The organism is Actinomadura rayongensis, from assembly GCF_009831215.1.
GTDB classification, from domain to species: Bacteria; Actinomycetota; Actinomycetes; order Streptosporangiales; family Streptosporangiaceae; genus Spirillospora; species Spirillospora rayongensis.
Genome location: NZ_WUTW01000001.1, coordinates 1,935,141 through 1,990,735, shown reverse-complemented (window position 1 = coordinate 1,990,735; position 55,595 = coordinate 1,935,141). Strand labels below are relative to the sequence as shown.

Below are 55,595 nucleotides of genomic sequence, written 5' to 3'. Positions count from 1 at the left end.
AATCCCAGTATCGCCCACGAGTCGGGCTCTTGTGGTCGGTGCGCTTCGCGCACCTTCCGCAAGGGCCCGCAGTGTTTATCGGGGGGACGACCCCCCGAACCCCCCGATGCGGGGGCTCCGCCCCCGCGCCCCCTCCTTTAGCGGGTCAGGGCTTCGCCGGTCTTCCAGAGTTCCGGGTGAGCGGTGCCGCTGGGTGGGCGGTCAGAGGGCGCCGTCGGCGTTGGAGAGGTTGAAGCTCCGCTCGATCAGTGGGACGTCGGACGTGTTCGTGCCGGTCAGCGCCAGCGGTAGCGCCGGGCGGTTGAAGAATGTCGGGTCGACGATCGTGTCGCGGACGAGTGTGCCGCCGGGTGTCAGCTCGACGCGGTGGACGATCGTGCCGCGCCATCCCTCCACGATTCCGATCCCTGAGGCCGGGCCGTGGCTTGGGGCCAGCGGCGGCCAATATGACGTTAGGCCCGGGTTCATTCCGAAGGTCAGGTCGTTGACGATCGCCACGGATGCCGCGATTTCCCGGACGCGGATCCGGAAGCGCGCCAGGACGTCGCCGTGCAGCGCTGTGGCCACGGCGAGAGCTGGGCGCAGGTCGGTGAAAGGGTGGTCGCGGCGGGCGTCCACGTCTCGGCCGCTCGCGCGCGCCACGTAGCCGAGGACGTTCAGGTCGCGTGCGGCTGCGGGGGCCAGCTGGCCTGTTCCGGTGAACCGGCCGGCGACGGCGGTTTGGGCGAGGGCGCTGTCGGCGATTTTTTCGACGTCGGCCTCGATCGCGGCCAGCAGGCGCGGGTCGGGCACGGCGCGCAGGACGGCCCCGCCCAGCAGCACTCCCCCGCGCAGCAGCGGGTGTCCGGTCACGCAGGCGTTGAGGCGCAGCAGGGTCGCGTGGACTTGGGCGAACCGCGCGCCTAGGTTCGGCCGTCCGGCCGTTTCGCACAGCGCGCCGAGGTCGGCGACGTGGTTGCCGAGGCGTTCCAGTTCGAGCAGCACGGCCCTCGACCGCTGCACGCCGGGCGACACCTCGACTCCTGCCGCGTCCTCGACGGCTAGGCAGAACGCGAGCGCGTGCCCTACGGCGGTGTCGCGGACGACGCGTTCGGCGAGCGGGAGCGCGTCGGCGGGGAGCCGCCGGTGGAACAGTTCCGCGCGGCCCCTGCGGCTTGCCGGGAGGGCGGTCCCGCCGGGGCGGACGTGCAGTTCGGCGCGGCGCTCGGGCTCGTCGGCGGTGGCCGGCCGGGTGAACAGGTGGACGGCGTGCCCCGCGGCGTTCTCGTGCACGGTGGTGAGCGCGAGCCGGTGCCCGTCGGCCAGCAGCGCGGCGGCGCGGCCGGGCAGGTCGGCGGCCTCGACCTCGGCGACGGACGGCCGGGGCGGGACGGCGGATGCGCTCACGGGGCTCCCAGGACGACCGCAGGGACATCCTGCGCAATTAACAACTTTAGCAACTCAAAGGGATGCCAAAGTCCGCCCGTGCGCGGTCATTCGTGGTGCGAGGACGCGCGGAGGTCGTCCAGCAGCTGCGCCTGCTCCGACAGCACCCCGGTGAGGATCGCCCGCGCCACCGCGAGCAGTTCGGCGACGCGCGGGCTGGTGAGCGAGTAGATCACCGACGAGCCGTCCTTGCGCGACACCACCAGCCCGGCCCGGCGCAGCACCGCGAGCTGCTGCGACAGGTGCGCCGGTTCGATCCCCACCTCGGGCAGCATCTCGGCCACGGCGTGGTCGCGCTCGCTGAGCAGTTCCAGCACCCTGATCCGCGCCGGGTGCCCCAGCGTTTTGAAGAACTCGGCCTTCAACTGGTACAGCGGCGCGCTCACCGTGACCGATCCCCTTTCACCGGCCTGAACCGTGGCCGCCTTGCCCGTGCTGCGACATTAGCAAGTCGGCATATGGCCGTTAGTCGGCCGTGAGGACGGTCTTGTGCGGGAGCGGGCCGGACAGGACGTCCGGCGCGTCGGCGAACGTCGCCGTCCGCGCCGTGAGGTCCGCGACGGCGAGCCGTCCCTGGGCGATGAGGCGGAGCACGGCGGGCATGTCATCGCGCGCGCTCGCGCGGGCCGTGACGAAGGTGATGCCGCGCCGGTAGAGGTCGTACAGCGGCGGTTCGACCGGGAAGTAGTGGATGCCCGCCGAGACGCACGTCCCGCCGGGCTCGGTGGAGCGGAGGGCCGAGAGCAGGCCGTCCGGCGTCGAGACGCAGGCGGCGACGGTCGGGAACTCGCCGAAGCCGGTGCCGTCCGGCGCGGCCTCGACGACGGTCGCGCCGAGGCGTTCGGCGGCGGCGAGCCGTTCGGGGGCGTCGTCCACGTACGTGCAGTTCACGGCGAGGGCCCGCGCGGTCGCGACCGCGTAAAGGCCGACGCTCGCCGAGCCCAGGACGAGGACGTCGTCCCCCGCCCGCGCGTACGGGGCCACGCAGCGGTAGCCGTCCACGGCGTTGTCGGACACGGCCGCGACGCCGAGCGGGTCGACGCCGTCCGGCACCGGCACGCACATGGCGTCGGCGTAGGGCACGCGGACGAGGTCGGCGACCGCGCCGCCCCAGTCCCCTCCGCCGAACGGGGCGAGGCCGAAGGTCGACAGCGGCGGGACGGACCGGCAGTACAGGCTGCGTCCGCCCCGGCAGCGGTCGCAGTGGCCGCAGGAGATCTGGAACGGCACCGCCACGACGTCGCCGGGCCGCAGCGTCGCGACGTCGGCGCCGACGGCCGCGACCTCCGCCGTGAACTCGTGGCCGACGGCGTACGGCTCACCGGTCGGGAGGAGGTGCGCGAGGTAGGCGACGTCCAGGTCGCAGAGCGCCACCGCCAGCGGGCGCACGAGCGCCGCGACGCCGGAGCCGAGTTCCGGGGCGGGGACGTCGCGGAAGTGCGGCGCGCCGCCCCCGCCGCCGTAGAGAGCGCGCATGGGGCCTCCTCTTGATTGTCCATCAGGACGGCGGCGGACTCGTCCGTCCGCTCGTACGCCTCGCGGTGCAGGGCCCGGAACGGCTCCAGCGCGGTGAGGAAGTCCACGAGCTGCCGGAACGGGTCCGGGTCGGCGCGCTCCACGCGCCGCCGCACGGTGCCGATGCCCGCGCGGAGCACGGCGGCGAACAGGTCGTCCTTGGTGGGGAAGTACCAGTGGACGGCGGCCGGCGCGAGCCCGGCGGCACGGGCGACCTCGGCGACGCTCGTGCCCCGGAACCCCTGGGCGGCGAACAGGCGTCCGGCCTGCTCGACGATGGCGGCCTCGCGCTCGGCCCGGGGGATCTGCTGGCGGTTCTTCGGCATGTCCCCACCCTAGGCACCGCTCTTGACGCGCGAATAAGAGCCGCCGGGGACCTTCGCCTCTGGGACGCCGGCGGACGGCCGCCGAGCATGGACCGCGCCGGGCGGGGCAGTCAGCCAAGGGGGAGGGATCACGGTGGACGACGAGGAACTGGCGCGCATCGACGCGTACTGGCGTGCGGCGGACTACCTGTCGGTGGGTCAGATCTACCTGATGGCCAATCCGCTGCTGCGTGAGCCGTTGCGGCCCGAGCATGTGAAGCCGCGTCTGCTGGGGCATTGGGGCACCTCGCCCGGCCTCAACCTCTGCTACGCCCACCTCAACCGGGTGATCGAGGCCCGTGAGCTGGACATGATCATGGTGGTGGGGCCGGGGCATGGTGGTCCGGCGGCGGTGGCGAACGCGTGGCTGGAGGGCACTTACACCGAGGTGTATCCGCACGTCACGCGGGACGCGCGCGGGATGGAGCGGCTGTTCCGGCAGTTCTCCTTCCCCGGCGGCGTCCCCAGCCACGTCGCGCCCGAGACGCCGGGGTCGATCCACGAGGGCGGCGAGCTGGGGTACTCGCTCGCGCACGCCTACGGGGCCGCGTTCGACAACCCGGACCTGGTGGTGGCGTGCGTGGTCGGGGACGGCGAGTCCGAGACCGGGCCGCTCGCCGCGAGCTGGCATTCCACCAAGTTCGTGGACCCGGTCTCCGACGGCGCGGTGCTCCCGATCCTGCACCTCAACGGCTACAAGATCGCCGGCCCCACGATCCCGGCGCGGATCCCCGAGGACGAGCTGCTGCGCCTGCTGGAGGGCTACGGCCATCGGCCGATCGTCGTCGCCGGGGACGATCCGGTGACCGTCCACCGCGCGCTGGCCGCCGCACTGGACGACGCCCTGGACGACATCGCCGCGATCCAGCGCCGCGCCCGCGTGGACGGCGACACGACCCGTCGGCGCTGGCCGATGATCGTCCTGCGCACTCCGAAGGGCTGGACCGGACCGCGCGAGGTCGACGGGCTGCCGGTCGAGGGGACGTGGCGCGCCCACCAGGTGCCGGTCACCGGCGTCCGGACGAACCCGGAGCACCTGGGGCTGCTGGAGGACTGGCTGCGCTCCTACCGCCCGGACGAGCTGTTCGACGCCGACGGCGTCCCTGTCCCCGAACTGCGGGAGCTGCCGCCGTCGGGGTCGCGCCGGATGAGCGCCAGCCCGCACGCCAACGGCGGGCTGCTGCTGCGCGACCTGGAGCTGCCCGACTTCCACGCCTACACCGTGGACGTCAAAGAACCCGGCACCGCGACGAGCGAGGCGACCCGCGTGCTCGGCGCGCTGCTGCGCGACGTGATCGCCGCCAACCCCGACGACTTCCGGATCATGGGGCCGGACGAGACGGCGTCCAACCGGCTCCAGGCCGTCTTCGACGTCACCGACCGGGCGTGGAACGCGGCGCGGCTGGCCGGCGACGACCATCTCGCGACGCACGGCCGGGTGATGGAGGTCCTGAGCGAGCACCTGTGCCAGGGCTGGCTGGAGGGCTACCTGCTCACCGGACGACACGGCCTCTTCAACTGCTACGAAGCCTTCATCCACATCGTCGACGCCATGTTCAACCAGCACGCCAAATGGCTGGAGACCAGCCGCCGCATCCCCTGGCGACGACCCGTCGCGTCCCTGAACTACCTGCTCACCTCACACGTCTGGCGCCAGGACCACAACGGGTTCTCCCACCAGGACCCCGGATTCCTCGACATCGTCATGAACAAGAGCCCCGAAGTCGTCCGCGTCTACCTACCGCCCGACGCCAACACGCTCCTGTCAGTCGCCGACCACTGCCTACGGTCCCGGGACTACGTCAACGTCATCGTCGCGGGCAAGCAGCCCGCACTGACCTACCTGACGGCCGAGCAGGCCGTCGCGCACTGCACCCGGGGCCTCGGCACGTTCGACTGGGCCTGCAACGACGACGGCGACGACCCCGATGTCGTGATGGCCTGCGCGGGCGACATCCCCACCCTGGAGACCCTGGCCGCCGTGGCCCTGCTGCGCGAGCACCTGCCGGAACTGAAAGTGCGAGTCGTCAACGTCGTGGACCTGATGCGGCTGCAACCCGACACCGAACACCCGCACGGACTGCCCGACCGGGAATTCGACACCCTGTTCACCACCGACAAACCCATCATCTTCGCCTTCCACGGCTACCCCTGGCTCATCCACCGCCTCACCTACCGCCGCCACGGCCACCACAACCTCCACGTCCGCGGCTACAAAGAACAAGGAACGACCACCACGCCGTTCGACATGGTCATGCTCAACGACCTCGACCGCTACCACCTCGTCATGGACGCCATCGACCGCGTCGACGGCCTCGAAACCCGCGCCGCGCACCTGCGCCAGCGCATGGCGGACGAACGCCTGCGCGCCCGCGCCCACACCCGCGAGCACGGCGAGGACCCGGCCGCCGTCCGGGACTGGACGTGGCCCGAGGCGGGCCGGTGACCCGCGTCCTGGTCGTCAACGCCGGGTCCAGCAGCGTCAAGCTGTCCCTGCTCGACCACGACGACACCGTGCTCGCCGCCGCGTCCCGGCCCACGCGCGGCGGCGCGGTGGACCGGGACGCGCTCGCGGACCTGCTCGCGTCCCGCCCGCCGCCGGACGCGGTCGGGCACCGCGTCGTCCACGGCGGGACGGAGTTCACCGCGCCCACCGTGCTGGACGACCACGTCCTCGACCGGCTGCGCGCGCTCACCGACCTCGCCCCACTGCACCAGCCGAAGTCCCTGGCGGGCATCGAAACCGTTGGCGCCGCACTGCCCGACGTGCCCGCCGTCGCGTGCTTCGACACCGCGTTCCACGCCGACTTGCCGGACGCCGCCGCGACGTACGCGCTCCCGGCGGCCTGGCGCGAGCGGTACGGGATCCGCCGCTACGGGTTCCACGGGCTGTCGCACGCCTACGCATCCCGGACGGCGGCCGAGGCGACCGGACGATCCCGGATCATCGTGGCCCACCTCGGCGCGGGCGCGTCCCTGTGCGCGGTGCGCGACGGCCAAAGCGTCGACACCACCATGGGCTTCACCCCGCTGGAAGGCCTGGTCATGGCGACCCGGTCCGGCAGCGTCGACCCCGGCCTGCTGCTCTGGCTGATCACCCACGCCGGCCTGGACCCGCACGCGGTCGCCGACGACCTGGAACACGCCTCCGGCCTCACCGGACTCGCGGGCACCGGCGACCTGCGCGACCTCCTCGCCCGCGACGATGAGACCGCCCGCCTGGCCGTGGACGTCTACCTCCACCGGCTCCGGGCGGGGATCGCCGCGATGGCCGCGTCCCTCGGCGGCCTCGACGTCTTGGTATTCACCGGCGGCGTGGGCGAGCACGCCGTCCCGGTCCGCGCCGCGACGGCCGAGGGCCTGGCGTTCCTCGGCGTCGCACTCGACCTAAGCCGCAACGCCGACGCGGGAAAGACGCCGATCGAGGACGTCAGCGCGCCCGGCGCGCCCGTCACGACGCTGGTCGTCCAGGCCCGCGAGGACCTGGAGGTCGCCGCCGGGACCCGACGCGCCCTGGCGGCCGTCAACCGGTGACCGGGACGAGCACGACCGGGCAGCGCGCGTGGTGCAACACGGCGTGACCCACGCGCCCCACGCGCCCCCGCGTCCCGAGAACGGCCAGCGCCGACTCCCCCGACGCGAGCACCAGCGCGCGAGCCGCGCCCGAGTCCGCGACGACCGGCCGGACGACGACGTCCGGATAGCGGTCCGACCAGCCCATCAGCGCCTCCGCCAGGTCCCGGTCGGCGATGTCGCGCAGACGCGGCGACCCCTGATCCACGCTGACGGCGTGCAGCGCGGTGAGCCGCGCCCCGCGCAGCGACGCCTCCTCGAACGCCCACCCGAGCACGGCGTCCTGCCGGTGGGCGGTGTCGACGCCGACCAGGACCTCCGGCGGCGCGTCCGCCGGGTGCGCGGCCCCGGCGGGCACCGCGAGGACCGGGCAGCGCGCGTGCCCGGCGACGTGCAGCGCCACCGACCCGAACAGCAGCTCCGCGAATCCGCCCGCGCCCCGCGCGCCGACGGCGAGCAGTCCCGCGCGGGCGCTCGCGTCGACCAGGGCGTCGTCGGGTTCGCTGGCGGCCAGCTCGGTCGTGACGTCCGCGTCCGGCGCCTGCTTGAGCACATATTGCCGCGCGTCCTCCAGCAGGGCCGTTCGGTCCTCGTCCAGACGTTCGTAGTCCAGGTCGGTCAGAGTGCCGTCGCGCAGGAGCGCCCGGCAGGCGTGGAGGAGCAGCAGCGGCCGTCCGTGCCGCCGTGCCTCGTCCGCCGCCCAGTCCAGGGCCTGCCGCGCGTTCGCCGAGCCGTCCACGCCGACGGTGATGGGAGTGGCCACGGGTGCGTCCCTCTCTCTCGATGAGGTACCTATTCCCCCGGACGGGTCAGCCGACGTCCCGGCGGAGCAGGTCGTCCTCGGTCTCGCGGCGGATCAGGACGCGGGCCGCGCCGTCCCGCACCGCCACGACGGGCGGCCGGCGCGTCATGTTGTAGTTGGACGCCATCGCGTGGTGGTACGCGCCGGTGCACGGGACGGCGAGCAGGTCGCCGGGACGCAGGTCCGCCGGGAGCGGGACGTCGCGGGCCACGACATCCCCGGCCTCGCAGTGGCGGCCGACGACCGTGACCGGCCGCTCGGCCGTGGACGGGCGGCCAGTCAGCAGGGCCGTATACCGGGCGCCGTACAGGGCGGTCCGTGGGTTGTCGCTCATGCCGCCGTCCACGGTCGCGAACACCCGGCCGCCCGCGCTCCGCTTGACGCCGAGGACCCGGTACACGGTGACGCCCGCCCGCGCGACGATCGCGCGTCCCGGCTCCACCGCGAGCCGGGGCACTGGCAGCCGGTGCGCGGCGCACGCCGCCGCCAGCGCGCCGGTGATCCGCCCCGCGACGTCGGACGGCGCGCACACCGGGTCACCGGGACGGGCCGCGACCGCGAACCCGCCGCCCACGTCCAGCTCGGGCGGGACGACGCCGTGCTCGTCCCGGATCCGCGCGAGGAACCCGACGAGCACCGCCACGGCCCGCTCGTACCGGGCCGGGTCGGCGATCTGCGAGCCGAGGTGGCAGTGGAGCCCGGCGAGCTGCAGCCGCCGCTGCCCGAGGATCCGCCGGACGGCCTCGGCCGCCGCGCCGGACGCGATCGACACCCCGAACTGCTGGTCCTCCGCGCCGGTGCTGATCGCGGGGTGCGTCCCAGGGTCGATGCCCGGGATCACGCGCAGCAGCACCTTCTGCGGGGCGCCGGTGGCCAGCACTGACAGCCGGGAAATCTCACCGGCGCCGTCCACGACGATCCGGCCGACGCCGTACGCGAACGCCGCCCTGAGGTCGTCCGGGGTCTTGCCGTTGCCGTGCAGCACCACGCGTTCCGCCGGGAACGACGCCGCCCGCGCGACGGCGAGTTCACCGGCGGAGCAGACGTCCAGGCCCAGTCCCTCGTCCCGGACCCACCGGGCCATCCCCCGGCTCAAGAACGCCTTCCCCGCGTAGACGACCTCGGAGAACGCCGCCCGGAACGCGCGGCACCGCTCCCGGACGTCGGTCTCGTCGAGAACGTGCAGCGGCGTCCCGAACCGGGCGGCGAGCGCGCTCAGCCCGACGCCGCCGACCACGATCTCGCCGCCGCCGGTGACGCGCGCGGTGCGCGGCCACACCGCGAGGTCCGCGTCCCGGACCGTCCCGGCGCTCACGCGGGCACCGGCGCGAGCGCGCCCGGGTGCGAAGGGATCTCCGCCACGGCGTCCGGGTCGATCTGGACCCGGTCGACGCCGAGCGGACGCAGCATCGCCCGCAGCGCCGGCACCGCGAGCCGGACGGCCGGCTGCCGCGCGCCGAGCACGGCCGCCAGCCGCTCCGCCGAGCTGAACGCCACCGCGACCCGGCCGCCCCCGGCGAGCCGCGCCAGGAGCAGGCTCGCCGCGCCGCAGCCGCTCGTCCGCACCGGGACGAACAGCACCCGTTCCTCCGCCGAAAGATCCATCGTTCCTCCCCGCCGCGAGGGGCGTCCCGGACCGAGACGCCCACCTGACGAAAACGCTAGAAATCCCTGGCCACACCGCGAAAGCGTCCTTATGCGACCGCTACGCCCGCCGCCCGGATCCTGACGGGCGCCTGACGGCCGTCAGCCCCGGTCGAGCGCGATGTTCAGCCCGAGGACGTCGACCGACGGCTCCCCCATGAACCCGAACGCCCGCCCGGTGGTGTGGACGTCGATCAGGTGGAGCACGCGCGCCACGGGCAGGCCGCGCGCCCGCGCGACCCGATCGGCCTGGAGCCGCGCCCACGCCACCGAGATGTGCGGGTCGAGGCCGGAGCCCGAGCCGGTGACCGCGTCGGTCGGCACGACCGGACGAGCGGGCGCGTCCCCGCGAATGGGGACAATCCGCCCGGCGGAGTAGTCCGCGCCACGCGCGGCGCACTCGACCCGGACGCCCCGGTACACCACGAGAAACGGCTTCGCCGGGCACGCCTGGTTCACGCTGACGACCCGGGTCGGGCGGACGACCTCGCCCGTCCGGTCGCGCGGCCCGAACACCGCGAGGACCGCGCCGCGCCCGTCGGCGGTGCAGAACGGCCGGGAGCCGTCCACGCCCTCCAGCCGTCCGACGGCGAGGCTCGCCGCGCAGACCCGCGTGAGGAGGCTGTCGGTCCGGGTGTCCACGACGTCCTCGGGGCCGAGGTTGGACGCGGCCGTGGCGGTCGGGTCGTAGCCGTCCCCCGCGTTGGAGATCCGGGACTGGAAGTACTGCTTGAGCGGACGGCCGTCCTTGTCGGTGAACGACTGACCGATCAGCGAGCTGCCGACCGCGCGGCCCGCGACCGTCACCGACGACCCGTCGGCCCTGTGCCGGAGCCCCGGAAGCTGCGCGACCGCGAGGACCGCGAACGGGTAGGCGACGCCGCAGACCGCGGTGAGGACGAGCAGCGCCCGCAGCGCCGCGAGATGCCGCCGGAGCAGGCTCGGAAGGGTGCGCATCAGGAGATCCCCGGGATGAACTGGACGAACAGATCGACGATCTTGATCCCGGCGAACGGGGCGACGACGCCGCCGAGCCCGTAGACGCCGAGGTTGCGGCTCAGCAGCCGCGACGCGCTCGCCGGCCGGTACCGCACGCCGCGCAGCGCCAGCGGGATGAGCGCGACGATGACCAGCGCGTTGAAGACGACGGCCGACAGGATCGCGCTCTGCGGCGACGCCAGCCGCATGACGTTGAGCCGGTCCAGTCCGGGGAACAGCGGCACGAACAGCGCCGGGATGATCGCGAAGTACTTGGCGATGTCGTTGGCGATCGAGAACGTCGTCAGCGCGCCGCGCGTGATGAGGAGCTGCTTGCCGATCTCCACGATCTCGATGAGCTTGGTCGGGTCGGAGTCCAGGTCGACCATGTTCCCGGCCTCTTTGGCGGCGGACGTGCCGGTGTTCATCGCCACCCCGACGTCGGCCTGGGCGAGCGCGGGGGCGTCGTTGGTGCCGTCGCCGGTCATCGCGACGAGCCGTCCGCCCTCCTGCTCCTTCCGGATGAACGCGAGCTTGTCCTCGGGCGTGGCCTCGGCGAGGAAGTCGTCCACGCCCGCCTCGTCGGCGATGGCCTCGGCCGTGCGCGGGTTGTCGCCGGTCACCATGATCGTCCGGATGCCGAGGGCGCGCATGTGGGCGAACCGCTCCCGCATGCCGGGCTTGACGACGTCCTTGAGGTGGACGACGCCGAGCACGCGCGCCGCGTCCCCGGCGATCTCGCCGACGACGAGCGGGGTGCCGCCGCCCGCGGCGATGCCGTCCACGATCTCGCCCAGCTCCGCCGTGACGGTCCCGCCGTGGTCGCGGACCCAGTCGGCGACGGCGGTGGCCGCGCCCTTGCGGAGCCGCCGCCCGGGCAGGTCCACGCCCGACATGCGGGTCTGCGCGGTGAACGGGACCCACTCGGCGTGCGCGAGTTCGCCGGGACGGCGCTCCCGCACGCCGTGCGCGCGCTTGGCGTAGACGACGATGGAGCGTCCCTCGGGCGTCTCGTCGGCCAGCGACGACAGCTGCGCCGCGTCGGCCAGCTCCTCGATCGTCGTCCCGCCGACCGGGACGAACTCGGCCGCCTGCCGGTCGCCGAGCGTGATCGTGCCGGTCTTGTCGAGCAGCAGCGTGCCGACGTCGCCGGCCGCCTCCACGGCCCGCCCCGACATCGCGAGGACGTTGCGCTGGACGAGCCGGTCCATCCCCGCGATGCCGATCGCCGACAGCAGCGCGCCGATCGTCGTCGGGATCAGGCAGACGAGCAGGGAGACCAGCACGATGCCGGTCACCCCGTGCGCGTCCAGCGCGGCCGTGTCGGCGACCCCCGGATCCCCCGCCCTGGCGAAGATCGCGAACGGCTGGAGGGTGGCGACGGCGACCAGGAAGATGATCGTCATCGCGGCGAGCAGGATGTTCAGCGCGATCTCGTTCGGGGTCTTCTGCCGGGACGCGCCCTCGACCAGGGCGATCATCCGGTCGATGAACGACTCGCCCGGCCGCTGGGTGATCCGCACGACGATCCGGTCCGACAGGACCTTCGTGCCGCCGGTCACGGCCGAGCGGTCGCCGCCGGACTCGCGGATGACCGGGGCGGACTCGCCGGTGATCGCCGACTCGTCCACGCTGGCGATGCCCTCGACGACGTCGCCGTCGCCCGGGACGATCTGCCCGGCCTCGACCACCACGACGTCGCCCCGCCGCAGCTCGGCGGCCGGGACGGTCTCCTCGGCCGGCGTGCCGGGCCAGCCGGTGAGGCGGCGGGCGGTGGCGTCCTTCTTGGCGCGCCGGAGCGTGGCGGCCTGCGCCTTGCCGCGTCCCTCGGCGACGGCCTCGGCGAGGTTGGCGAACACGACCGTCAGCCACAGCCAGGCCGCGATGAGTACGGAGAAGGCGGAGACGTCGCGGACGGCGAGGACCGTCGTCCACAGCGCGCCGATCTCCACGATCAGCATGACGGGGTTGCGCCACATCACCCGCGGGTCCAGCTTGCGGAACGCCAGCGGGAGGGAGGTGAGCAGCAGCTTCGGGTCGAGCATCCCGCGCGCGACGCGCGCCCGGGGCGCCCGGAGGGTCACCGGCATCGCTAGTGGATCCCTTCTGCCAGCGGGCCGAGGGCCAGCGCCGGGAAGAACGTGAGGGCGACGAGGACGAGCGTCACGCCCGCGACCAGACCGACGAACTGCGGCCGGTGCGTCGGGAGCGTGCCCGCGGACGCCGGGACGGCGCCCTGCGCGGCCAGCGACCCGGCCAGGGCCAGCACGAAGATCATCGGCAGGAAGCGCCCGAGGGCCATCGCGAGGCCGAGCGCGGTGTCGTAGAACGGCGTGTTCACGGTGATCCCGGCGAACGCCGACCCGTTGTTGTTCGCCGCGCTGGTGAACGCGTACAGCACCTCGGAGAAGCCGTGCGGGCCGGAGTTCAGCATCGCGCCGCGCGGCCCGGGGAACGCCATCGCGACGGCCGCGCCGGTCAGCACGATCACCGGCGTGACGAGGAAGTACAGCGACGCGAGCTTCATCTCCCGCGCGCCGATCTTCTTGCCCAGGTACTCGGGGGTCCTTCCGACCATGAGGCCCGCCACGAACACCGTGATGATCGCGAGGATCAGCATCCCGTACAGGCCCGAGCCGGTCCCGCCCGGCGCGACCTCGCCGACCATCATGTTCAGCAGCAGGGCCGCGCCGCCGAGGCTCGTGTAGGAGTCGTGGGCCGAATCGACGGCGCCCGTCGAGGTGAGCGTCGTCGCGGTCGCGAACACCGCCGAGTCGAGAACGCCGAACCGCTGCTCGGTGCCCTCGGCCGCCGCCCCGGCCGCCGTCGGCACGGTGCCGTGGTGGACGCCCTGCGCGGTCATCGTCGCCGTGACGCTGAGCAGCGCGAGCACGGCCATGACGGCGACGATCGCGTACCCCTGCCGCTTCTGCCCGACCATCCGGCCGAACGTGCGCGGCAGCGAGAACGCGATGACGAGCAGCAGGAAGATCTCGATCCAGTTCGTCCAGGCCGTCGGGTTCTCGAACGGGTGGGCGGAGTTGGCGTTGAAGAAGCCGCCGCCGTTGGTGCCCAGCTCCTTGATGGCCTCCTGCGAGGCGACCGGCCCGCCGGTGATCGTCTGGGTGCCTCCCGTCAGCGTGGGGACGGTGTGCGGGTCGGCCAGGTTCTGGACCGTGCCACCCGCGACCAGCACGACGGCGCCGACGACCGCGATCGGCAGCAGGACGCGGACCGTGCCCCGGACGAGGTCGACCCAGAAGTTGCCGAGGTCGCCCGTCCGCCGCCGGACGAGCCCGCGCACGAACGCGACCGCGACGGCCATGCCGACGGCGGCGGACACGAAGTTCTGCACGGCCAGGCCCGCCATCTGCACCAGGTGGCCCATCGTGCTCTCGCCCGCGTACGCCTGCCAGTTCGTGTTCGTCACGAAGCTGACGGCCGTGTTCCAGGCGACGTGGTCCGGCACGTTCGCGAAGCCGAGGCTCCACGGCAGGTGGCTCTGGACGCGCTGGAACGCGTACAGGAACAGCACCGAGACCACCGAGAACGCCAGGACGCTCCGCAGGTAGACCGGCCACCGCTGCTCGGCGTCCGCGTCGACGCCGACGAGCCGGTAGACGCCGCGTTCCACGGCGTTGTGCTTCGTCCCCGTATAGACGCGGTGCATGTAGTCGCCGAGCGGCACGTGCACCACCGCGAGGGCGACGATGAGGGAGGCGAGGAAGAGGATCCCCGCCGTCGTCGGGTTCATCTAGAACTTCTCCGGAAGCAGGAGGGCCGCCACGAGGAACACGATGAGGCCGACGGCCAGGACCAGCCCGACGGCGTTGTCGGCGCTCACAGGCGTTCCACCGCCGAGGCGATGAGGCCGAGCACCGCGAACACCGCGATGGTCAGCACGACGAGGACCAGGTCTGCCATGGCGTCCGACTCCAGGAAGGGGGTGGGAGGGCCCGCGGCGGATCCGTCCGGGCCGCTGCCGAGGAAATACCCGACACGTCGTGAATCGGCGGGTCTTGACGCGTTTCCTACGCCTTCGAGGCGTTTCTTCACGCGCCCCTGACGCGCGTTCCCGCAGGCCGGAGCGCCCCGGCGGTACCGTGATCGTGACGGGCGCCCCGGCGGCGCCCGGAAGGGAAAAGAGGATGTCCAGGGGCCGGCTGCGCATTTACCTGGGGGCCGCGCCCGGCGTCGGCAAGACCTGCGCGATGCTCGCCGAGGGCGCGCGACGGGCCGGACGCGGCACCGACGTGGTCGTCGGCTACGTCGAGACCCACGACCGGCCGCGGACCGCCGCCCTGCTCGACGGCCTGGAGGTCGTCCCGCGCCGGACGGTCGCCTACCGGGGCGCGACGTTCACCGAGCTGGACGTCGACGCGGTGGTGCAACGGGCGCCGGACGTGGTGCTGGTGGACGAGCTGGCGCACACGAACGTCCCGGGCTCCGCCCACGAGAAGCGCTGGCAGGACGTCGCGGACCTGCTCGACGCGGGCATCACCGTCATCACGACGGTGAACGTCCAGCATCTGGAGTCGATGAACGACGTCGTGGCCGACATCACCGGCGTGCCGCAGCGGGAGACCGTCCCGGACGAGGTCGTCCGGCGCGCCGACGAGATCGAGCTGGTCGACATGGCGCCCGAGGCGCTGCGGCGGCGGATGGCGCACGGGAACGTCTACGCGCCCGAGAAGGTCGACGCCGCGCTGTCGAACTACTTCCGCGTCGGGAACCTCACCGCGCTGCGCGAGCTGGCGCTGCTGTGGCTGGCCGGGAAGGTGGACGACCAGCTCGACCGCTACCGCGCCGAGCACGGCATCTCCGGCACGTGGGAGGCGCGCGAGCGGGTCGTCGTCGCGCTCACCGGCGGCCCGGAGGGCGAGACGCTCATCCGCCGCGCCGCGCGGATCGCGGCCCGCACCAAGGGCGCCGACCTGCTGGCGGTGCACGTCGCGCGCGGGGACGGCCTGGCGGGCGCCCGGCCCGGCTCGCTGGCGCGGCAGCGGGAGATCGTCGAGAGCCTGGGCGGGACGTACCACCAGGTCGTCGGCGACGACGTGCCGCGCGCCCTGATCGACTTCGCGCGCGCCGTCAACGCGACGCAGCTCGTCCTCGGCGTGTCCCGGCGGCGGCGGTCCGCGCAGCTCCTGCGGCCCGGCATCGGCGTCACGACGACCGCGCTGTCGGGGTCGATCGACGTCCACATGGTCACCCACGACCTGGCCCGGCGCGGACGGCAGCGGCCCGCGCGCGCGACCGGCGTGCCGCCCGCCCGCCGCCTCGGCGCGTTCGCGCTCGCCGCCGCCGGGCTCCCGCTGCTGGCCTTCGCGCTGACCCGGATGCGCGCCGACCTCGGCCTGTCCGGCGACATCCTGTTCTTCCTGTCGGCGGTCGTCGGCGTCGCGCTGCTCGGCGGCCTGTGGCCCGCGCTGTTCACCGCCGTGACCGGGTTCCTGCTGCTGAACTGGTACTTCACGCCGCCGTTCCACCGGCTGACGATCGCCGACCAGGGCAACTGGGTCGCGCTCGTGGTGTTCGTGCTCGTCGGGGCGGGGGTCAGCGCGGTGGTGGACCGGGCCGCGCGGCGCGCCCGCGAGGCCGCCGACCTCGGCGCCGAGGCGGAGGTGCTGTCGACGCTCGCGGGCAACGTCCTGCGTGGCGAGCGGGCGCTGGACGACCTGCTCCGGCGGCTCCGCGAGACGTTCGGGCTCGCCTCGGTGACGCTGCTGGAGCGTCCGCCCGAGTCCGGCGGGTGGCGCGTCGTCGCGACCGTCGGCGGACGGCCCTGCACCGCGCCCGACGAGGCCGACACCGGCATCCCGATCGACGACGGGCTCGTCCTGGCGCTGCGCGGCCGTCCGCTGCCCGCGCGGGACCGGCGCATCCTGGAGGCGTTCGGCGTCCAGGCCGCCGTCGCGCTGCGGCACCAGCGGCTCGCCGCCGAGGCCGAGCGGGCGCGTCCGCTGGAGGCCGCCGACCGGATGCGGACGGCCCTGCTCAACGCCGTCAGCCACGACCTGCGGACCCCGCTCGCGTCCGCGACGGCGGCGGTGGACGGCCTGCGCAACACCGAGATCGCCTGGACGGACGGCGAGCGCGCCGAACTCCTCGACACCGCCGCCGAGTCCCTGGACCGCCTCGACCGGCTCGTCGCCAACCTGCTCGACATGAGCCGCCTCCAGGCCGGGGCGCTCGGGATGGTGCTGCAGCCACTCGCGCTGGACGAGGTCGTCCCGCGCGCCCTGGACGACCTCGGGCCCGGCCGCGAGCGCGTCACGGTGGACGTCCCGGCCGATCTGCCCGCCGTCCGGGCCGATCCGGCGCTGCTCGAACGCGTCCTCGCCAACCTCGTCGCGAACGCGCTGCGCTACAGCCCGCACGACCGGCCCGTGCTCGTCTCCGCCGGGGCGCTGCGCGACCGCGTCGAGCTGCGCGTCGCCGACCGCGGCCCGGGCATCCCCGCCGACCGGCGCGACCGCGTGTTCCAGCCGTTCCAGCGGCTGGACGACCGCGACAACCACACCGGCGTCGGGCTCGGCCTCGCCCTGTCGCGCGGGCTCACCGAGGCGATGGGCGGCGCGCTGGTCCCCGAGGACACGCCCGGCGGCGGCCTCACGATGATCGTCTCCCTCCGGGCGGACGGGAACGGAGCGCCATGACCCGCGTCCTCGTCGTGGACGACGAACCGCAGCTGCTGCGCGCGCTGCGCATCAACCTGCGCGCCCGCGACTTCGCCGTCGAGGTCGCGGCCGACGGCACCGCCGCGCTCCGGCTCGCCGGGGACTTCCATCCCGACCTCGTCGTCCTGGACCTCGGCCTGCCCGACCTGGACGGCGTGGACGTCATCCAGGGCCTGCGCGGTTGGACGAACGTCCCGATCATCGTGCTGTCCGGCCGGGCCGGGAGCCGCGACAAGGTCGAGGCCCTGGAGGCGGGCGCCGACGACTACGTCACCAAGCCGTTCAACATGGACGAGCTGGTCGCGCGGATCCGCGCCGTCACCCGCCGCGCCGGGCCCGAGGAGTCCGTCCGCGTGGTGACCGTCGGGGCGTGGAGCGTGGACCTGGCCGACAAGACCGCCACCGGCGCCGACGGCGGCACGCTGCGCCTCACGCCCACCGAGTGGCACCTGCTCGAACTCCTGCTGCGCAATCCGGGCAAGCTGATCAGCCAGCGGCAGCTTCTGACGGCGGTGTGGGGGCCGTCCTACGTCAAGGAGACGCACTACCTGCGGCAGTACATGGCGCAGCTGCGGCGCAAGCTCGAAGCGGACCCGGCCCGTCCGCGCCACCTGCTCACCGAACCGGGGATGGGCTACCGCTTCCAGCCCTGACCCGACCGATTCGCCGGTCTCGCGGGGGTTCTGGTCGGTAGGGTCGGGCGCGGCGAGGGCAGGGAGGACGGGCCGGTGCGGGACAGACTGCTCACGGCGATCCGGGCACGGCGGGCGAGCAGGAAGGGCGGGCCGGTGCAGGAGCGGCTTCTCGCGGCGGTCCGGGCGCGGCTCGAACGCGCGTTGTCCGGCGGCGAGCCCGGCGCCGTCCTGGAACCGGACGCGCTCGCGGAGATGGACGCGCTGCTCGCGTTCGTCGACTCGGCCGGGGAGCCCGACGTCGACGTGCTCTACGCGCTCGGATGGCTGTGCTGGCTCCGCGTCCAGGTGCTCCCGCCCGGCGAGTGGGACGACGACCTGCAGCTCGCCGTCATGATGTTCCGGCCGGTCTTCGCGGTCGAGCCTTCGGCCGTGCCGGAGCCGCTGCGCGAGTTCTACGCGCAGGAGCCGGCCGCCGTCGACGACGAGCGTTTCGTGCCTGAAGACCTGATGCCCGGCGAGGTCGACGAGCGTTTCGTCCCCGCCGAGGACGACGAGCGTTTCATCCCCGAGGACCTGGTGCTCGGCGGGGACGACGACACCGAGCCGTCGATCCTCACCGACCAGGGCGTCGCGCTCATGGAGTGGTACGAGCGGACGGGCGATCCCGACGCGCTCCAGGCGGCGATCGGCCTGTTCCGCGCGGCGCTCGACGCCGTGCCGCCGGGGCATCCGAAGCGGGACCTGTGCCGGTCCAACCTGATCAGCGCGCTCGGGACCTGGCACGACGACTCCGACGACCCCGAGCCGCTGCGCGAGGTCGTCGCCGTCCTGCGCGTCGCCGCCCGCGAGGACCCCGCCGAGGTGCAGGACCTCTCGGCCGCGCTGCGGATGCTCTTCGACCGCACCGGCGACCTCGGCGCGCTGCGCGAGGCCATCGCGCTCCGCCGCACGCCCGGCGCGGACGCCAACGACCTCAACGAGCTCGGCGGCCTGCTGCGCCGCCTGTACGAGCAGACCGGGGACCCCGCCGCGCTGGACGACGCCGTCGCCGCGCACCGGTCGTCCGTCCGCCGGACCGGCGCGGACGACCCGGACCTGCCCGGACGCCTGGCCGGGCTCGCCGGCGCGCTCCAGACCCTCTTCGAGCGAACGGGCGACCCGGACGCGCTGCGCGAGGCGATCACCACCGGCCGCCGAGCTGTGGACGACGCTCCCCCGGACTATCCACATCGCGCGGTGGGACTTGCCAACCTCGGGGTCTCGCTGCGCACGTCGTTCGAGCTGACCGGCTCCCTCGCCGACCTGCACGAGGCCGTCGAGGCGCACCGGGCCTGCGCGGCGGCCACCCCGGACGGGCATCCGCTGCGCGCCGGGCGCCTGATCAACCTCGCCAACACGCTGCGCGCCCTCGCCGACCGGACGGGCGACGCGGCGGCGCTGGCCGAGGCCGTCCGGGCGGGCCGGACGGCCGTCGCCGCGCTGCCCGCCGACCACCCAGGCCGCGCCGCGCTGCTGTCGAGCCTCGGCAACAGCCTGTTCGCGCTCGCCGAGCGCACCGACGACACGGGCGTCCTCGCGGAGGGCGTCGATCTGACGCGCGAGGCCGTGGCCGCGACGCCGGAGGGCCATGCCGTCCGGGCGCGCAACCTGTCCAACCTCGCGGTCGCGCTCGTCCTGCTCCACGAGAGCACCGGCGACCCGGAGCCGCTGCGCGAGGCCGTCGCCACCGGCCGCGCCGCCGTGGCCGCCGCCGACGGCGCCTGGTCGGAGCTGTCGGGCTATCTGGCGACGCTGGGCCGCGCGCTGCTGCGCCTGTTCGCCCTGTCCGGGGACCGGCGGGACCTCGCCGAGGCGCGGACCGTCCTCGCCCGCGCCGCCGCCCTGCCCGCCGCCACCGCCGAGGACCGGATCACCGCCGGACGGTCCCTCGCCACGGCCTGCTCCCTCGCGGGCGACACCGAAGCGGCGCTGGCGGCGATGGAGACCGTGGTCGCGCTGCTGCCGCTGGTCGCGCCGCGCGACCTGCGCCGCGCCGACCGCGAGCACCGCCTCGGCGAGACGGCCGGGATCGCCGCGCGCGCCGCCGGGACCGCGCTCGCCGCCGGCCGTCCCGAGCGGGCCGTCGAACTCCTCGAACAGGCCCGCGGCCTGCTGCTCACCGAGGACATGGACGCCCGCACCGAGGTGGACCGCCTGCGCGCCGCCGCACCCGACCTCGCCGACGCGTTCGTCCGCCTCCGCGACCGCATGGCCAGCCTCGACCCGCCGACCGACGGCCGCGAAGGCGACCGCGCGCTCGCCGCCCGCCGCCGCGCCGCCGCCTCCGAATGGGACGCGCTCCTCAGCCGCATCCGCGCCCGCGACGGCCTCACCGACTTCCTCGCCCCGCCTTCGATCAACGCGCTCCTCCACCAGACCGGCCCCGGACCGATCATCCTCGTCACAGCCGACCACGACCGAGGCGACGCCCTCATCCTCACCACCCCCGGCGCCGACACAACCGCCACGGACGCGGGCGACCGCAGTGGCGCGAGCGCGGGCACCGCACCGGACGCGAACACCGGCGCGAGCGCGGGTCTCAGTGCGGACGCCGCTTCCGGCGCGCGCACGAGTTCCGGCGCGGGCACGGGACGCGGCGCGGGCACGGGCTTCGGCGCGAGCGCGGGTCCCAGCGCGGACGCCGGTTCCGGTGCGGGTGGGGGGCGGGTGCGGCATGTGCCGTTGCCTGGGCTCACCGATGCGGCCGTGCGCGCGTACGGTGACCGGTTCCTCGCCGCGCGGCGCGTCGCGCTCGGCGGGCGGGACGGGCGGGCTCGCGCGGAGGACGAGTTGCACGACGTCCTCGGCTGGCTGTGGGACACGGTGGCGGCGCCGGTTCTCGACGCGCTCGGGTACACCGGGGTCCCGCGGGGGGCGTGGCCGCGGGTGTGGTGGTGCCCGGTCGGCGTCCTGGCGTATCTGCCGCTGCACGCGGCGGGGCACCACCACGACCTGGTCGCCGACGTCCCGCCGCGCACGGTCATGGACCGGGTCGTCTCGTCCTATACCCCGACGATCCGGGCGCTGGCTTATGCGCGGCGGGAGACGGAACGTGAGAACGGTTCGGCTCTGATCGTCGCCATGCCCGAGACGCCGGACATGGCCCCGCTGCCGGGCGCGGACGCGGAGGCGCACCGCGTGGCGGGGCTGCTCGCGGACCCGACCGTTCTGCGGACGCGGGCGGCGACGCGGAAGGCCGTCCTGAAAGCGCTGCCGGACCACTCGGTCGTCCACTTCGCCTGCCACACCGCCACGGACTGGGATGATCCGGGCGCGAACCGGCTGCTGCTGCACGACCACGCCGTCCGGCCGCTCACCGTCGCGGAGATCTCCCGGCAGCGGCTGACCGGCGCCGACCTGGCCTACCTGTCCGCGTGCGGGACGTCCGACACCCATCCCCGGCTGGTGGACGAGGCCGTCCACATCACCGCCGCGTTCCAGCTCGCCGGGTACCGCACGACGATCGGGACGCTCTGGCCGCTCAGCGATCGGGTCGCCACCCAGGTCGCCGAGGAGGTCTACGCCGCGCTGACCGACGGCGGCGCCCGTCCCCCCGACACCGCGTGCGCCGCGCTCGCCCTCCACCACGCGCTCCGCCGCGTCCGCGCCGCGTTCCTGGACGCCCCGACCCTGTGGGCGGGGCAGATCCACGCCGGGGCCTAGCGGTCGAAGAGGAACGTCCGGAGACGGTCCGGACGATCGGTCAGCAGCACGCTCACCGGCCCCGCATCGGTAGCCCGGCTGAGATACGCCGCGTACTGCGGAGACGGTCCGGCCGTCTCACCGCCGTCGCGCGTCATGTACGTCCAGGAGTCGTCCACCAGACGCACGCACGCGATGCCGTGCACGCGGGCGTACTCCAACGCGCCGCTCTGGAAACCGGACGACGCGACCACGACCCCCTTGTGCGCCCCCGTCGCGCGGAGCTTGTCGTTCAGCACCTGCACGTGCTCGCGCTTGACGGGCGCCGCGTGGCGCTTGCACTCGAACAGCATGAGGAAGTCCGCGCCGAGGAGCCGGAACCGCACGGTCACGTCGATGACGTACGTACCGTCGGTGCCCGGGACCGGGTCCAGGTGCGCGACGCGCCAGTCCAGCACCTCGTGCCCGGAGGCCCGGACCAGGTCGGCCACGGCCCGCTCGTAGTCGGCGGGGCTCAGTTCGTGCGCGGGACGGACGTCTCCGTCCGGTCCGCGCGTCTCCGGAACCTGACTCACGCACCCACTCCCGCCGGTCCATGTCCCTGCCCGTACGGTGCCGCATCCCCTCGACCCGTGCAACACGCCTTTGAACCGCGGCTGTACAGACCGAGACCTTGCCCGGGTACTTCCCAGGAAGGAGAGGAGGGCGTGTGACGCGAGCACTGGTGCTGGGCGGCGGCGGAAGCGTCGCCGGGCCGTGGGCGGCCGGGCTGGTCGACGGCCTCCGCCGCGACGGGACCGACCTCGGCGCCGCCGACCTGATCGTCGGGACGGCGGCGGGGGCGTACATCGGCGCCTGCCTGGCCGCCGACGCGGACGTCTCCGGCCTCATCCTCGACCTGATCAAGGAGCACCACGTCGACCCCGCCCCCGACATCGACCAGGGGCTGCTGTACCGGACGATCGAGATCCTGTCCGACACGTCCGTCCCCGCGCGGACCCGCCGCCGCATGCTCGGCGACATGGCCAGGGACACCGGGTACCCGTCGATGACGCCGTGGCTGGACCGCGTGATGGAACGGCTCCCGGTCGCGGACTGGCCGGACCGCGAGCTGCTGCTCACATCGGTGGCGGCGGACACCGGGGAGCGGACCGTGTGGCGGCGGGGCGGCGCGGCGACGCTGCACGAGGCCGTCCGCGCGAGCTGCTCGTGGCCGGTGCTGTACGTCCCGACCGCCATCGACGGGCGGCCGTACATCGACGGCGGCGTCCACTCCTCGACCAGCGCCGACCTCGCCCGGGGCCACGACCGCGTGATCGTCCTCGCGCCGCTGCGCCATATGCTGCCGCGCGCCGAGCTGGACGCGGAGCTGGCGGACCTCGGCACGGCGCGCGTCACCGTCCTGTGCCCGGACCGGGAGGCCGCCGAGCTGTTCACGCTCGGCCTGTTCGAGCCCAACCTGCGGTACTCGGCCTACGACGCGGGCCTGCGGCAGGCCGCCGAGTTCCGGGACGAGGTCGCCGCCCTCTGGACGGCCTGACGCGCGTCAGACCGTCGTGACCGCGACGCCCGCCGCGCGCAGATCCTGAACATTCTGGTTGTCCGATCGCGCATCGGTGATGACCAGACTGAGGTCCTGCGGCAGGCAGACGCGGCCGAACGCGACCCGGCCGAGCTTCTCCGCCGTCGCCACCAGCACCGTCCGCTGCGCGGCGCGGATCGCCGCCCGCTTGACGTGGACGTCGTCCAGGTCGTGCGCGGTCGCGCCGACGGACGCGTCGATCCCGCAGGTGCTCAGGACGAACGTGTCGTAGCGCAGGTCCGCGAACGTCCGGACCGCGAGGTCGCCGTGGAACGACAGCTCCCCGGGGCGCACCTGGCCGCCGGGCAGCAGCAGCCGGATCCCGTCCGCGCCCTCCAGCGGGTGCACCGCGTGCAGGGACAGCGGCGTGACGGTGAGCCGCCGCGCCGCCATCGCCGTCGCCACCGCGACCGCCGTCGTGCCGGTGTCCAGTGCGACCGTCTCGCCGTCTTCGAGCAGGTCCGTCACGGCGGCGGCGAGCCGGGCCTTGGCGTCGGCGCCGACCAGCGCGCGCAGCGCGAACGGCTGCTCCACGCCGCTCAGCAGCGCGCTCACCGCTCCCCCGTGGACGCGCCGGAGCGCGCCCTGCGCCTCCAGCTGCTCCAGGTCGCGCCGGACGGTCATCTCCGACGTCCCGGCGGCCTTCGCCAGCTCGGCGACCGTGGCCCGGTTGCGCTCGGCGAGGATCGCCACGATGAGCCGGTGCCTCTCCCGGACGTTCATCCGCACCTCCCGCGCCCATTCTGCCGGTTGACAGAAGAACATTCGTGATGTTTGTTTGAACATCCTACATGTGCGAATGAAGGAGGCCGGATGTTCACGCGTTCCGCCGCGGCGGCCTCGTGCCTCGGGTTCGTCGTCATCGGCGCGCTCCAGGCCCTGTACGGCCCGGCCATCCCCGCGTTCCGCGCGGAGTTCGGGCTCGGCCCGTCCGCCGCCGGGCTCGCGCTGAGCGCGCACTTCACCGGGGCGCTGCTCGGCGTGGGCGCGTTCCACCGGGCGCGCGCCCGCACCGGCGATCGCCTGCCGCTCGGCTGCGGCTACGCGCTGATCGCCGCCGGGTCGCTGCTCGTGGCGCTCGCCCCGTCCTGGCCGGCCGCGCTGGCGGGCGCGTTCGTCACCGGGCTCGGCTTCGGCGCCGTCGACTACGGCCTGAACCTGCTGTTCGCCGTGGGGTTCGGGACGCGCGGCACCGCGATGCTCAACCTGCTCAACGCCCATTTCGGCGTCGGCGCGATCCTCGGCCCCGCGCTGCTCGGGCAGCTGGACGCGGCCCGCTACCCCTGGGCGTTCGCGGGGTGCGCGTTGGTCTGCCTGGCGCTGCTGCCGAGCCTCGCGGGCGTCCGGGGCCGTCCGGCCGAGGCCGCGCGGCCCGCGCCGGACCGGTCGCCGCGCGTCCTGCCGCTCGTCCTCGCGTTCGTGGTGATCTACGTGCTGCACGTGGCTATCGAGACGGGCGTCGGCGGCTGGGAGCCCACGCACCTGGAGACCGTCGGCTTCGGCGCGGCCACGGCGGCGGTCGCGACGTCGGGGTTCTGGCTGGCGATGACGGCCGGGCGCTTCCTGGCGATCCCGCTCAGCCTGCGGTTCTCCGACGCGGCCATCGTCACCTGGTGCTGCGCCGGGATGACCGGGTTCCTGCTGCTCGCGGCCGTCCCGGGCGCCGCGCCGTTCGCGTACGCGGGCGTCGGCCTGGCGATCGGGCCGATCTTCCCGACCGGCCTGCCGTGGCTGCGCCGGAGCGCGCCGGGCGGCGGGGCGGGCGCGCTCGTCGTCGCCGCGTCGATGGTCGGCGGCGTCGCGTTCCCGCCGCTGCTCGGGGCGGTGATCGAGGTGTCCGGCGTGCGGACGGTGCCGCTGCTGCTCGCCGTCCTCGGCGGCGTCTGCACGACGCTCGCCGTGGGCCTGGCGACCAGGAGGACGGACGCGGCGCACGCGCCCATGCCGGCCGGGAACGATCGAGAAGACATCAACGTCTGTTGAAGTTCGCCCCCTGTTCACGCCGCCCCGTGGAACCGCCCAAGCGCCAGACTCCAGTCACCGGGCGGCAGCGGTTCGGACACCTTCCCGACACCCGGGACTCACAGACTCGCGCCCACATGAGGCGCACATTCTCGATCGTGCTGGCGGGGGCTCTCATCGTCGGCGTCGTGATCGCAATCGTTCAGGGGCGCGGCTCGTCCGGGGGGACCGTGACCGTGCGCGGGGTGATCGGCTCGGAGAAGCAGGCGTTCTTCGACGATCCCGCCGTGCGGAGGGTGCTGGCCAGGCACGGGTTGAAAGTCGAGGTCGACCCGGCGGGGTCGCGGGAGATCGCCACGTCCGTCGACCTCGGGAAGTACGACTTCGCGTTCCCGTCCAGCTCGCCCGCCGCCGACAAGATCCGCCAGCGGCGGCAGGCCGGGCGCTACACGCCGTTCTCGTCGCCGATGGTCGTCGCGACGTTCCAGCCGATCGCGGAGCTGCTGGAGAAGGCGGGCGTCGTCAAGCGGTCCCCGGTGTGGACGTTCGACGTCGCCCGCTACCTCGACCTGGTCGCGCGGAACGTCCGGTGGGACGGCCTCCGGGGCAACACGGCCTACCCCGTCCGCAAGAACATCCTGGTCTCCACGACCGATCCGCGCAGCTCCAACTCCGCCGCCATGTACCTGGCCATCGCGTCGTACGTCGCGAACGGCGACGCGGTCGTGCGGAACCCGGCGGAGGAGCGCAAGGTGCTGCCCGCGCTGTCGCGGCTGTTCCTCGACCAGGGCTACACCGACAACTCGTCCGAAGGCCCGTTCGCGGACTACCTCGCGCTCGGCATGGGCAAGACGCCGCTGGTCTGCGCATACGAGGCGCAGTTCGTGGACGCCGCCGTGCGCGGCCGGCTCAAGCCCGGCATGGTGCTGATGTACCCGTCGCCGACCGTGCTGTCCAAGCACACGCTGATCCCGCTGGACGGCAGGGGCGACCGCGTCGGCCGCCTGCTGAGCACCGACGCCGAACTCCAGCGCCTCGCCGCCCGGCACGGCTTCCGCACCGCCGACCCCGCGCAGTTCGCCGCGGTGGCGAGGGAGCGCCGCGTGCCCGTCGCCCCGGACCTCATCGACGTGGTCGACACCCCCTCCTACGACACCCTCGAACACCTCCTGACCGGGGTCGCCAAGGCGTACGGGTGACGGGGCCGAAGAAGGAGCAACGATGACGCAGAACGGGGACCTCCTCCTCACGCCGCCCGAGCCGGTGGCGCCCGTCCCGGCCGAGCGCGCCGAGACGCTGATCCCGCTGGACGACGCGACGCGCGACGCGCTCGCCGAGCGGGCCCGGACGTACGTGGACGAGCTGGCGCGCCTCGACCCCCGCACCCCCGCGTTCCTGGCGAAGATCGGGGAGATCGCCGGGCTCGGCGACGGGGAGATGCGCGCGTCCGCCGCGGCCGCGAACCGGATGCTGAACCGCTCGGTGGCGGCGCTCGCGGGCGCCAGGGGCGACGCCGCCGACGCCCAGAAGCGCGTCGCGGGCGGCCTGCTGGAGCTGCGCCGCACGGTCGAGGACCTCGACCCGAAGGACGCGGGCAGGCTCACTGGCCGGCGACTGCTGTCCAAACTGCCGTTCGGGAGGTCCCTGCGCGACTTCGTGAACCGGTACCAGTCCGCGAACGTGCACATCAACAAGATCGTCACGGTGCTGCGGTCCGGCCAGGACGAGCTGCGCCGCGACAACGCCGCCATCCAGAACGAGCGCGCGAGCCTGTGGGCGACGATGGGCAAGCTCCAGGAGTACGCGGTGCTGGCCCGCGCGCTGGACGAGGCCGTCGAGCAGCGGGTCGCGGACACCGCCGACGAGGAGCGGGCCACCGCGCTGCGGGTGGACGTCCTGTTCCCCGTCCGCCGGAAATATCAGGACATCCTCACCCAGCTCGCGGTCTGCGCGCAGGGCTATCTCGCGCTGGACACCGTCCGCCGCAACAACGACGAGCTGATCCGGGGCGTGGACCGGGCGGCGTCCACGACCGTCTCGGCGCTGCGGATCGCCGTCACGATCGCGGCGGCGCTGTCCAACCAGAAGCTCGTCATCGAGCAGGTCACCGCGCTGCGCGGCACGACCGAGGACATCATCCGGCTCAACGCCGACATGCTCGACGGCCAGAGCGGCGAGATCCAGCGGATCGCGGCCGAGCCCGCCGTCGGCCTGGAGACGCTGCGGTCGTCGTTCGAGCAGATCTACCGGACGATCGACGCCATCGACACCTACAAGGCGCAGGCCATCACCAACATGCAGAGCACGGTCGACGCGCTCGACGGCGAGCTGAACCGCGCGAGCGCCTACCTGGCGCGCGCCCACGAGCGGGACGAGAGCGCGTGAGGCGACGCGGCACGGCGGTCTTGGCCGCGGCGGTCCTCGCGCTGGCCGCCGGGTGCGACGCCACCGGCGCGGAAAGCGGCGGGACGCTGCGAATCCTCGCGAGCAGCGAGCTGGCCGACCTGCGGCCGGTGCTGGCGGCGGCGCGCAAGGACATCGGCGTCACGGTCAAACTGGACTACACCGGGACGATCGATGGCGTCCAGCAGGTCGTGGACGGCACGGCCGAGCGGGCGCACGACGCGATCTGGTTCTCGTCCAACCGCTACCTGGCGCTCCAGCCGGGTGCGCGGGCCGCGCTCGGCCCGTCGGTCAAGACGATGGCGTCGCCGGTGGTGCTGGGGCTGCGGGCGTCCGTCGCGCACGGCCTCGGGTGGGACCGGACGCGCCCGACGTGGGCCGCCATCGCCGCAGCCGCCGGGGCGAAGAGGTTCACCTACGGGATGACGAACCCGGTGTCGTCCAACTCGGGGTTCTCCGCGCTCGTGGGCGTCACGGCCGCGCTCGCCGACACCGGCGCGGCCCTGGACACGGCCGCCGTCGACCGGGTGGCGCCGAAGCTGCGCGGGTTCTTCGCGGCGCAGCGGCTGACGTCCGGTTCGTCCGGCTGGCTGTCGGACACCTACGCCGCCGACCCGGGCCGCGTGGACGGGCTGGTCAACTACGAGTCGGTGCTGCTGACGCTGAACGCGTCCGGGAAGCTGCCGGAGCCGCTGACGCTCGTCTACCCGAGCGACGGCGTCGTCACGGCCGACTATCCGCTGACGCTGCTGTCGTCCGCGCCGCGGAACGCCTCCGACACGTTCCGCAGGCTCACGGCGTATCTGCTGCGGCCCGCCGTCCAGCGGAAGATCATGGACGCGACGCACCGCCGTCCGGTCGTGCCGGGCGTGCGGCCGTCCGCCGGGTTCGGCCCCGAGCCGCCGGAGCTGCCGTTCCCGGCCCGGCGGCAGGCCGCCGACGCGCTGATCGACGCCTACTTCAACCGGCTGCGGCGGCCGTCCCGCACGGTCTACGTCCTGGACGTGTCCGGTTCGATGGAGGGCTCGCGGCTCGCGTCGCTGAAGTCCGCCCTGACGGCCCTGACCGGCGCGGACACCTCGCTGTCCGGCCGGTTCCAGCGCTTCCACGACCGCGAGGAGGTCACGCTCCTGCCGTTCAGCGACAAGCCGGGCCCGCCCGCGACCTACGTCGTCCCGGAGCGGAACCCGGGCGCCGAACTGGCGCGGATCCGCAATTACGCGGGCGGCCTGCGGGCGCGGGGCGGGACGGCGATCTACGACAGCCTGGAACGCGCGTTCGCGGTGGTCGGCGAGCAGGCGGCGCGCGAGCCCGACCGGCTCACCTCGATCGTGCTCATGTCCGACGGCGAGAGCAACGCGGGCGCGGACGCCGGCGACTTCCGCGCCTGGTACGGGACGCGGCCCGCCGCGCTGCGCGGCGTCCCGGTGTTCCCGATCCTGTTCGGCGAGTCGGCGACCGGCGAGATGAACGACCTCGCAACGCTCACCCGGGGCCGGACGTTCGACGCGCGGACACAGTCGCTGTCCAGCGTGTTCAGGGAGATCCGTGGCTATCAGTGACCGGATCGTCCGCTACCTCGGCTCGGTCAAGAACCTCGTCGGCTGCGTCGGGGGGCTCGTCGGGCTCGGCCTGCACTTCACCGGCGTGGCGGGGCCGTACTCGCCGGCCGTCGTCGCCGGGCTGTACGCCGCCGGGGCGCTGCTCGCGCCGCCGGAGAAGGTCGCGCTGGTGCTGGACGACACGGTCGCCGAGACCGGGCGGCTGCGCGCGGACCTGGCGGGGCTGGTCGGCCGCGTCCGCGCGCACCGCGCCCCGCCCGAGGCGCTGGCGCGGCTGGACGCGATCGCCGGGATGCTGCGCGACCTGCTGAGCCGTCCGGAGGTGCTGACGGCGGCGCCCGACCCGCTGTACGAGATCTCCCGCGCGATCCGGACCGACCTCCCGACGAGCTTCGAGACCTACCTCAACCTGCCGCGCTGGTACGCGCTGCGCCGCGCGGGGCACCGGACGGCGTCGGAGGAACTGCTGAGCCAGCTCGACCTCATCGCGGCGTCGCTGACGCGCACCGCCGACGACCTGTACGCGGCGGAGGCGCAGCGGCTGCGCGACCACACCGAGTACCTGCGCGGACGGGAGCGGGAGGGCGGACTGACGCTGCCGGACTCGCCGTCCGCCGAACCGTAGTCAGCGGCGGCGCTCCAGCCGGATCTCCTCGATGTCGAGGGCGGCCTGCACCTCGCGCAGCACCAGGTCGTCGATGCGGCGCTCGTCGCGGAGCTTGACGACGGTCGCGCGCTTGCGGGCGATCAGCGCCAGGCGCAGTGCGGTCGCCCGCTCCTCGCGGTGCAGCGCGGGATCGTCCGGGTCGCCGGCGCGCAGCAGGTCGAGCCGGTCCTCGTACTCGCGGCGCAGCCGGTCGGCGAGGTCGGGGTCGGCGCCGAGGTCGGCCGCGAGGCCGGGCAGCGCGTCCAGCGCCTCCTCGATCGCCGCGACCTGCGCGAACCGGTGCTCGTCGCGCGCGCCCGTGTCGTGCGGGAGCCGGGCCCAGCGGACGACGGCCGGGAGCACGAGCGCCTGCGACAGCGCGACCACGATGACCCCGAAGGTGACGAACACCAGTATGTCGCGGTCAGGGAAGGGTCGCCCCGACGCGACGGTGTGCGGGACGGCGAGCGCGGCGGCCAGCGACACCGCGCCGCGGAACCCCGAGAACCCGCTGACGATCCGGACGCGGTACCCGACGCGCCTGCTCCGCTGCTGCGGACGCCGGTCGAGGAGCCGGACGAGGTAGGGCGCGGTGAACAGCCACGCGAACCGGGAGCCGATGAGCACCCCCGAGACGGCCGCGACCAGCAGCAGCGCGTCGGTGACGTCGGCGCTGGTCAGGCCGCGCACGGCGGTCTGCGCCTCCAGCCCGACGAGGACGAACAGGGCGCCGTTGACGAGGAACGCGGCCAGCGACCAGAAGTCCTCGGCCTGGCGGCGGGTCGCGGCCCGTCCGGCGCGCGGCCCGGACTGGCTGACCGTCAGCCCGCACACCACGACCGACAGGACGCCGGACGCGTGGATGCTCTCGGCCAGCAGGAACGCGGCGAACGGGGTGAGGAGCATGGTCACGTTCGCGAGCAGCGGCTCGTCCAGGCGGCGGCGGATCCGGACGCCGAGCCACGCCGTCGCGAGCCCGGCCGCCGTCCCGCCGCCGTAGGCGAGCAGCAGGAGCGCGCCGACGCGCGGCGCCTCGAAGTGCTCGTCCCCGGCCGTGACGCCGACGGCGATCCCGTAGATGACGAGGGCCGTCCCGTCGTTGATCAGGCTCTCGGTGCGCAGGACGGTCACGTCGCGGCGCGGCAGCGAGCGCGCGAGGACGCCCACGGCCGTCGCGTCGGTCGGCGCGAGGGCCGCGCCGAGCACCCACGCCGGGCCCCACGGGAGACCGAGCGCGTGCGCGGTGGACGCGACGATCGCGGCGGTCATGAAGACGAGGAGCGTGCCGAGCAGGACGATGCTGCGCAGGTTGCTGCGGATCTCGCGCAGCGACGTCGTGAGGCTCTCCCAGAACAGCAGCGCGGGCAGGAACAGCAGCAGCACCGCCTCGGGCGGCAGGTGCACCCGCCGCAGCGCCGGGACGAAGCCGAGCAGCACGCCGCCGGCGAGCAGGAGCACCGGCGGGGCGACGTGCAGCCGCCGTCCGGCGACGTTGCCCGCCAGCACCGCCGCGCCGAGGACGACGACGAGTTCGAGGCCGAGCACGGCGTCCCCCCTTCGTCGCGGCGGCCTGCGGTGATCGTTCCCCGTCGCCGGCGGCCCGACGCGTCCCGCCTCGCGGCGCGGTGACAAGAAGGCGGCGGGACACGCTCATTCCCTGCCTAGCGCCGCGCGACTGTGTGATACATACTTCGGTACACCTTCCGGGGGGACGGGAGAATTCCAGGGCTCGCGTTCCTCCGGAAGGCCCCGTCAGGCGTCGAGCGCGCGCGTCACCGGCGCGTCGGGCGCGGGCGGCCCGGCCGGGAGAAGCTTCGGCTGGCCGAGCGGGCGCGGGCGCGTCCCGTGGTGCGGCTGCCCGGCGTGGACGAGGAACGGGTGGCACAGGTAGACGTCGCCCGCGGCGCCCGTCGCGGGGGCGATCCGGCGGTGCCGGGAGGCGGCCTCGGCGCGCCCGGCCAGCGTGCGGGCGTCCAGGCCCCGCTCCCCCGCCGGTTCGAGGACCCGCGCCGTGTCCCGGTGGGATCCGGCGCGCAGCCGGGTGGGCGCGTCGTCCGGGCCGACGTCGGAGAACAGGAACAGCATGAGCAGCGCGGCGTCCCGGGACCGGGCGTTCGCCCGCCACGTCATGTAGTCATCGGGCGTTGAGTCGTCGCCGGGGAAGCTGACGTCGACGTGCCAGCCGTCCACGCGCGCGGGGCCGCCGCCGGGGAACCGGACAACGATGCCGCCGAGGGCGTCGCGCGGCGTCCAGCGTCCCCGGCCCACCAGGGCGTCGAACGCGGCGTGCAGGCACGGGGTGTTCGCGGCGGCCCGGAAGGGCGGTTCGGCCGAGCCGGGGAGCGCGGCGGCGGGTCCCGGCCAGGTGTCCGGATCGTCCGGGTCGACGGCCAGGTCGCGCCAGATGGCCGCGCGGCACCCGGCCGCGACGTCGCGGGGGAACGCGCCCTCGATCCGGACGAAACCGTCCCGGACGAAGGCGTCGATCCGGGCGTCGTCCAGCATGACGCCCAGGATGCCCGCGGTGTCGCGGCCGGGGCCAGCGGTTTTCTAGCGTGCGGCGTACGGGCCGGGGTGCGCGGCCGTGGTCACGGCCTGCCGCCGGGTCCGCGCGCTGCCGTTCACGGTGAGGGTGCTGTACGCGAACGCCTCGATGGCGGACGTCGTGGCACCGATCATCTGCCGGAAGCCGGTGAGGTTCACGTTGTCATAGCGGTCGCAGGACTGGTGGTAGCACGGGTCGTACGGCTGACCGGCCGTACCGCCGTACGTGGCCGCCTGCGCGGCCGTCTTGACGCCCTCGGCACCGGTGAACACGCCGCCGGCGGGGATGCCCGCGCCGATGAACGCGTTGTAGTCCGACCGTCCGTCGAACGCCGTGGGCTCGGTGGCCAGCTTGCGGGCGGCGAAGTAGTCGGTGAACGTCTTCTCGATCGCCCCGGACCCGGCGGGCGCCTCGACGTTGTTCTGGCCCGCGCTGTTGTCGCCGTCGATGACGAACCGGACGAAGTTGGGCGAGGCGAGCATGTCGAAGTTGAGATCCAGCGCGATATTGCCCAGGTCGTCCGGGGTGAGGCTGTCGACGTAGTGCTGGGAGCCGAGCAGCCCTTCCTCCTCCGCGCCCCAGAACGCGAACCGGACCTTGTTGCGCAGCTTGCCGCCGAGCTTGGCGATCTGCCGTGCGGTCGCGAGGAGCGTCGCGGTGCCGGAGCCGTCGTCGTTGATGCCCGGTCCTTCGGTCACGCTGTCGTTGTGGGCGCCGACCACCACGATGTTGTCGGCTCGTCCGCGCTTGGTGTCGGCGATGACGTTCGCCGTGGTGCGCTTCTGGTTCAGGGTGTCGGTCTTGACGTGGAGGGTCACGCCCCCGTTCTGGGCCTTCTTGACCAGGTCGGTGCCGATCGCGTTGGTCGGGCCGACGACCGGGACGTCGAACGCGCGGGTCAGCGTGCCCGCGACCGGGCCGTCCACGTCGGGACGCTGGTAGATCACCACCGCGCTCGCCCCGGCGGCGACGGCGTTGCCCGCCTTGTCGGCGAAGAAGCAGCCGCCGCGCTGGATCAGCGCGACGTGGCCCTTCGGGAAGCCGGTGAAGTCGTCGGCCTCGCAGCCGCTGCCCGCGCCGGCCGCCGCCGGGTCGACCGGGGTCGCGGGGGCGGTGACGTCGCCGGTGCCGGAGTACTGGAGCGTCGCGAAGTCGGTGTCGGGGGCGAACGTCTTCGGTTCCGGGGCTGTCTCGGCGAGGACGGGCTCGCTCAGCTCCTGCCAGAAGTCGAAGGTGAAGTTCTGGACGGTCGGGGTGTACCCGGCGCGCTTCAGCTGGTCGACGATGTACTTGATCGTGATCGTGTTCCCGGCGAGTCCGGCGGCGCGGTTGCCGCCGTTGGCGTCCGCGATCTTCTGGAGGTCGAGCTGGTGGCGGCGGACGTCCTGGAGCGTCACCAGCCGGGCCAGCTTCGACGGGGGCGCGTCGGCCCGCGCGGCGGTGAGCGGCGTCGCGGCCAGGGCGACGGCCGCCAGAACCGCCAAAGCGGTCTTACTTGCCATTCCGGTCCTCCAGTCAGGAGACGGTCAATTTTCGCAGCCTGACAGTCGGCCCCGCGTCCGACAAGAGCGCGGCGCGGCGGTGGCGCGGCCGATCCCGGCCTTCCGGAACGGGTCGCATGATCAGCCTGGATCGCCCTAGAATCTGGCGTTCCCGCCAGCTCCGCGTGACCCGTGAGGGGTGCCCGTGTACGGCCCGCCGCCCCACCCGCCGCTGCCCGCTCCCGTCCCCGCGCCCGTGCCTGCGCCCGCGCCAGACCGCGCGCCGCACGGGCGCCGACTCGCCGCACGGGGCATCGACGCGCTCCTGCTGTTCGGCGTCGCCTGCCTGCTCGCGCTGATGACGTGGGGGCGGCTGCACGAACTCGCGGTCGACGGCCTCTGGGGGAAGGCCCTCGGCGCCGGCGGCACGCTCCTGACGTCCGGCGACGTCGGACGGGCCGCGTCGGACTTCGGCACCTCGGTGTGGGGGTCGTTCACCGCCGCCGTCGAGGAGGCGTTCCTGCTGCTCGTGCTGGCCGAGCTGCTGTACCAGTTCGCCGGGCAGGCGTGGCTCGGGCGGACGGTCGGGAAGGCGGCGATGGACCTGCGCGTCCGGACGTCCGCCGACGCCCGGCCCGGCGCGGGCCGTGCGCTCCGGCGGTCGGTCGTCACGACGGCTGGTAGTTCGGGTCTGTACTGCCTGGCCTGGATCCTCTTGCTCGAAGGCCAGTTCTTCCTGTCGGTCGTGCTGTGGGTGGCGGCGCTGGCGGCGTTCTTCGCGACGAGCGTCCCGGCCCTGCTCGGGCGGCGGCGCCGGACGCTCGCCGACCTCGTCGCCGGGACCGTGGTCGTCCGCGCCGGGACCTACCGCCGCGCCGTCGCCGCCGCCCGCGACGGCGCCGGACGGGCCTGGGACGGCACGCAGGCGGCCGGGCAGATCGCGGGCGGGGCCGTCCGGGAGAGCGCCGCCGCGCAGGCCGAGCGGATGCGGCGCGCGCTGGAGTCCGAGCAGGCCCGCCGGATGCAGGACCTCGGCCGCCAGTCCGCCGACCGGATGCGCGACGCGCTCACCGGCGACCGCGCCCAGCGCGTCCAGGACGCGGGGCGGCGCTTCGGCGGCCGGGTCCGCGACGCCTACCGCGACCGCCGCGACGCCCGGCAGATCCCGCCGCCGCCTCCCCCGGCGGCCCTGCCGCCGCCGTCGCCCGCGCCCCACCTTCCGTACGAAACGCCGGTCCCGCCGGAGGCGCCGCGCCGGGACGGCATGGCAGGCTGAGCGTCCGCGTCCGCGAGAAGGGGAGTCGCCCGTGTCCGACACCAGACGGATCCTGTGCTTCGGCGACTCCCTGACCTGGGGTTGGGTGCCCGTCCCCGGGACGGTGCCGACGCGCCGCTACCCGGCCGCCGAGCGGTGGCCCGGCGCGCTCGCCGCCGCGCTCGGCCCCGGCCACGAGATCGTCGAGGAGGGGCTGAGCGGCCGTACGACCGACGCCGACGACCCGCTCGACCCGCGCCTCAACGGCAGCGCTTACCTGCCCACGGCTCTCGCCAGCCACCATCCGCTGGACGTCGTCGTTCTCATGCTCGGCACGAACGACACCAAGACGTACTTCAACCGGACGCCGTTCGACATCGCGACGGGGATGGCGCGTCTCGTCGACCAGGTGGCCCGTTCGGGGAACGACGTCGGAACGTCGTATCCGGCGCCGAAAACCCTGATCGTCGCGCCGCCGCCGCTGGGCGTCATCTCCGATCCGTGGTTCGCCGAGGTGTTCCGGGGGTCGCGGGCGAAGACCGTCGACCTGCCGCGCGTCTACGGCGCCCTCGCCGACTTCACGGGCGCCGCGTTCTTCGACGCCGGTCAGGTCGTCGCGACCGAGGGCGTGGACGGCGTGCACTTCACCGCCGCCGCCAACGTGCGGCTCGGCCGGGCGCTCGCCGAGGTCGTCGCGGGCCTGCTCTGAGTGATCGTTCCGAACGGATCGGGCGGCCCGTTCGTTGGACCGGTCGAGGCGGCGGTGATCCCATCGCCGCCGGGACGGCCGAGGAGAGCCCATGCCATCGCTCACCGAACGGATCCGGCGATTCCTCAACAGCCCGCAGGGACGCCAGGCCCGCGCCCGCGTCGAGGGGGTCGCGCGCGACCCCCGCAACCGCGAGCGGGCGCGCGGCCTGCTCGCGCGGCTGCGGAACCGGCGCCGCTGATCGCTTCGGGCTCCCGGCCGCGCGCCGGGAGCCCGGGGCGCGCTACCGGGCGCCGGGCGAGACCTCGGTGTTCGTGTTCTTCGGGCCCGTCGCGGTCGTCGGGGCGCCGCCGCGAAAAGATCTTGCGATCGGGATCTCACGTTTCGCGCCGCCCGGACGTTTACCAGATGTGAGCCTGCAACCGTTCGAGCAGATCGTGGCCGACCACGGGCCGATGGTGCTGCGCGTGTGCCGCGCGGTCGTCGGCCCGGCGGACGCGGAGGACGCCTGGTCCGAGACGTTCCTGGCCGCGCTGCGGAGTTATCCGCAACTGCGGCCGGACGCGAACGTCGAGGCGTGGCTGGTGACCGTCGCGCACCGCAAGGCCGTCGACCTGGCCCGTGCCGCCGCGCGCCGGGCGGTGCCGGTCGGGGACGTCCCCGACGGCGCCGCGCCCGACGGCCGTCCCGAGGACTGGGAGGGCGACCTGTGGGCGGCGCTGCGGACCCTGCCCGAACGGCAGCGGCGGGCGGTGGCGTACCACTACCTGGCGGGCCTGCCCTACCGGGACATCGCCGCGATCACCGAGACGACGACCGACGCCGCCCGCCGCGCCGCCGCGGACGGCATGAAGACCCTGCGCGCGATCTATCGCGGACCCATCGAAGAAAGGGGGGCGGCCCGATGACGACCGCGTCCGAATCCGAACCCCGCCGCCTGCCGACGGAAATCCCCGAGGACGACAGCCCACTGCTGGAACGCCTGCGCGAGCGCCTGCGCGACCACGCCGAGCGCGCAGGCCTGCTCGACATCGCCTACAGCACCGTGGACACCCCGGTAGGGGAACTGCTGCTAGCGGCGACCGAGGACGGCCTCGTCAAAGTGGCCTACCCGACACAGGACCACGAGGCCGTCCTACAGCAACTCGCCGCAGACGTCAGCCCGCGCATCATGAACGCGCCCGCCCGCCTGGACGAAGCGGCCCGCCAGATCGACGAGTACTTCACCGGCCGCCGAACCCGCTTCGAGCTGACCCTCGACTGGCGGCTCTCCAGGGGCTTCCGCCACGGCGTCCTGACCCACCTGTCGGACATCGACTACGGCCACACCGAAAGCTACGCCGAGGTGGCCGCCGCAGTAGGCAGCCCCCGCGCCGTCCGCGCCGTCGGCACGGCCTGCGCAAAGAACCCACTGCCCGTCGTCGTCCCCTGCCACCGCGTGGTCCGCTCCGACGGCACGTCCGGCGGCTACGTCGGCGGCCCCGAAGCCAAGGAGACCCTGCTAGCCCTCGAATCCACCCCAACCTGACCACAAACAAAGCCGAGCCCGGCCCAACGCCAGGACGGCAGCCCACCGCTCACCGGGCCTCAGCTCCCAGCGGGGCCGGCCCGATGCCGAGGCGACGGCCGACCACTCACCGGGACTCAGCTGCCAGCGAAGCCGGTCCGGTGCCCCGGGTAGCGGCCTACCGCTCGCCGGGCCTCAGCTGCGAGCAGGGCCCGAGCCGGTACCGGGCGGCGGGGTTCACTGGCAGGGGGCTTAGCTCCCAGCGGAGCCCGGTCCAGTGCCCAGGTGACGGGCTACCGCTCGCCAGGGCTCAGTTCCCGGCAAGGTGCGGCCCGATGCCGGGGTAGCGGGGTCCGCTCGGCGGGCTCAGCTGCTGGCGGGGACGTACACGAGTTCGAGAATTCCCGAGGAAAAGGAGGTGCAGGTGACCAGACGAAGTTTCGTGGCCTGAGCCAGTTCGGGGAACAGCGGAGCGCCCTTGCCGGTGACGGCGGGCAGCACCCACAGCCGGTACTCGTCCACCACACCGAGCTTGATCAAGGAGTGGAGGAACGCGGTGCCGCCAGCGGCGACGAGGTCCTTGCCGGGCTCGGCTTTGAGCCGGGCGATCTCCTCGGCGGTGTCGCCGCGGGCGATTCGGGTCTCGGGCCAGGCGTCGGCCGAGTCGAGGGTGCGGGAGAACACGACCTTGGGGATCTCGTTCATGGGCTTGGCGGACGGGTGGTCGGAGCCGGGCCAGTACGCGGCCATGCTCTCGTAGGTGTTCCGTCCCATGAGGAAGGCACCGGCGTCCCACAGCCGACGGACGAAGTACTCCTCCTGCTCAGGGTCGTCGATGCTCATCATGACGTCGCGGATCCCGTTGTCCGCGTCCGCGCTCTTACCGTCCAGCGAAACGTAGAAACCCAGAATCAGCTTGCGCATCGATGCCTCCCACTGCTTCGCCTGAGCCGGGAGCGTCCCGGCGCAAGCCCAACGCTCCGCACGACGCACCGGCTCATCGCCGGTCCGCGTCCGCCACTCGACCGGCTCACTCGGCCGGTCGCCAGTTCAGACCATCGGGCCGAGCAGAACTCATCGGCCCCGAGTCAAATGCCAGACGAGGGTGCGGCGCGCCGCTGCACTCGAACTCAGCTCCCAGACGGGGTCCAGGCGGGTCGCGGCCCCCGAAGGCAGGCGCCGAAAGGAGGTTCAGGCACGGCACTCGAAGACAGGCGCCCGACGGGAGTGCGGGCGCGTCGTGGCACTCGGCGTCAGGCGCCGGACGGAGATTCGAGCGCGTCGCTCGACGTCGGGAGCTGGACGGCAGGCGGACCAGGCACAAGTCTCGTGGCCCGATCCGGTTCGGCGGGCAGCACCCACAGCCGGTACTCGGCCTCAAGCTCGGCATTCCCGTCCGCCGTGGGTGCGGACAGCGCGACCGCGGCGCGGTCGAGGCCGTCAGGCGGGCTGCCAGAGTTCGACGCGATTGCCTGCCGGGTCGGTGACCCAGCCGAAGCGGCCGACGCCGTCGAGGTCCTGCGTCTCGTCGGCGACGTCCGCTCCCTTCGCGCGCAACTGGGCGAGCATCGCGTCGAGGTCGCGGACGCGGAAGTTGAGCATCGTCTGCTGGGTGCGGGAGCCGAAGTAGTCGGTCTCGGGCTCGAACGTCGCGAACACCGTCCCGCCGGCTTCCTGGTTCCACAGGCCGTTCTCGTCGACGTCCAGGCCCAGGCACTCGCGGTACCACGCGGCCAGTGCCGCCGGGTCGGCGGCGCGGAGGAAGTATCCGCCGATGCCGAGCACACGTTCCATACCGTCATCCTGCCCGAATTCGCCGTGCACCCGCGTCTCAATCGCCGGGAGGGGGTTCGGGGGTGTCCGGGGGTTCGGGGGCGTCGCGGTAGTTGGCGTGGGCGACGAGGGTGCCTTCGGGGCCGAACAGTTCGGTGCGCCAGCGTTCCAGGAGGGCGGTGTTGTCGAAGTCGTCGGGGTGGAAACCGGGGCGGTTGTAGGCGCGCAGCCGACGGATCACGTCGCGGGCGACGAAGGGGGAACGGGGGATGCGGGCGAGGCTGCGCGGCAGGCGGAACGGGGTGTAGGTCGCTCGGTCGCCCAGCACTGACAGCGTCGTGGCTAGGACGACGTGCAGTAGGAGCAGTGTGCTGATCACGCGCATCGACCAGATGCGCAGGCGTTCGCCGCCGCCGGTCGCGCGGTACACGTCGAACGCTACGGCCTTGTGCTCGGATTCCTCCAGCGCGTGCCAGAGCAGGATCCGGCCCGCCTGGTTGTCGCCGAGCATCGCCTGCGCCCGCTTGCTGGTCAGCAGTTGTTCGGCGATCGTCGCCGTGTAGTGCTCCAGGCCGGCGGTGAAGGCCAGCCGGACGCGCGGCGGCAGGGTCCGGTCGGCCACCGCCAGCGCGTGTTCGATGAACCGGTGCGTCCAGTCGGTGCGGTAGCCGAGGTCGCGGAGCGCCTTGTTGAGGTGGTCGTGTTCCCGGCTGTGCACGACCTCCTGGCCGATGAAGCCGCGCACCTGGGCGGCCAGCTCGGGGTCGGTGATCCGGTCGCGGTAGTGGCGCACCGAGCGGACGAAGAAGTCCTCGCCCGGCGGGAAGGTCGCCGACAGCACCGCGACGGTGTGGCTCATGATCAGGTCGCCGTCCGCGTAGTGGCGGCGCAGTGCCCCGGCGGGATGGGCGAAGCGGACGCGCCGGACGCGGAGGGCGCGGTGCGGGACCGGCTGGGATGCGGGCTGCTCGGAGATCGTCATGCCGTCCTCTCGGCCCTTTCGGGGCGGGCTCCCGGTACGTCCCCGGACACGGCCGGGGCGTCGGGAGCCGAGTACGCGTAGTCGTCCAGGGGGAAGGTCGTGCTGGCGCGCCTGGCCTGCGCCGAACTCGTCGGCCGTAGATAGGGGGTGTCGCCGTGGTGGTCGAAGTAGTAGCTGTTCGCGGCTGCGCAGTCGGGCGCGCTCCACAGCGAGCCCGCGAGGCGGTCGCGCATCCGCGCGGTCCACTGCTCGGTCGGCCCGGGACGCACCTCGACCACGTCCGCGCCGCGTCGGCGGGCCTCTTCGAGGACGCGCACGACGTGGGCCGACGTCGTCTCCACGAGCTGGTGCCACGTCCCGCCGACCCAGCCGTACGGGCCGAACATCATGAAGTGGTTGGGCAGGCCGGGGATGCTCACGCCCTCGTAGGACGCCAGCCGGTGGTCGGTGTAGGCGGTCGCGAGGTCGAACCCGTCCCGGCCGCGCACCGGCGTGCGCCGGAAGTTCTCCGGGTCGCTGGCCAGCCGGAAGCCGGTGGCGAGGACGAGCGCGTCCACCGTCCGTTCGCGTCCGTCCACGGTACGGACGCCGTCCGGGGTGATGCGCTCGATGGTGTCGGTCACGAGTGACACGTTCGGGCGGTTGAACGTCCGCAGATACGTGTTCGACACCGACGGACGCTTGCACCCCAGCCCGTAGCGCGGCGTCAGGGCGCGCCGGGTCTCCCGGTCGCGGATCTGCCACCGGTACCAGAGGGCGCGCAGCAGTCGAGCGGCGCCGCGCGTGAGGTAGGGCGCCCGGCCGTGGTGGACGACCGCGTCGATCAGCATCAGTTCGACGCCGCGCGTCGCCGCCCGCCGGACCGCGTCCTGCACGCGGGGCGCCCGCCGGTACAGGCGCATCAGCGCCGGGGGGATCGTCAGGTCCGGTTTCGGCGCGACCCAGATGGGCGTGCGCTGGTAGACGTCCAGTCGCGCCGCGCGGGCCGCGAGCTTCGGGACGAGCTGCACCGCGCTCGCCCCCGTCCCGACGACCGCGACGCGCTTGCCCGTCAGGTCGCAGGCGTCGTCCCAGCGCGCCGAGTGCAGCACGGTGCCGGTGAACGTGCCGACGCCGGGGATGTCGACGGGCTTGGGGTCCACGAACGGGCCGATCGCGCTGACCACGAACCGCGCGGTCACCTCTCCCCCGCCCGCGATTGCGAGCCGCCAGAGCCGCGCGTCGGCGTCCCACGCGCGCTCGACGATCTCGGTGCCGCAGCGGACGTGCCGCCGCAGGTCGTACCGGTCGGCGAGCCGGTCGAGATACGCCTTGACCTCGGCGCCCGGCGCGAACACCCGGCTCCAGTCCGGGTTGAGCGCGAAGCTGAACTGGTACGCCTGGGCGGGGACGTCCACGCCGACGCCCGGATAGGTGTTGTCGCGCCAGGTGCCGCCGATGTCCCCGGCGCGCTCCAGCAGGACGAAGTCGTCCCATCCGGCGCGCCGCAGCGCGATGCCCATCCCGAGCCCGCTCAGCCCCGCGCCGATGATCGCGACCTCGGTGTCCGGCCGGTCCGCACGGGACGTGCGCCGGTCAGCGGCCATCGTCGGCCTCCCTGCCTCGGACACTCTGTTATAAAGCGCGTCTAATAGGACAGCACGTGCGCCAGATCACGTCAAGGGCGCGGAGACGGTCGCGCGCGTCCCGGCCCGGCGCCGGATCGCCCGCGAGCCCGCCGCGACGTTCTCTCCGCCGCGTGATACCTCGCGGCGGTCCGCTCCGTCATAGCGGTGACACACCACTTCGGAAAGGACGCGAGATGGCCGAGCGCATGAAGAACCCCGTCCAGGTGCTCCCGGACGCGATGACCGGGATCCAGAACCTCTTCAAGGCGATGCACAAGGGCGGAGTGCCGCAGGCGACGCTGGAACTCGTCCACCTGCGGGCGAGCCAGATCAACGGCTGCGGCCCGTGCGTCCACGGGGGCGTCGAGAGCGCGCGGAAGGCGGGCGAGTCCGACGAGCGCCTCTTCGCGGTGGCCGCGTGGCGCGAGACCCCGTTCTTCACCGACGCCGAGCGCGCGGCGCTGCAGCTGGCCGAGGCGGCGACGCGGCTGAGCGACCGCCCGGACGCGGTCCCCGACGCCGTCTGGGACGCCGCCGCCGACCACTACACCGAGGAGCAGCTCGCGGCGATCATCCTCATGATCGCCACGACGAACCTCTTCAACAGGCTCAACGTGACGGTCCGGGCGCAGTCCGGCGCGACCTGGTCCTGACCCCGCCGACCGCAAGTCGGTTCTGACCCGGCTGGCGCGAGCCGGTCCTGACCCGGCTGGCGCGAGCGGGTCCGGACCCCGGCTCGCGCGACTGGGTCCTCCCCCCGGCGCAAACGGAACCTGACCCGGCTGGTGCGGGCGGGTTCTGATTCCGGTCGGCGACAGCGGCCGTGCGTTCTTCCGGAATTTGCCGGGAGAACGCACGGAAGCGGTCAGGACGGGAAGGCGGGCAGGCGGAGGGAGGCGAGACGGGTCGGGTCGCCGAGCGCGTCGATCGCCGTGATCCGGCCGGCGGTGACGGTGAAGGCCATGATCGAGACGGGCCGTCCGGCGACGGTCACCACGACGCCGGCCGCGCCGTTCACGAGCGCCGGGTGCACGCGCGCGTCCGGCCGGGCGAACATCAGCGCGCGGCCGGCCACCTGCGCGGCGCCGCCGACCAGCGCGGACAGGCCGGCGGCGCCGCCGTCGGCGCGCAGCGTGACGTCCGGGTCCAGGGCCGCGACGAGGGCCGCCAGGTCGCCTCGGCGGGCCGCCGCGAAGAAGGCGTCGACCGCCGCGCGCTGTCCGGCGAGGTCGGCGTCGGGCGTCGTCTCCGCCGCGCGGACCCGGCGGCGCGCCCGGCTCGCGAGTTGTTTGGCGGCGTTCGGCGAGCGGCCGAGGATCGCGCCGATCTCCTCGAACGGCACCGCGAACGTGTCGTGCAGGACGAGCGCGAGTCGTTCGGCGGGCGCCAGCGTGTCCAGCACGACGTACAGCGCGAGGCCGACCGACTCGGCCAGCAGCGCCTCCTGCTCGGGGTCGGCGCCGTCGGCCGGGCTCACGACCGGGTCGGGAACGTGCCACTCCAGCGGCTCCTCGGACCGGGACGCCCGCGAGCGCAGCATGTCCAGGCACAGCCGCCCGGTCACGGTCGTCAGCCAGCCGCCCAGGTTCTCGATCCCGCTCGTGTCGGTGCGGCTGTACCGGAGCCACGCCTCCTGCACCGCGTCGTCCGCCTCGTGCAGGGACCCCAGCATGCGGTAGGCGACGCCGCGCAACCGCGGACGGTGCTCCTCGAAGCGCTCGGCCTGCAGTACCTGCTCGTCCATCGGCTCTCCCCCGGTCGTCGGTTCCGTCGTGGTACTGACGGACCAGGCCCGCCCGACGTAACGCCGCGACGATCGTAGAGGGCCCGACGCGCCGTCTTCCGGCCGTCCCCGCCCGCCCGGAAGCGCCACCGAGGGTCGCGCCGGACGAACGCAGTGTCGCCGCACGCGAACTCCGGACCGGCCTCCCGCGTCCATAGAGGGAGAGCACGCGAAGCGGGAGGGACCGTGGATCCGTTCGTCGCAGGGCTGCCCAAGTGCGAACTGCACCTGCACATCGAGGGCACGCTCGAACCGGAGCTGAAGCTGGAGCTGGCCCGCCGCAACGGCGTCGAGCTGCCGTACGGGACGGTCGAGGAGGCGCGCGACGCCTACCGTTTCGACAGCCTCAGCTCGTTCCTCGTCGGCTACTACGAGAGCATGGCCGTCCTGCGGACCGAGCCGGACTTCTACGACCTCGCCCTCGCCTACCTCGCGCGGGCCGCCGCGCAGAACGTCCGGTACGCCGAGATCTTCTTCGACCCGCAGGCGCACACCGCGCGCGGCGTCCCGTTCGACGTGGTGATCCGGGGCCTGCGCCGCGCGCTGCTGGACGGCGAGCGCCTGCACGGCGTCCGCGCCCAGCTCATCCTGTGCTTCCTGCGCGACCAGTCCGCCGAGTTCGCGATGGCGACGCTGCTGGAGTCGCTGCCGTACCGGGAGTGGATCGTGGGCGTCGGCCTGGACTCCGACGAGCGCGGCAACCCGCCGGAGAAGTTCGCGGCGGTCTTCGCGCGGGCGCGGCGGGAGGGCTACCTGCTGACGATGCACTGCGACGTGGACCAGGAGAACAGCACCGCGCACATCCGCCAGTGCCTGGACGTCATCGGCGTCGACCGCATCGACCACGGCGTCAACGCGCTCGACGACCCGGAACTGGCGGCGGAGATCGGCCGACGGGGGCTCGCGCTGACGGTCTGCCCGGTGTCCAACGGCTTCGTCACCGACGGCCCCAAGGCCGACGTGATCCGAAGGATGCTCGACCTCGGCCTGCGGGTGACGATCAACTCCGACGACCCGGCCTACTTCCGGGCCTACGTCGCGGAGAACCTGGACGTCGTCCGGCGCGAGCTGGACCTCACCCGGGACGAACTGGTCCGCCTGGAGCGCAACGCGTTCGAGGCGGCCTGGCTCCCGCGCGCGGCGAAAGACGCCTACCTGGCCGAACTCGAAACCTACGCCGGTGCCTCCCGAGCCGTCGGCGCCAAGAAAGGCGAGGACGCTTGAAGTTGCAATTAGCCGGTCAGCGCGCAGTGAATTCCACGGCCTGTAACATGGTGCGCGTGAACACGACTTCCGTGCCCACTACCATGATCGTCGCGACGGGGAAAATGCCGAACCGTGATGTGCGCGACGCCGAATTGGCCGAAACCGGCCACCGGCGCGGATTCGTCGACCAACTTTTCCTACCTATATACTCGGGAACAAGATTGGGACACCCAAGGCAGGGCCGACGAGATGCGATGTCACCCAAAGCGATCACCGAGGAGCGGACGGTCACAGAACACGTGTTCTGACTCGGAGTCGCCGATCACTGTTTATCGGTCGGCGGTACGGAACCGGGGAAATCGCCTGTCCGCGACGCGCCGGGATCACCTTCCGGCGCCATCCGTTTTTAATGCGAACGTAACACCGTATATGCGCTGCGTGTAGCAATATTTCCTCATCCGAACGGGAATGAGGGAGACCGACCGCACTTCGGGGATCACAGCGGGAGGGAATCGTTCTTGGCTGGCCATGCGACACCCGTGCTCGGCGACCGGCCGCGTGCCGTGCGGCACGACGAGGCGCGCCGGCTGCGCGCGTCCCTGGACGCGCTGGCCCTCGGCGAGGGCCGGATCGTCGAGCTGACCGGCGACCCCGGCACGGGCAAGACGCGCCTGCTCGCCGAGATGCTGGGCGACGCCGAGCGCCGGGGACTGCCGATCGCGCACGTCCGCTGCACCGCGGCCGAGCGCCGCACCCCGTACCGGACCGTCGCGCTGCTGCTCGGCGAGCCGCCGCTGCGCGACTGGCGGCTGCTCGCGCCCCCCGAGGACCGCGCGGTCGTCGGCGAGGCGCTCGCGCGCGGCTCCGTCGACCCGGCCGGGGTGCCGCAGCGGTCGCGGTTCCAGATCTGCGGCGCGGTCCGCTCGGTGCTGGAGCACGCGGCCCGCGACGGCGCGGTGGTCGTCCTGGAGGACGTCCACTGGGCCGACCCCCAGTCGCTCGACCTGATCGACCAGCTCGTGCGCGGGCCGCTGGAGGCGCCGCTGCTGCTGGTGATCGTCCACCGGCCCCGGCAGGCGTCGCCCCGGCTGCGCGCCACGCTCGCGCACGGCGTGGAACTCGGCACGGTGACCCAGATCGAACTCGGGCCGCTGACGCTGGAGGAGTCGGGCCGCCTGCTCGGGATGCCCGCCGACCACCCGCGCGTCCTGGACCTGCATCTGGAGGCGCACGGCGTCCCGCTGTACCTCGCGGCGCTCGCGGGCGAGGTGGGCGGGCGCGTCCCCGCGCACGTCGCCGGGCTGCTGCTCGGCGAGGTCACGTCGCTGGCCGGTCCTGAGGCGCTCGTCGCGTCGGCGGCGGCGGTCCTCGGCGAGCACTGCGACGCGACGCTGCTCGCGGGGGTGACGGGCCTGCGCTGCTTCGAGGTCGAGGCGGCGGTGGACGACCTGCTCGCCCGCGACATCCTGCGGCCCGCCGCGCGCGCGTCGAAGTTCGAGTTCCGGCACCGGCTGCTGCGCCAGGTCGTCTACGACGGGACGGCGTCGGCGTGGCGGCGCTCGGCGCACCGGTCGGCCGCGCGGGTCCTCGCCGAGTACGGCGCACCGCCCGCCACCCTCGCTGACCAGGTGGAACGGGCCATCGCCCCGACCGATCCGGAACACTTGCGGATCCTGCGCGAGGCCGCCGCCGAGGCGCTGCTGACCGACCCGGGCCGCGCCGCGCACTGGCTCGACCTCGCCCTGCACGGCTTCTCCGACGACCTGCTCGACGACCGGACGCGGACCGAGCTGCGGGTGCTGCGCGCGCAGGCGCTCGGCCGCGCGGGACGGCTCGCCGAGAGCCGCGACCTGCTGCACCGCGTGATGGGCGACCTGCCGCCGGAGGAGAAGGCGCTGCGCGCGTCGGCGGTGGCGTTCTGGGCGCTGGTGGAGTGCCTGCTCGGCAACTTCGCCGAGGCGCTGGCGCTGCTCGCCGACGGCGTCGCCGGGATCGCGGGCGACGCCGAGCCGCCGCGCGAGGCGGCGGTGCTGCTCATCGAGCACGGGCTGGTCGGCGCGTTCGACGGCCGGGCGCCCGACCCCGCCGGGGCCGAGCTGGCGCTGCGGCTGGCCCGGCGGCACGGCGACCGGGTCGCCGAGAGCGGCGCGCTCGTGCTCGGCGCGCTCGCCGCGACGTTCGCCGACACCGGACGGACCCGGGAGCCGCTCGCGGCGGCGGCCACCGCCCTGGACCGGCTGTCGGACGCCGAACTGGCCCCGCATCCGGAGTTCGTCGCGATGCTCGGCTGGGCGGAGACGCTGGCCGGGCAGTTCCAGGGGGCCGAGCGGCACTTCCTGCGCGGGATCCGGATCGTCCGGACGTCGGGGCAGGAGCACATCCTGCCGGTCCTGCTGCTCGGGCTCGGGAACGTCCAGCGGCACGTCGGCGACCTGGACGACGCGCGCCGCACCGCCGCCAAGTCCCGCGAGCTGGCCGAGCAGACCGGCGCCGGGTACCTGACGGGGCTGGCGCTGGCGCTGGAGTCGCTGACGGCGGGCCTCGCCGAGCCCGAGCACGCGGCCGTCCCGGTGGAGCTGGCCGAACGGGCGCTCGCCGCGATGCGGCCCGGCTCGTTCTACTGGGCGTTCTGCGCGTCGATGGCGCTGGCGCAGGCGGTGTGCCTGGCGGGCGATCCGGCGCGGTGCGTGACGGTGCTGCTGGACGCGGGCCGGGGGCCGGAACTCCCACGGATCCCGGTGTTCCTCCGGCCGCTCGTCTTCATGATCATTCTGAAGTCGTCGGTGGAGGCGGGCCGCCCCACCGCCGACTGGGCGGAGCGGGCCGCCCGCGCCGCCGACGGGCTCGGCCGGCCCGCGCCGAGCGCCTACGCGCGGCTGGCGGAGGGCCTGGCGCGGCGCGCCGACGGCGACCTCGCCGAGGCCGTGCGGCTGTTCGAGCGCGCGGCGGAGCTGTTCGGCGAGGCGGGGATGATCCACGCGATGACGGCGTCGCTCATCACGGCGGCGTGCGAACTCGTCCGGCTCGGCCGCCGCGAGCAGGCGACCGCCCTGCTGGTGACGGCGAAGAACCTGGCGCGGCGGCACGGCGCGGCGCGGGCGGTGGAGGAGGCCGAGCGCTGGCTCAGCCGGCTGCCCGACGACGGGCCGCCGTCCGGCGGTCCCGACCTGTCGGCCCTCACCGAGCGGGAGCGGCAGATCGCGACGATCGCGGCGACCGGGCTGAAGACGCGGGAGATCGCGGCCGAGCTGTCGCTGAGCCCGCGGACGGTCGACGTCCACCTCACCCGCATCTACCGCAAGCTGAACATCAGCTCGCGGGCGGTGCTGGCGCGGCTGCTGGCCCGGTCGGCGTAGACGGCGCGAACCCCGGGCCCGCGCGGACCCGGGGTTCTTCGCGGCGGTCAGACGGCCGGACGGACGTCCAGCACCTCGTCGGCGGCGAGGATCGACCGCTGCATCTCGCGCAGCCCCCGGCCCGGGTCCAGGCCCAGCTCGCGGTTCAGCGTCTCGCGGGCCGTCTGGTAGACGCCGAGCGCGTCCGCGCGCCGGTCGCAGCGGTACAGCGCCAGCATGAGCTGGCCGTAGAACGGCTCGTGCAGCGGGTGCTCGCGGATGAGCCCGCTGAGGACGCCGACCATCTCGCGGTGCCGGCCGAGGCGGAGCTTCATCTCGCCCAGGGTCTCCTGGCACTCCAGCCGCACCTCCTCCACCCAGCGCGCGAACCCGTTGATGACCGGGCCGCCGGGCAGGGTCGCGAGCGCGGGGCCGCGCGCGAGGCCGAGGGCCTCCTCCAGGCCGACGCGGGCCTCGTCCCAGCGGCCCGCGCGGACGTGGGCGCGGCTCTCGCGGACGAGCCGCTGGAACAGGTGGAGGTCGAGCTGCCCCTCGTCGGCCCGCAGGACGTAGCCGGGCGAGCGGGTCTCGATGGGACGCGCGCCGCTCTCGTCGCGCGGGAGCAGCTTGCGGAGCTGGGACACGTACACGTACAGCGCCGCCGTCGCGCGCTGCGGCGGCTCCCCGCCCCACACCTCGGTGACGAGCTGGTCGACCGACACGACCTCGCCGGAGCGGATCAGCAGGGTGGCCAGCACGACCTCGATCTTGGGTGCGGTGATCGTGACCTCTCCGTCGGCCACGCGCAGAGAACCAAGGATCTCGTATCTCACGACGCCTCACTTAGGGAGCATTAGCGTGCGCCGCCGCCCGCGGCGTTCCGTGGCCCCCAGCCTTGCAGCACCGGCGAAGGAAAGCGTCCGCAAAACTACGTACTTTGACCGTAAGCAACGACCGGCACGCGTTCGGTGCGGTTCGGGCCCCTACGGTCAACCCCGATGTCAGACGGCGGCCTCCTCCCGTTCGCCCGTGACGGCGAGCAGGTCGGCGAACCAGTCGACCGTCCGGCGCAGGCCCCGGTCGCTCGGGACCGACGGCCGCCAGCCGAGGCGGGTCGCGGCGAGCGTGCCGTCCGGGCGGCGCACCGCCGGGTCGTTCTCCGGACGCTCCACAAAGACGATCTCCGAGTCCGACCCGGCGATGGCGCGGATCGTCTCGGCCAGCGCCAGCACGGTCATCTCGTCGGGGTTGCCGATGTTGATCGGGCCCGGCTCGGCGCTGGCGGCCATCGCGAGGATCCCGGCGACGGTGTCGTCCACGTAGCAGATCGAGCGCGTCTGGGAGCCGTCCCCGGCGACGGTCAGCGGCAGCCCGGTGAGCGCCTGCCGGATGAACGTCGGGATCGCGCGGCCGTCGTGGGGTCGCATCCGGGGCCCGTACGTGTTGAAGATCCGGACGATGCCGGTGTCCATGCCGTGCGTGTTGCGGTACGCGGTCGTCAGCGCCTCGGCGTACCGCTTGGCCTCGTCGTACACGCTGCGCGGCCCGACCGGGTTGACGTTGCCCCAGTAGTCCTCGCGCTGCGGGTGCTGGAGCGGGTCGCCGTAGACCTCGCTGGTGGACGCGAGGACGAACCGCGCGCCCTTCTCCTTGGCGAGGCCGAGCGCGTGCAGCGTCCCGAGCGCGCCGACCTTGAGCGTCTCCAGCGGCAGCTTCAGGTAGTCCACCGGCGACGCGGCCGACGCGAAGTGCAGGACGAGGTCGACGTCGCCCGGAATGTGGACGAACTCCGTCAGGTCGCACTCCACGAGCCGGAACCCGCGCCGGCCGATCAGGTGCCCGACGTTGCCGGGGTCGCCGGTGAGGAAGTTGTCCAGGCAGACGACCGAGTAGCCGTTCTCCAGCAGCCGTTCGCACAGGTGGGAGCCGAGGAACCCGGCCCCGCCCGTCACGACGGCGCGTCCTTCGGTACCGGTCATCGGGCGTCCTCCCGGGTCCGGACGGCGGCGCGCTCCACGATCCGCGTCGTGGACCGTCCCGCCAGGTAGGGCAGCAGGACCGTCTCGCCGCCGAGGCGCCGCACGACGGCGGTCTCGGGCATCTCGGCGGCCGAGTAGTCGCCGCCCTTGACCCAGACGTCGGGCCGCAGCCGTTCGATCATCCGCACGGGCGTCTCCTCCTCGAAGACCATCACGGTGTCGACGCTGTCGAGGGCGGCGAGGACGCGCACCCGGTCGTCCTGCGCGACGAGCGGCCGTCCCGGCCCCTTCAGCGCGCGGACCGACGCGTCGGAGTTCAGGCACACGACCAGGCAGTCGCCGAGCGCCCGCGCCTGGCGCAGCAGCTCGACGTGCCCGGCGTGCAGCAGGTCGAAGCAGCCGCCGGTCGCGACGACGGTGCCGCCGCGCTCGCGGGTGCGGCGGACGACGTCCCAGGCGTCCCGGGCGCCCGGTCGGCGCGGCGTCGCGCAGCCGGTCGCGACGAACGCCGAGGCCCGCTCGACGCCCGCGGCGACGGCGTCGCCGAGCAGCGCGCCGTCGCGCAGCGCGAGCGCGACCGTCGCGGCGAAGCAGTCGCCGGCCCCGCACGGGTCGGGCGGGGCGCCGGTGGACGGCGCGGCGGCGGGCGGGACGGGCACGATGCGCGGCACGTCCTCGCCGACCGACAGCAGCGCGCCGCGTTCGGCCATCGTGAGCGCGATCCCCGCCGTCCCCCACTCGGCGACGAGCGCGGCGGCGTCGGCGGCGGCGCGGTCCAGCTCGCCGGTCGCGCGCTCCCCGGCGGACGCGGCGGCGGGCAGCGCGGCGGCGAACCCGCGCGCCTCCCGCTGGTTCGGCGTGGCGACGCGGACGCCCGGCACCGGCGGCGCGCCCGCCGGATGCGGGTCCCAGACGACCGGGATCTCCCGCGCCAGGCGGCCGAGCAGCTCCCGCATCCCGGGATGGGCGGTGGTTCCGCGTCCGTAGTCCGACACGAGGATGGCGCCGGCCGACGCGAGCGCCGCCGCGACGTCGCCGGGCACCGGGCCGGGCGCGGCGCGGGCGTCGCCGTGGTCGATGCGGACGATCGGCCGCCCGCCGGACCGGACGCGGACCTTGCGGACCGTCTCCCCCGTCGCGGGCAGCGGCACGAGCCGGACGAGGCCGGGCAGCGCGGCGCGGAGCCGGGCGGCGTGCGCGTCCCCGGCGACCGGCGCGACCAGCACGATCGCGCCGGGCTCCAGGTCGGCGGCGAGGGTGGCCGCCAGGCCCGCTCCCCCGGCGCGGACGTGCTCGGCGACGTCCTGCACGACCGGCACGGGCGCGTCCGGCGCGAGGCGTTCGGACGTCCCGTCCAGGTCGATGTCGAGGAACGCGTCGCCGACGACGACGAGCGGGCCGCCGCGCCGCGTCACGACGCCACCGCCTCGTCCACCGGGCGGGCGGCGGGCGTGCGCGCCGCCGCGTCCAGCGACTCGCAGATCATGTGGACCGCGACCAGGTGGATCTCCTGGACGGTCGCGGTGGACGGCGCGTCGACCGCGACCGCCTCGTCGCACGCGGCGGCGAGCGGGTTCGGGGCCGGTCCGGTCAGCGCCCAGGTGCGGACGCCGAGGTCGGCGGCGGCGCGCGCGGCGGCGAGGACGTTCCCGCTGGACCCGCTCGTGGACAGGCACACCAGCACGTCGCCGGGCCGTCCGTGCGCGCGGATCTGGCGGGCGAACAGCTCGTCGGCGCCGTAGTCGTTGACGATCGCGGTGACCGCCGAGGTGTCGCAGTGCAGCGACACGGCGGGGAACGGCTGACGCTCGCCGTCGTAGCGGCCGACCAGCTCGGCGGTGAGGTGCTGCGCCTGCGCGGCGCTGCCGCCGTTGCCGCAGGCCAGCAGGCGTCCGCCCGCGTCGAGCAGGCCGGCGAGGTCGCGGCCCCAGCGGTCCAGGACGGCGGCGTCCGCGCGGAAGTCCACAAGGGCCTGCGCGAGGTCGTGCAGATGGTTCTCCATGCCCATGTCAGCCTCCCTGCGCCAGCGCGTACGCGGGGCGCGCGACGCGGCCCGCGATGAGTTCGGTGTAGGCCGCCTCGGTGCGCGCCGCGATCTCCGACCAGCAGAACCGGGCGCGGGCGTGCGCGGCGCCGGTGTGGCCGAGCGCGGTGCGGCGGTGCTCGTCGGCGAGCAGCGTCCGCAGCCGCGCGGCGAGCGCGGCCGGGTCGCGCGGCGGGACGAGCAGGCCGGTGGTCCCGTCCAGGACGGTGTCGAGGTGGCCGCCGACGGCGGACGCGACGATCGGCGTCCCGCACGCCATCGCCTCGACCGGCACGATCCCGAACGGCTCGTACCAGGGCGCGCTGACGATGACGTCGGCGGCGCGCATGAGCGCGGGCACCTGGTCGTGCGGGACGGCGCCGAGGAACACGACGCGGTCGGCGACGTTGGAACGTTCCGCCAGTGCCGCGAGGCGCTGCGCCTCCGGGTCGGTGTCCAGGCCGCCCGCCGCGGGCCCGCCCGCGATCACCAGTTCGGCGTCGGGGACCTGGGCGAGCGCCTCGACGATCGTCGCGACGCCCTTGCGCGGGACGAGCCGGCCGATGCTGAGGACGTGGGGCCGCGACGGCCGGGCGAGCGACGGGCCGTCCGGACGGAACCGGTCGGTGTCCACCCCGCACGGCACGATCCGGACGCGCTCGTCGTCCACCCCGAACGTCCGCAGGTCGGGCAGCTCCGACGACGACGTCGCGATCACCATGTCGGCCTCGCGCGCCACGCGCGGTTCGAGCACCGACCGCTCGGCCGGGCTCGTGTCGGCCTCGGCCTGGTGGCGGCGCTTGACGACGCCGAGCGCGTGGAAGGTCTGCGCGACCGGGATCCCGAGGTCCCGGGCGCCGGCCAGCGCGGCGAGCCCGCTCATCCAGAAGTGCCCGTGGACGAGGTCGGGACGTCCGGCGCGCCAGCGCTCCCGCAGCCGTGCGCCGAACTCCCGCATGTACGGGAGCAGGTCGTCCTTCGGGACCGGTTCGGGCGGCCCGGCGTCCACGTGCTCGACGACCACGCCCCCGGCCGGGGTGACCTCGACGGGCAGGTCGGGGTCGTCACGCCGGGTGAACACCCGGACGTGGTGCCCGCGGGCGGCGAGCGCGCGGGCGAGCGCGGCGACGTGGACGTTCTGCCCGCCCGCGTCGGCCCCGCCGAGCGGCGCCAGCGGGCTGGCGTGTTCGGACACCATATGGATGATCACGCTGTCCTCCGTACCTGCGACGGCACGCGGTTCTGCGTGCGGCGACCACCTAGCCGGGGCCGCGACGACTCAAACACGGTTCGCGCTACGACTGGCTACGCAGCGCATCGTCGAGTGCGGGGAGCAACGGGTTCGGCGCGGGCGAGAAGATCCGCGCGGCGGTCTGGCCGCGTCCCGACAGGCACCAGGCCCACAGGTCGGCGAGCCGGTCGGCGCCGCCGGGGGCGAGGACGTCGGCGGCCGACAGCACGGCGGGCCAGCCGAGCGCCGCCGCCTGCGCCGTGACCTTGCCGCCGTCGGCGACGGGGTCGACGGCGAGGACGGGCGTCCCGGCGCGCAGCCCGAGGACGAGCCCGTGCAGCCGCGTCGTGACGACGACGTCCAGCCGCGCGAGGGCCGCGACGAGCTGCCCGGCGGTGGCGGGGAGCCGCCAGTCGGCGCTGTCGAGGCGGGTGTCCATCGGGAGGCGGGCGCAGTCGATCTCGGCGAGCCAGCCGGTGATGCGGTCGGCGACGTCCTCGTGCCGCCGCCGCGCGCCGTACTCGCCCTGGCCGAGCGACAGCACGACGCCGACGACCGGCACGGACGCGATCGGCGGGACGGTCGCGAGGTCGGGCCGGACGCCGTCCAGGCCGTCCCGGGCGAGGATCGTGTGGAAGCCGGCGGCGGCGGGGTCGTCCGGGTCGAGCACCGACACCCCGACCGCGATGCGGCGGCAGTGCGCGAACCGCTCGTGCAGCGCCGCGATGTCGGGGCCGTGCAGCGGGCCGCACGCGAACACCACGTGCGTGTAGTCGCCGGGGTCGGCGTCGTCCAGCGTGAGCGCGCCCGGACGGAACACCGGGCTCCACGCCGTGTCGCACGCGACGCCGTCGGCGTCGAGCCGGTCGCGGACGGCGGCGAGCGCGAGGACGTCGCCCGCCGTCGCTTCGCCGTTCAGGAAGCTGAACCACCCGGTCATCAGGACTCGCATGGACCGTCGGTTACCCGCCCGGGCGCCGGGGACGCACGTCGGCCGCCATGTTTCGCCAGGTCACGGCCGGGGAGGGGCGCGATCACGTAGGTGAGGGAGGAGACGCCAGTTGCGTGTGCTCGGAATCAACGCGATCTTCCATGATCCGGCCGCCGCGCTCGTCGTGGACGGCGAGGTCGTCGCTGCGGCGGAGGAGGAGCGGTTCAGCCGCCGCAAGCACGGCAAGCGGCCGGTCCCGTTCGCCGCGTGGGAGCAGCCCGTCCTGTCGGCCCGGTGGTGCCTGGAGCAGGCGGGGCTGACGCCCGCCGACGTCGACGCGGTCGGTTTCTCCTACGACCCGGACCTGACCCGCCCCGCCGAGGAGATGGGCCTGTTCGACCCGTGGGACCACCTGCGGACGACCTACGCGCACGAGGCGCCGAGCTTCCTCGCCGACGCGCTGCCGGGGCTGGATCCGGCAAAAGTTCGGTTCGTCCCGCACCACGTCGCGCACGCCGCGTCGGCGGGGCTGGCGGCGCCCGCGCGGTCGAGCGCGGTGCTCGTGTCGGACGGGCGCGGTGAACGCCACTCCCATCTGTCCGGCCACTACCGCGACGGGGACCTGGAGGTCCACTCGACGCAGGAGCTGCCGCACTCGCTCGGGCTCCTGTACGAGGACCTGACCGAACATCTGGGGTTCCTGCGCTCGTCCGACGAGTACAAGGTGATGGCGCTGGCGTCCTACGGGAAGCCGCGCCATCTCGACCTGCTGCGCTCCAAGATCCGGGTCACGGGCGACGGGGGCTTCGTGACCGAGCCGGTCGACTGGGGCGAGCTGGCGCCGCCGCCCGGCGACGCGCCGTGGGGCGACGCGCACGCCGACCTGGCCGCGAGCGTGCAGCGGCGGCTGGAGGAGGTGCTCATCGAGCTGGCCTTCGACCTGCACGAACGCACCGGCGAGTCCATGCTGACGATGGCGGGGGGAACGGCGCTGAACTGCGTCGCGAACTCCGTCCTCGCGCGTGAGGGGCCGTTCGAGCAGGTGTGGGTGCAGCCCGCCGCGGGCGACGCGGGGACGGCGCTCGGCGCGGGCCTGCACGTCGCGCACGCGCTGGACGAGCCCGCCTGGTTCATGACCGGCGCCGACCTCGGCCGCGGGTTCGCCGACGAGGAGATCGAGGCGATGCTGCGGACCGCGCGCGTCCCCTACGAACGGCCCGCCGACGTCGCCGAGGAGGTCGCCGAGGCGCTGGCCGCCGACGGGATCGTCGCGTGGTTCCAGGGCCGCTCGGAGTTCGGGCCGCGCGCGCTCGGGCACCGGTCACTGCTGGCGCATCCGGGCCGCCGCGCGAACCTGGACCGGATGAACGACGTGAAGGGGCGGGAGAGCTTCCGCCCGGTCGCGCCGATGGTCCGCCTGGACCGTGCCGAGGAGATCTTCACGCGGGGGCCGCACCCGAGCCCGTACATGCTGTTCGTCCACGACGTCGCGCCGGCCTGGCAGGACCGGATCCCGGCCGTCGTCCACGTGGACGGGACGGCGCGCGTGCAGACCGTCGACCCGGCGCACGAGCCGCTGGTCGCCCGGATGCTGGACGCGTTCGAGCGCCGCACGGACCTGCCCGTCGTCGTCAACACGAGCCTGAACACGGCGGGCCGCCCGATGGTCGACGACGTTCGCGACGCGCTGGAGTGCTTCGGCTCCAGCCCCGTCGACCTCCTCGCCATCGGTCCGTTCACCGTGAGGCGCCCGTGAGCGGGTATTCGGTGGTGATGCCGACGTTGGCGCGGCCGT

The 55,595-nt window shown here is 74.1% G+C and carries 49 protein-coding genes and 1 pseudogene (1 of these 50 only partly in view); 22 read left to right on the top strand and 28 right to left on the bottom strand.

The genetic code is table 11. From position 1 onward, the window contains the following. Positions 1–201: 201 nt before the first annotated feature. The 4 genes and pseudogenes from GQ466_RS32690 to GQ466_RS33105 all read right to left on the bottom strand — a co-directional run. Positions 202–1,386, bottom strand: a complete 1,185-nt coding sequence (locus GQ466_RS32690) for an NADH-quinone oxidoreductase subunit D-related protein (RefSeq protein ID WP_161102290.1) — start codon at positions 1,384–1,386, stop codon at positions 202–204. Positions 1,387–1,472: 86 nt separating this feature from the next. Then, a complete protein-coding gene (locus GQ466_RS09390) occupies positions 1,473–1,811 on the bottom strand; it encodes a metalloregulator ArsR/SmtB family transcription factor (RefSeq protein WP_161102289.1) in 339 nt (112 codons plus the stop codon). A gap of 79 nt (positions 1,812–1,890) precedes the next feature. Beyond that, complete coding sequence (locus GQ466_RS09385) at positions 1,891–2,901, bottom strand: zinc-dependent alcohol dehydrogenase (protein WP_161102288.1); 1,011 nt, start codon at positions 2,899–2,901, stop codon at positions 1,891–1,893. 188 nt (positions 2,902–3,089) lie between these two features. Further along, positions 3,090–3,266, bottom strand: a pseudogene (locus tag GQ466_RS33105) (TetR/AcrR family transcriptional regulator); the annotation flags it as partial. Positions 3,267–3,393: 127 nt separating this feature from the next. Here GQ466_RS33105 and GQ466_RS09375 point away from each other — a divergent pair. Continuing rightward, entirely contained in the window at positions 3,394–5,751 is a 2,358-nt protein-coding gene (locus GQ466_RS09375; protein ID WP_161102508.1) for a phosphoketolase, read from the top strand. After that, on the top strand, positions 5,748–6,839 hold the full coding sequence (locus GQ466_RS09370) for an acetate/propionate family kinase (protein ID WP_161102287.1): 1,092 nt from the start codon (positions 5,748–5,750) through the stop codon (positions 6,837–6,839). Before GQ466_RS09375 ends, GQ466_RS09370 begins: the two co-directional genes overlap by 4 nt. Here the strand turns inward: GQ466_RS09370 and GQ466_RS32685 are convergent. The 8 genes from GQ466_RS32685 to GQ466_RS32675 form a co-directional block, all read right to left on the bottom strand. Next, positions 6,829–7,641, bottom strand: coding sequence for a universal stress protein (locus GQ466_RS32685; protein WP_161102286.1), 813 nt, complete (start codon positions 7,639–7,641; stop codon positions 6,829–6,831). The two genes, GQ466_RS09370 and GQ466_RS32685, sit on opposite strands and share 11 nt — an antisense overlap. Before the next feature lie 46 nt (positions 7,642–7,687). Beyond that, complete coding sequence (gene lysA / locus GQ466_RS09360; protein WP_161102285.1) at positions 7,688–8,995, bottom strand: diaminopimelate decarboxylase; 1,308 nt, start codon at positions 8,993–8,995, stop codon at positions 7,688–7,690. Then, a complete protein-coding gene (locus GQ466_RS09355; RefSeq protein ID WP_161102284.1) occupies positions 8,992–9,285 on the bottom strand; it encodes an SAV_915 family protein in 294 nt (97 codons plus the stop codon). The genes lysA and GQ466_RS09355 overlap by 4 nt, the downstream gene beginning before the upstream one ends. Positions 9,286–9,426: 141 nt before the next feature. Beyond that, positions 9,427–10,281, bottom strand: a complete 855-nt coding sequence (locus GQ466_RS09350; RefSeq protein ID WP_161102283.1) for a potassium-transporting ATPase subunit C — start codon at positions 10,279–10,281, stop codon at positions 9,427–9,429. Then, positions 10,281–12,392: a potassium-transporting ATPase subunit KdpB gene (gene kdpB / locus GQ466_RS09345; RefSeq protein ID WP_161102282.1), complete on the bottom strand. Its 2,112-nt coding sequence runs from the start codon at positions 12,390–12,392 to the stop codon at positions 10,281–10,283. The genes GQ466_RS09350 and kdpB overlap by 1 nt, the downstream gene beginning before the upstream one ends. Before the next feature lie 2 nt (positions 12,393–12,394). Continuing rightward, positions 12,395–14,056, bottom strand: a complete 1,662-nt coding sequence (gene kdpA / locus GQ466_RS09340; protein ID WP_161102281.1) for a potassium-transporting ATPase subunit KdpA — start codon at positions 14,054–14,056, stop codon at positions 12,395–12,397. Next, on the bottom strand, positions 14,057–14,146 hold the full coding sequence (kdpF, locus tag GQ466_RS32680; RefSeq protein ID WP_161102280.1) for a K(+)-transporting ATPase subunit F: 90 nt from the start codon (positions 14,144–14,146) through the stop codon (positions 14,057–14,059). Then, a complete protein-coding gene (locus GQ466_RS32675; RefSeq protein ID WP_202420031.1) occupies positions 14,143–14,358 on the bottom strand; it encodes a hypothetical protein in 216 nt (71 codons plus the stop codon). The genes kdpF and GQ466_RS32675 overlap by 4 nt, the downstream gene beginning before the upstream one ends. A 92-nt stretch (positions 14,359–14,450) precedes the next feature. Between GQ466_RS32675 and GQ466_RS09325 the strand changes: the two genes are divergently transcribed. The 3 genes from GQ466_RS09325 (at position 14,451) to GQ466_RS32670 (ending at position 21,319) form a co-directional block, all read left to right on the top strand. Further along, positions 14,451–16,961 carry a DUF4118 domain-containing protein gene (locus GQ466_RS09325; protein ID WP_161102279.1) on the top strand — a complete coding sequence of 837 codons (2,511 nt, stop codon included), beginning with the start codon at positions 14,451–14,453 and terminating at the stop codon, positions 16,959–16,961. Further along, complete coding sequence (locus tag GQ466_RS09320; protein WP_161102278.1) at positions 16,958–17,635, top strand: response regulator; 678 nt, start codon at positions 16,958–16,960, stop codon at positions 17,633–17,635. The genes GQ466_RS09325 and GQ466_RS09320 overlap by 4 nt, the downstream gene beginning before the upstream one ends. Before the next feature lie 75 nt (positions 17,636–17,710). Next, on the top strand, positions 17,711–21,319 hold the full coding sequence (locus GQ466_RS32670) for a CHAT domain-containing protein (protein WP_161102277.1): 3,609 nt from the start codon (positions 17,711–17,713) through the stop codon (positions 21,317–21,319). Here the strand turns inward: GQ466_RS32670 and GQ466_RS09310 are convergent. Beyond that, a complete protein-coding gene (locus GQ466_RS09310; protein ID WP_161102276.1) occupies positions 21,316–21,873 on the bottom strand; it encodes a restriction endonuclease in 558 nt (185 codons plus the stop codon). The genes GQ466_RS32670 and GQ466_RS09310 overlap by 4 nt on opposite strands. Before the next feature lie 134 nt (positions 21,874–22,007). Between GQ466_RS09310 and GQ466_RS09305 the strand changes: the two genes are divergently transcribed. After that, positions 22,008–22,838 carry a patatin-like phospholipase family protein gene (locus GQ466_RS09305; RefSeq protein WP_161102275.1) on the top strand — a complete coding sequence of 277 codons (831 nt, stop codon included), beginning with the start codon at positions 22,008–22,010 and terminating at the stop codon, positions 22,836–22,838. A 6-nt stretch (positions 22,839–22,844) separates the two neighbouring features. Here GQ466_RS09305 and GQ466_RS09300 read toward each other — a convergent pair whose 3' ends face one another. Then, entirely contained in the window at positions 22,845–23,603 is a 759-nt protein-coding gene (locus GQ466_RS09300; protein WP_161102274.1) for a DeoR/GlpR family DNA-binding transcription regulator, read from the bottom strand. Positions 23,604–23,693: 90 nt separating this feature from the next. On the opposite strand from GQ466_RS09300, the gene GQ466_RS09295 reads away from it, so the two are divergent. The 5 genes from GQ466_RS09295 to GQ466_RS09275 all read left to right on the top strand — a co-directional run bounded on the left by GQ466_RS09295 (position 23,694) and on the right by GQ466_RS09275 (position 29,432). After that, positions 23,694–24,863 (top strand): MFS transporter, encoded by a 1,170-nt coding sequence (locus GQ466_RS09295; protein WP_161102273.1) that lies wholly within the window; start codon positions 23,694–23,696, stop codon positions 24,861–24,863. 116 nt (positions 24,864–24,979) lie between these two features. Further along, complete coding sequence (locus tag GQ466_RS09290; protein ID WP_161102272.1) at positions 24,980–26,041, top strand: hypothetical protein; 1,062 nt, start codon at positions 24,980–24,982, stop codon at positions 26,039–26,041. Positions 26,042–26,063: 22 nt separating this feature from the next. Next, on the top strand, positions 26,064–27,227 hold the full coding sequence (locus GQ466_RS09285) for a toxic anion resistance protein (RefSeq protein ID WP_161102271.1): 1,164 nt from the start codon (positions 26,064–26,066) through the stop codon (positions 27,225–27,227). After that, positions 27,224–28,807, top strand: a complete 1,584-nt coding sequence (locus tag GQ466_RS09280) for a VWA domain-containing protein (RefSeq protein WP_337193388.1) — start codon at positions 27,224–27,226, stop codon at positions 28,805–28,807. Before GQ466_RS09285 ends, GQ466_RS09280 begins: the two co-directional genes overlap by 4 nt. Next, positions 28,794–29,432, top strand: a complete 639-nt coding sequence (locus GQ466_RS09275; protein ID WP_337193387.1) for a hypothetical protein — start codon at positions 28,794–28,796, stop codon at positions 29,430–29,432. The genes GQ466_RS09280 and GQ466_RS09275 overlap by 14 nt, the downstream gene beginning before the upstream one ends. Here the strand turns inward: GQ466_RS09275 and GQ466_RS09270 are convergent, their stop codons facing one another. The 3 genes from GQ466_RS09270 to GQ466_RS09260 all read right to left on the bottom strand — a co-directional run bounded on the left by GQ466_RS09270 (position 29,433) and on the right by GQ466_RS09260 (position 33,500). After that, on the bottom strand, positions 29,433–30,998 hold the full coding sequence (locus tag GQ466_RS09270) for a Na+/H+ antiporter (RefSeq protein ID WP_161102270.1): 1,566 nt from the start codon (positions 30,996–30,998) through the stop codon (positions 29,433–29,435). 207 nt (positions 30,999–31,205) lie between these two features. Beyond that, complete coding sequence (locus GQ466_RS09265) at positions 31,206–31,958, bottom strand: phytanoyl-CoA dioxygenase family protein (protein ID WP_161102269.1); 753 nt, start codon at positions 31,956–31,958, stop codon at positions 31,206–31,208. Positions 31,959–32,003: 45 nt separating this feature from the next. Beyond that, positions 32,004–33,500 (bottom strand): M20/M25/M40 family metallo-hydrolase, encoded by a 1,497-nt coding sequence (locus tag GQ466_RS09260; RefSeq protein WP_161102268.1) that lies wholly within the window; start codon positions 33,498–33,500, stop codon positions 32,004–32,006. Positions 33,501–33,684: 184 nt separating this feature from the next. Here GQ466_RS09260 and GQ466_RS09255 point away from each other — a divergent pair, with 184 nt between their 5' ends. The 5 genes from GQ466_RS09255 (at position 33,685) to GQ466_RS09240 (ending at position 36,971) form a co-directional block, all read left to right on the top strand. Continuing rightward, positions 33,685–34,755 (top strand): RDD family protein, encoded by a 1,071-nt coding sequence (locus GQ466_RS09255; protein ID WP_161102267.1) that lies wholly within the window; start codon positions 33,685–33,687, stop codon positions 34,753–34,755. A gap of 31 nt (positions 34,756–34,786) precedes the next feature. Continuing rightward, the gene (locus GQ466_RS09250; RefSeq protein WP_161102266.1) at positions 34,787–35,443 is read left to right on the top strand and encodes a GDSL-type esterase/lipase family protein; all 657 of its coding nucleotides are present in this window, start codon (positions 34,787–34,789) and stop codon (positions 35,441–35,443) included. Positions 35,444–35,534: 91 nt separating this feature from the next. Continuing rightward, entirely contained in the window at positions 35,535–35,684 is a 150-nt protein-coding gene (locus GQ466_RS30675; protein ID WP_202420029.1) for a hypothetical protein, read from the top strand. A 169-nt stretch (positions 35,685–35,853) separates the two neighbouring features. After that, on the top strand, positions 35,854–36,351 hold the full coding sequence (locus GQ466_RS09245; RefSeq protein WP_337193386.1) for an RNA polymerase sigma factor: 498 nt from the start codon (positions 35,854–35,856) through the stop codon (positions 36,349–36,351). Further along, on the top strand, positions 36,348–36,971 hold the full coding sequence (locus GQ466_RS09240; protein ID WP_161102265.1) for a methylated-DNA--[protein]-cysteine S-methyltransferase: 624 nt from the start codon (positions 36,348–36,350) through the stop codon (positions 36,969–36,971). Before GQ466_RS09245 ends, GQ466_RS09240 begins: the two co-directional genes overlap by 4 nt. A 345-nt stretch (positions 36,972–37,316) precedes the next feature. Here the strand turns inward: GQ466_RS09240 and GQ466_RS09235 are convergent, their stop codons facing one another. The 4 genes from GQ466_RS09235 to GQ466_RS09220 form a co-directional block, all read right to left on the bottom strand. Continuing rightward, positions 37,317–37,874, bottom strand: a complete 558-nt coding sequence (locus GQ466_RS09235) for a dihydrofolate reductase family protein (RefSeq protein WP_161102264.1) — start codon at positions 37,872–37,874, stop codon at positions 37,317–37,319. 516 nt (positions 37,875–38,390) lie between these two features. Beyond that, positions 38,391–38,744, bottom strand: coding sequence for a VOC family protein (locus GQ466_RS09230; protein WP_161102263.1), 354 nt, complete (start codon positions 38,742–38,744; stop codon positions 38,391–38,393). Between the two features lie 37 nt (positions 38,745–38,781). Beyond that, complete coding sequence (locus GQ466_RS09225) at positions 38,782–39,705, bottom strand: metal-dependent hydrolase (RefSeq protein WP_161102262.1); 924 nt, start codon at positions 39,703–39,705, stop codon at positions 38,782–38,784. Then, entirely contained in the window at positions 39,702–41,291 is a 1,590-nt protein-coding gene (locus GQ466_RS09220; protein ID WP_161102261.1) for a flavin-containing monooxygenase, read from the bottom strand. The genes GQ466_RS09225 and GQ466_RS09220 overlap by 4 nt, the downstream gene beginning before the upstream one ends. A 215-nt stretch (positions 41,292–41,506) precedes the next feature. On the opposite strand from GQ466_RS09220, the gene GQ466_RS09215 reads away from it, so the two are divergent. Further along, on the top strand, positions 41,507–41,965 hold the full coding sequence (locus GQ466_RS09215; protein WP_161102260.1) for a carboxymuconolactone decarboxylase family protein: 459 nt from the start codon (positions 41,507–41,509) through the stop codon (positions 41,963–41,965). A gap of 212 nt (positions 41,966–42,177) precedes the next feature. Here GQ466_RS09215 and GQ466_RS09210 read toward each other — a convergent pair whose 3' ends face one another. Then, entirely contained in the window at positions 42,178–43,056 is an 879-nt protein-coding gene (locus tag GQ466_RS09210) for a sigma-70 family RNA polymerase sigma factor (RefSeq protein WP_161102259.1), read from the bottom strand. A gap of 225 nt (positions 43,057–43,281) precedes the next feature. Between GQ466_RS09210 and add the strand changes: the two genes are divergently transcribed. From add to GQ466_RS09195, 3 genes are all read left to right on the top strand, one after another. Continuing rightward, the gene (gene add / locus GQ466_RS09205; protein WP_161102258.1) at positions 43,282–44,319 is read left to right on the top strand and encodes an adenosine deaminase; all 1,038 of its coding nucleotides are present in this window, start codon (positions 43,282–43,284) and stop codon (positions 44,317–44,319) included. Positions 44,320–44,375: 56 nt separating this feature from the next. Next, positions 44,376–44,609, top strand: coding sequence for a hypothetical protein (locus tag GQ466_RS09200; RefSeq protein WP_161102257.1), 234 nt, complete (start codon positions 44,376–44,378; stop codon positions 44,607–44,609). 210 nt (positions 44,610–44,819) lie between these two features. Continuing rightward, a complete protein-coding gene (locus GQ466_RS09195; protein ID WP_161102256.1) occupies positions 44,820–47,657 on the top strand; it encodes a helix-turn-helix transcriptional regulator in 2,838 nt (945 codons plus the stop codon). Positions 47,658–47,704: 47 nt separating this feature from the next. On the opposite strand, the gene GQ466_RS09190 is transcribed toward GQ466_RS09195, so the two are convergent. The 6 genes from GQ466_RS09190 to GQ466_RS09165 form a co-directional block, all read right to left on the bottom strand. Next, entirely contained in the window at positions 47,705–48,469 is a 765-nt protein-coding gene (locus GQ466_RS09190; RefSeq protein WP_161102255.1) for a BTAD domain-containing putative transcriptional regulator, read from the bottom strand. 168 nt (positions 48,470–48,637) lie between these two features. Next, the gene (locus tag GQ466_RS09185) at positions 48,638–49,615 is read right to left on the bottom strand and encodes a UDP-glucuronic acid decarboxylase family protein (RefSeq protein ID WP_161102254.1); all 978 of its coding nucleotides are present in this window, start codon (positions 49,613–49,615) and stop codon (positions 48,638–48,640) included. Then, positions 49,612–51,030, bottom strand: a complete 1,419-nt coding sequence (gene rfaE2 / locus GQ466_RS09180; protein ID WP_161102253.1) for a D-glycero-beta-D-manno-heptose 1-phosphate adenylyltransferase — start codon at positions 51,028–51,030, stop codon at positions 49,612–49,614. Before rfaE2 ends, GQ466_RS09185 begins: the two co-directional genes overlap by 4 nt. After that, positions 51,027–51,617 (bottom strand): D-sedoheptulose-7-phosphate isomerase, encoded by a 591-nt coding sequence (locus tag GQ466_RS09175; protein WP_161102503.1) that lies wholly within the window; start codon positions 51,615–51,617, stop codon positions 51,027–51,029. The genes rfaE2 and GQ466_RS09175 overlap by 4 nt, the downstream gene beginning before the upstream one ends. Before the next feature lie 7 nt (positions 51,618–51,624). Then, positions 51,625–52,848: a glycosyltransferase gene (locus tag GQ466_RS09170; protein WP_337193385.1), complete on the bottom strand. Its 1,224-nt coding sequence runs from the start codon at positions 52,846–52,848 to the stop codon at positions 51,625–51,627. An 85-nt stretch (positions 52,849–52,933) separates the two neighbouring features. Then, entirely contained in the window at positions 52,934–53,821 is an 888-nt protein-coding gene (locus tag GQ466_RS09165) for a polysaccharide pyruvyl transferase family protein (protein ID WP_161102252.1), read from the bottom strand. Positions 53,822–53,930: 109 nt separating this feature from the next. Here GQ466_RS09165 and GQ466_RS09160 point away from each other — a divergent pair, with 109 nt between their 5' ends. Both GQ466_RS09160 and GQ466_RS09155 read left to right on the top strand, forming a co-directional pair. Beyond that, complete coding sequence (locus GQ466_RS09160) at positions 53,931–55,556, top strand: carbamoyltransferase family protein (protein WP_161102251.1); 1,626 nt, start codon at positions 53,931–53,933, stop codon at positions 55,554–55,556. 17 nt (positions 55,557–55,573) lie between these two features. Continuing rightward, on the top strand, positions 55,574–55,595 hold the 5' end (the start) of the coding sequence (locus GQ466_RS09155) for an HAD-IIIA family hydrolase (protein WP_161102501.1). Its footprint extends 1,469 nt past the window's final position; only the first 22 of its 1,491 coding nucleotides appear in the window; it begins with the start codon at positions 55,574–55,576; its stop codon lies off the right edge, out of view.

What these genes read in the sequence shown, in the direction of transcription:
- GQ466_RS09385 (WP_161102288.1), bottom strand. Translation starts at nt 2,901, where the DNA reads ATGCGCGCTCTCTACGGCGGCGGGGGCGGCGCGCCGCACTTCCGCGAC.
- GQ466_RS09355 (WP_161102284.1), bottom strand. Translation starts at nt 9,285, where the DNA reads ATGGATCTTTCGGCGGAGGAACGGGTGCTGTTCGTCCCGGTGCGGACG.
- GQ466_RS09350 (WP_161102283.1), bottom strand. Translation starts at nt 10,281, where the DNA reads ATGCGCACCCTTCCGAGCCTGCTCCGGCGGCATCTCGCGGCGCTGCGG.
- kdpB (WP_161102282.1), bottom strand. Translation starts at nt 12,392, where the DNA reads ATGCCGGTGACCCTCCGGGCGCCCCGGGCGCGCGTCGCGCGCGGGATG.
- kdpA (WP_161102281.1), bottom strand. Translation starts at nt 14,056, where the DNA reads ATGAACCCGACGACGGCGGGGATCCTCTTCCTCGCCTCCCTCATCGTC.
- GQ466_RS09325 (WP_161102279.1), top strand. Translation starts at nt 14,451, where the DNA reads ATGTCCAGGGGCCGGCTGCGCATTTACCTGGGGGCCGCGCCCGGCGTC.
- GQ466_RS09320 (WP_161102278.1), top strand. Translation starts at nt 16,958, where the DNA reads ATGACCCGCGTCCTCGTCGTGGACGACGAACCGCAGCTGCTGCGCGCG.
- GQ466_RS09300 (WP_161102274.1), bottom strand. Translation starts at nt 23,603, where the DNA reads ATGAACGTCCGGGAGAGGCACCGGCTCATCGTGGCGATCCTCGCCGAG.
- GQ466_RS09295 (WP_161102273.1), top strand. Translation starts at nt 23,694, where the DNA reads ATGTTCACGCGTTCCGCCGCGGCGGCCTCGTGCCTCGGGTTCGTCGTC.
- GQ466_RS09290 (WP_161102272.1), top strand. Translation starts at nt 24,980, where the DNA reads ATGAGGCGCACATTCTCGATCGTGCTGGCGGGGGCTCTCATCGTCGGC.
- GQ466_RS09285 (WP_161102271.1), top strand. Translation starts at nt 26,064, where the DNA reads ATGACGCAGAACGGGGACCTCCTCCTCACGCCGCCCGAGCCGGTGGCG.
- GQ466_RS09265 (WP_161102269.1), bottom strand. Translation starts at nt 31,958, where the DNA reads ATGCTGGACGACGCCCGGATCGACGCCTTCGTCCGGGACGGTTTCGTC.
- GQ466_RS09260 (WP_161102268.1), bottom strand. Translation starts at nt 33,500, where the DNA reads ATGGCAAGTAAGACCGCTTTGGCGGTTCTGGCGGCCGTCGCCCTGGCC.
- GQ466_RS30675 (WP_202420029.1), top strand. Translation starts at nt 35,535, where the DNA reads ATGCCATCGCTCACCGAACGGATCCGGCGATTCCTCAACAGCCCGCAG.
- GQ466_RS09240 (WP_161102265.1), top strand. Translation starts at nt 36,348, where the DNA reads ATGACGACCGCGTCCGAATCCGAACCCCGCCGCCTGCCGACGGAAATC.
- GQ466_RS09235 (WP_161102264.1), bottom strand. Translation starts at nt 37,874, where the DNA reads ATGCGCAAGCTGATTCTGGGTTTCTACGTTTCGCTGGACGGTAAGAGC.
- GQ466_RS09230 (WP_161102263.1), bottom strand. Translation starts at nt 38,744, where the DNA reads ATGGAACGTGTGCTCGGCATCGGCGGATACTTCCTCCGCGCCGCCGAC.
- GQ466_RS09225 (WP_161102262.1), bottom strand. Translation starts at nt 39,705, where the DNA reads ATGACGATCTCCGAGCAGCCCGCATCCCAGCCGGTCCCGCACCGCGCC.
- GQ466_RS09220 (WP_161102261.1), bottom strand. Translation starts at nt 41,291, where the DNA reads ATGGCCGCTGACCGGCGCACGTCCCGTGCGGACCGGCCGGACACCGAG.
- GQ466_RS09215 (WP_161102260.1), top strand. Translation starts at nt 41,507, where the DNA reads ATGGCCGAGCGCATGAAGAACCCCGTCCAGGTGCTCCCGGACGCGATG.
- GQ466_RS09210 (WP_161102259.1), bottom strand. Translation starts at nt 43,056, where the DNA reads ATGGACGAGCAGGTACTGCAGGCCGAGCGCTTCGAGGAGCACCGTCCG.
- GQ466_RS09185 (WP_161102254.1), bottom strand. Translation starts at nt 49,615, where the DNA reads ATGACCGGTACCGAAGGACGCGCCGTCGTGACGGGCGGGGCCGGGTTC.
- GQ466_RS09175 (WP_161102503.1), bottom strand. Translation starts at nt 51,617, where the DNA reads ATGGAGAACCATCTGCACGACCTCGCGCAGGCCCTTGTGGACTTCCGC.
- GQ466_RS09165 (WP_161102252.1), bottom strand. Translation starts at nt 53,821, where the DNA reads ATGCGAGTCCTGATGACCGGGTGGTTCAGCTTCCTGAACGGCGAAGCG.